Here is a 56,963-nt window from a genome sequence, read left to right as displayed (position 1 = left end):
GCGCAAGGGCCCCATCCTCTCGCTCGCATACCAGCCGGCGACCTTGCCTTCGCCGCGGATGTTGGTGTTGCCGGCCGGGTTGAGCCAGTCGATGCCCTGCCAATTGCCGACCGCCGCACTCCAGCCGCCCTGCCCGATCGGGTCCTTCTTGAGCTGGCGCTGCAACACGACGGCGAAGTCGAGCCCGGCATATTCGACGTTCATGCCGGCCTTGCGCAAGCTATCGACCGCGATCTCGCCGAGCGGCTTCTGCGCCAGCGAATTGGTGGGCACGAGCACCACGATCTTCTCGCCATTGTAGCCGGCCGCCTTCAGGTCGGCCTTCACCTTGGCGTAGTCGCGCGGACCGCGGAACACATCGAGCCCGACCTCGCTCGCCATGGGGGTATCAGGCGCGAAGTAGCCGATCGGCGAGACCTGGAAGGCGGGATCGACGCCGGCCACCGCCGTCATGAACGCGGACTGGTCGATCGCGCCGAGCAGTGCGCGGCGGATGGCGGGATTGTCGAACGGCGGCTGCAGGTGATTGAGGCGCAGCATGCAGGCGTAACCACGGGGATCGAGGATGCGCGTCTCGATGTCACCGGCGGCCTTGATGATCGGGAGCAGATCGTGCGGGGTGGTCTCCTGCCAATCCTGCTCGCCGGTCTGCAGCGCAGCGACGCCGGTGCCGGCGTCGGGCGTGGTGGTCCAGACCACGCGATCATAGTGCACGATCTTCGGACCCGCGGTCCAATCCGGCTTGCCGTCGGTTCGCGGCTGATAGCGCTCGAATTTGGCGTAGGCGTTGCGCGCCCCCTGCACGCGCTCGTCAGCGAGGTAGCGGAACGGGCCGCTGCCGATCACCTCGGTCAGCGGCTTGAACGGATCCTGGCTCGCCAGCCGCTCCGGCATCATGAAGCAGGCATTGATTGCGGCCTTGCCGAGCGCCTGCGGCAGCAGCGGGAACGGACGCTTGAGACGGAAGCGGATGATGCGGTCGTCGGCGGCGGACAGCTCGTCGGTCGCCTCCATGAGCTCACCGCCAAAACCATCGCGTGCGGCCCAGCGGCGGATGCTCGCCACGCAGTCGCGCGCGAGCACGCGTTCGCCATCGTGCCAGAACAGGCCGTCGCGCAAGCTGAGGTCCCACTGCAGCCCGTCACCGGAAATGACATGACCCGACAGCATCTGCGGCGAGACCTGGAGCGAGGCGCTCATGCCATAGAGCGTGTCGTAGACCATGAAGCCGTGGTTCCGCGACACCTGCGCGGTCGAGTAGATGGGATCGACAAAGGCCAGATCGATCACGGGGATGAAGCGCAGCGTCGATTGGGATTCGGCGCGCACGATGCCCGGCAGCGAAAGCGCCGGCAGGGCTGCAGCAGCCTTGAGGAGCGAGCGGCGAGAGAGAGGCATTGCGAGAGGCTCCTAATTGTAGTCATAGGCTGCCGCAACGGCAGTTTGCTCCCTCTCCCGCTTGCGGGGGAGGGCTGGGGTGGGGGTGTCTCCGCAGGCGATGACCCCGAGAGGAAAGAGCCCCCACCCGCCGCGCCTCGCGCGTCGACCTCCCCCGCAAGCGGGAGAGGTTGCAGCGAGCGCGTAGCCTGAGCGATGTCACAAAAGCGGGGTCCCATAATTGCGCTCTACGTGTTGAGCAAGACCGCGCCGATCGCAGCGGCGACCGCTTGCTGCGCCGGCTCGACCACGGGCACGCCAATCGCCTCCGCAATTGCCGCGCGGTGCGAGGCCATGCCGGCGCAGCCCATCACCACGACATCGGCGCGGCATTGCGTGACCAGCGCGCGGCCGGCGTCGATCAACCGTCCCCGGATATCTGCAACTGCGGTCTCGGCTGCGCTCGCGCCGACCGACCAGCTTCCGGCATAGCGGCCGTCGACGCCCATCAGCCGCACCATCCGTTGCTGGCGCCGGATGCTCGACGGCGACAGCGCGATGATGCCAAAACGTTCACCCAGCATCAGCGCGCGAAAGATGCCGCATTCGGCGATGCCCATCACGGGACGACCGCCGGCCGCCTCGCGCACCGCATGCAGGCCGGGATCGCTGAAGCAGGCGAGCACGAAGGCATCGGCCTTGTCGCGCGACACACGGTTCACCAGCGGCATCACGACGCTATCGGCGTCATGCTGCGAGCTGATGCCCGGCGGCCCCTCGGCGAGGCCGATCACTTCGATCTCAGGCCCGCCGGCGATCCGCAGCGGCGCGACCGCCTCGTCGATCGCCGCCGTTACCGAGGCCGAGGAGTTCGGGTTGATGACGAGGATACGGGTCATGGCGCTCCCTAGCGGTTACCGGCCTCGTGGCGCAAAAAATTCTCCGCGATCTTCTCGCCGGTGGTGATCCAGACATCCGGGCACGACTTTGCGTAAGTCAGAAATTCGCGCAGCAGCCGCAGCCGCATCGGGCGGCCGCTGCACTGCGGATGCAGCACCGTCGTCACCATCGCGCCCCAGTCGCGGACCTCGTCGAGCTCGTCCTTCCAGATCGAGAGCACATGTTCCTTGGGGAAGATCGAGCGCGGGCTGAAGCGCGCGGAGAGACCGTGCATCCAATCGTCATAGCTCGCGGTGACCGGCAGCTCGATCGTGCCGGGCTTGCCGTCGGCGAGACGATGGCGATAGGGCCTGACGTCGTCGCGGAACGAGGAGGTGTAGACGATGCCGTGGCGCACCAGCGCGACGCGCAGCTCCTCGGTGAACTCGCCGTACGGCGCGCGATAGCCGGTCGGCTTGACGCCAAGCCGGCGCTTCAGCGCCTCGAAACCGCGCTCAAGCTCCTCCTCGATCCAGGGATCGCCGGGATCGGGCAGCAGATGATGATAGCCGTGATGTCCGATCTCGTGACCGGCCTTGAGGATGGACTCGGCCATCGCGGGATGCGCATCGACCGACCATCCCGTGGTGAAGAAAGTGGCCTTGAGATCGAGCTGGTCGAGCAGCTCCAGCAGTTTTGGCGTGCCAACGCGCGCTTCATAACCGCCATAGCTCATGGTGATGAGCCGCTGGGCGTGCACTGCGTCCTTGCTGGTCCACGCGCTCTCGGCGTCCACGTCGAACGACAGGAACATCGCCGAGGTGTACGGCTTCGGCCACGGATAGTCCGGCGCGGGATCTGCGGTGTTGGCCGGGACGAGCGGGATGCTCTGGAGTGCCTTACTGTCCAGCATTGATGGTCGCCTTCTCTAATCCGTTGTCGGTGAGTTTCCACTTGGCAAGCAGGGTCTTGTAGGTGCCGTCGGCGATCAGCGCGTCGACCGCCTCCAGCATGGCCTGCTGCAAAGCCTTTTCCTTGACCGGCAGGGCGATGCCGGTGAATTGCTGTGCGATGGGCTCGCCCACCGTTGCATAGGTGCCGGGCTCGAGATCCATGATGTAGGGCAGCGTCTCGTTGCCCTGGGCGGCGGCATCGATGCGGCCTTGCCTCAGCTGGGTGCGGGCGTCGGCCGAGCCGTCGGTGCCGACGAACTGAATCGGACTGCTGCCGCAATTCTTTTCGCTCCACGCCGCAATCTGCGCCGGGAACATGGTGCGGCGACTGGCGCCAACCTTCTTGCCGCAGAGTGATGCGGCGTCCTTGAACTCCGCCTTGCGCGACTGCTGCACGAAGAACTGCGGACCGCTGCGCAGATAATCGACGAAGGACGCGATCTCGTGCCGGCTGGCATAGTCGGTGAAGCCGGACAGGATGGCGTCCACGCGCCCGGTCGAGATCGACGGCATGAACTCGGCGAAGCTGGTCTCGGTCCATTCGATCTTGACGCCGAGCTTGCGGCCGATGGCTTCGCCGAGATCGATGTCGAAGCCGGACAGCGCATTGGTCGCGGGATCGCGGAACTCCATCGGCGGATAGTTCGGCACCAGCGCCACCTTGATGCTGCCCCGCTTGGCGATCTCCGCGGGCAGATCGATCGCCATCGCGGGCAAACTGATGACGCCGAGGAACACCGCCGCAACCAAAAATCTTTTCATCAACACGCTCCCGTTCAGATCACAGCCGAAAGAAATGCCCTGGTACGCTCCTCGCGCGGGGCGCCCAACACGTCCGATGCGCGGCCCTGTTCGACGATCGCGCCCTGGTCCATGTAGACGACGCGGTCGGCGACCTCGCGCGCGAAGCCGAGCTCGTGCGTCACCACCATCATGGTCATGCCGCTCCGCGCCAGCTCCTTCATGACGGCAAGCACCTCGCCGACGAGCTCGGGATCGAGCGCGCTGGTCGGTTCATCAAAGAGCATCAGCATCGGCTTCATCGCCAGCGCCCGCGCGATCGCGACACGCTGCTGCTGGCCGCCGGAGAGCTGGGCGGGATACCAGTCCGCCTTCGCGGACAAACCGACGCGGCGGAGCAGCTCGAGCGCTTCAGTGCGCACATCATCGGGCTTGCGGCCCTGCACCTGGAGCGGGCCTTCGGTGATGTTCTCCAGCGCGGTCTTGTGCGGAAACAAATTGAAGCGCTGGAACACCATACCGGTCTTCAGCCGCTGCCGCCCGATCTCACGTTCGCTGAGCCGATGCAGCCGCCCGCTTTGCTGGCGCACCCCGAGCAGCTCGCCGTCGAGCCAGATGCCGCCGGCATCGATCGTGGCCAGCTGGTTGATGCAGCGGAGCAGCGTGGTCTTGCCCGAGCCGGAGGCGCCGATCAGGCACATCACCTCGCCGGGCCAGACGTCGAGCGAGACGCTTTTGAGAGCCTGGAATTCGCCAAAATTCTTGGCGACGGAGCGGATCGCGACGAGGGGCTTTGTCATCGCGCGAGCCGCAATGTGCCGCGCGCAAAACGGCGTTCGAGCAGCATCTGGAGCGGGGTCAGGATCGAGACCACGAGCAGGTACCAGAGCCCGGCGACGATCAAGAGCTCGATCACGCGGGAATTGGCGTAATAGATGTTTTCGGCGTTATGCAGCAGTTCCGGATACTGGATCACGCTCGCCAGCGACGTCGCCTTTACCATGCCGATGAACTCGTTGCCGAGCGGCGGGATCACCACCCGCATCGCCTGCGGCAGCACGATGCGGCGCAGCGCGCGCAGCCGTCCCATGCCGATCGCCTGCGCCGCCTCATACTGCCCGATGTCGACCGACAACATCCCCGCGCGCATCACCTCGGAGGTGTAGGCACCCTGGTTGATGCCGAGCCCGAGCAGCGCGGCAAGGAAGGGCGTCATGACGTCGACGGCGCGCGCGCTCCACAGGCCGGGAATGCCGATGGTTGGAAACACCAGCGCGAGGTTGAACCACAGCAAGAGTTGCAGGATCAGCGGCGTGCCGCGGAACAGCCAGGTGTAGCCGGCGGCGACCGTCTTCAGCACCGGATTGGGCGACAGCCGCATGATCGCCACGACGATTCCGAGCACGATGCCGAGCGCCATCGCCAGCACCGCCATCACCATGGTGTTGACGATGCCTTCGAGGATGACTTTTGCGGTCAGGAAGCGGCTGACATAGGACCATTCGATCTGCCCGTTCGCAAACGCGCGCGCAATGGCCGCAAGCACGAGAATGATCAGCGCGGCGCTGAGCCAGCGAAACCAATGCGGCTCGCGCGCGATGCTCAGCCCCGACAGATCGGGGAAACCTTCCGCGAGTGCCGGCGCCGGCTTCATTGCGGCGCCGCGTTGAGCATGGGCTGGGCCACAGCGTTCGCACCTAAGCCCCATTTGTCGAGAACCGCCTTGTAGGCACCGTCGGCGATCATGGCGGCGAGCTTCTCCGTCACGACTTCGCGCAAGGCAGCATCGTCCTTGCGGAACATGATGCCTTGGTAACCTTTGGCGAAGGGCTCGCCGACGACGCGGTATTTTCCGGGCTCCTGCGTTTGCGCGTAAGGCAGCGTCTCGCTGCCCTGCACGGCGGCGTCGATGCGGCCTTGCTTGAGCTGGTTGCGGACGTCGATCGAGTTCTCGCCGGGGACATACTGGATGGCAGGTTTGCCGGCCGGCTCGCAATTCTGCTTGCTCCACTTCTCGATCTCGACCGGGAAGCTGGTGCTCCGGGTGGTGCCGACCTTCTTGCCGCAGAGATCGGTCGCGTCCTTGGCCGCATTGTCCGCCATCACGAAGAACTGCGGGCCGGTGGCGAGGTAATCGACGAAATCGGCGGTCTCGCGCCGCGAGGCGCGGTCCGAGATGCCGGAGATGATGAAATCTGCGCGCTTGGTCTGAAGCGAGGGGATCAGCTCGGCGAACGGCGTCTCGCTCCAGACGATCTTGAGGCCGCCGAGCCGCTTGGCGAGCTCGTTCGCCAGATCGATATCGAGCCCGACGAGCTCATTGGTCGCGGGATCGCGGTATTCCATCGGCGCGTAGGTGGAGTTGACCGTGAGCTTCAGCGTGCCCGCCTGCTTGATCTCCGCCGGAAGCTCGGCCGCCTGTGCCGACGTCGCGGCAACCAGGGTTGCAAGGGCGAGGAAATGCGAAAGGCGTGTCATGTCAGCTCCTTTGGCTGGCGCCGCGACCGGCCGTTTGAAATCAATCCGCGTCGAGAACGGCCGGCTCGATGACGCCGGCACGTTCAGTGATCACCCTGTATTGCTCCGGCCGCCGGTGGGCGGCGAAGTTGAACATCTTGTCCTTGCCCTGGCGGCACAGATCGAGATCGATGTCGGCGACGATCACTTCATCGGCGAGCGTCTGCGCCTGCGCGACGATGCGCCCATTGGGATCGACGATGCAGGAGCCGCCGATCAGTCCGGAGCCGTCCTCCTCGCCCGCCTTCGCCACCGAGATCGCCCAGGTCGCGTTCATGTAGGCGTTGGCCTGTGTCACCAGCGTCGAGTGGAAGGTGCGCAGGGCGCCGTCTTCGGTGGTGCCGCCATTGGGATCGTAGGCCGCCGAATTGTAGCCGATGCAGACGAGCTCGACGCCCTGCAGACCGAGCACGCGCCAGGATTCCGGCCAGCGCCGATCGTTGCAGATCATCATGCCCATGATGGCGTGGGCCCAGGCCGAGCCGGCGCGGAAGGCGGGAAAGCCGAGATCGCCATATTCGAAATAACGTTTCTCGAGCTGCTGGTAGCGTGCGCCCGGCCGCGGCTCCACCGAACCCGGCAGGTGAACTTTGCGATAGCGGCCCAAGATCTCGCCGTCGCGATCGACCAGGATCGCGCAATTGTAGCGGCGGCCGTCCGCGGTTTGCTCGGCATAACCGACATAGAAGCCGACGCGCAGCGCCCGCGCACGATCGAACAATTTTGCCACCGCAGGGTTCGGCATTCCGCGCTCGAAATAGCGGTCGAGCGCCTCGCCTTCGAGCAGCCAGCGCGGGAAGAAGGTGGTGAAGGCAAGCTCGGGGAACACTACGAGGCTGGCGCCGCGGCCGGCCGCCTCCTCCAGCAATGCAAGCATCCGCGACAGCGTATGCTCGCGCGTATCGGCTTTTTGCGTCGGCCCCATTTGAGCGGCGGCGGCGCGAAGGACACGAACCAAGATTGCCTCCAATCTGTGCGCAGTGCTGCCTCAATGGGCGAATGAACCCTTTGATGCGACGTGCAAATCCGCTGCCATTACGGGCGAGCGGGGCTGCAAAATCAATTCGTTCTGCTATGATGTTTTGGCCCTTAGTATAATCGGCAGTGATATGAACCTGCGTCAGCTCGAAATCCTGCGCGCCGTCATCCGCCATCGCACCACGGTCGCCGCCGCGGACGAGCTGGCGCTGTCGCAACCCGCGGTCAGCAATGCGCTGAAGACGATGGAGGCGCAGGCGGGCTTCGCCTTGTTCGAGCGTGTCAACAACCGGCTGTTTCCGACCGCGGAAGCGATGGCGCTGTACAAGGAGAGCGAGGCGATCTTCGCGCTGCACGCGAAACTCGAGAACCGCGTGCGCGATTTGCGCGAGAACCGGTCCGGGCATCTTGCCATCGTGGCGACGCCGCCGCTCGCCTACAGCATCATTCCCTCCGCGCTCTCAGGATTCCTGCGACGGCGCCCGGAGACGCGCGTGTTCTTCGACGTGCGCCGCTACGAGGGCATCATCGAGGGCGTGCTCAGCCGCGTCGCCGAACTCGGCTTCGCGCTCGGCCTGACGCATCATCCCGGCATCGCGCACGAGGTGGTGCATACCGGCGAGATGGTATGCGTATTGCCGCCGCAGCACCCGCTCGCAGAAAGGCCCGTGATCTCGGCTTCGGATTTGTCCGGCCTGCCTTTCATCGGGCTCGAACGCGGCACGCGGCTGGGTGAAGCCGTGCGCGACAGTTTTGCCCGCGCCGGCGCGCCGTTTCGGCCGACCGTCGAGGTGCGCTACTGCAACACGGCCTGCGTGCTGGCTGCCGCCGGCGTCGGCGCCGCCGTGGTCGATCCCTACTCGCCGCGACAGAACGGCGGCAGCGGCCTCGTCGTCCGCCCGTTCACGCCGACGACGCACGCGGTCGCCTATATGCTATGGTCGGAGGCCGAGCCGCTGTCGCGCCTCGCCAAGGCCTTTCTCAACGAGGTCCGCAAGGAAAGCGCACTGCTGGAGCGTACAGCGTCACACCAGCAATATCGGGCAGAAAGCGACTGAGCTTCCCAACCTTCCGGGGGCACATGGCACGCATCACGATCATCGAGACCGGGCAGGTTCCGCAAAAATATCGGGAGCAGCACGGATCGTTCCCGGACATGTTCGAACGCATGGTCCGCACCGAGGACCCGACGGCTACGGTGGACGTCGTCAGCATCCCGAATGGCGACGCGCTTCCTGATCCGGGCAAGCTCGAGGCCGTGCTGATCACCGGCGCGGCGGCCGGCGTCTATGACGGGCTCGACTGGATCGCGCCGCTGGAGGATTTCGTCCGCACCGCTTACGCCAACAAGACGCCGATGGTCGGCATCTGCTTCGGCCATCAGCTGATCGCGCAGGCGCTCGGCGGCACCGTGCGCAAATCCGAGAAGGGCTGGGGCATCGGCCGGCACGTCTATCAGGTGCTGCCGGAGAACGGCGTCGTCGAGGGCGAGGAGGTTGCCATCGCCGCCTCGCATCAGGACCAGGTGATCGAGCCGCCGAACGATGCGCTGACGATCCTCTCGTCCGACTTTACCCCGCATGCCGGTCTGCTCTACGCCAACGGCACCACGCTGACCGTGCAGCCGCATCCGGAGTTCGACGTGGCGTTCGCGCAGGTGTGCTGCGATCTCCGCGACGGCAAGGCGCCGGACGACGTGGTGGCGACGGCACGCGCATCGCTGACCGAGCCGATGGATAATGCGAAGCTCGGTGGGGCGATCACGCGGTTTTTGGCAAGGCGCACGTAGTTCGCAATCGTCGCCACGTAGATTCTTCCCTTCTCCCCTTGTGGGAGAGGGTGAAGCAGCACCGGCTTCGATAAACTCAGTGCGGTAGGGTGGGCAAAGCGAAGCGTGCCCACATCCTGCGTGTTTGGCGAGACGACGTGGGCACGGTGCAAGTGCGCCTTTGCCCACCCTACGATTCCGGACTCGCTGAGAGAGACCCCTCACCGTATCGCCGCCATGCGGCGAGCCACCCTCTCCCACAGGGGAGAGGGTGCAGCGCGCCCGCCGCGCTATCTCGCTAACATCAAAACGGATCCGTTCCCAATCCCGGCACATCCGCGGGCCGCGGCCCGGGCGCGGTCCAGTGAAACCGGCGATCCTTCTCCGCAATCGCGATATCGTTGATCGACGCCTCGCGCCGCTTCATCAAGCCGTGCTCGTCGAACTCCCACTGCTCGTTGCCGTAGGAGCGATACCACTGTCCGCCCGCGTCGTGCCATTCGTACTGGAAGCGCACGGCAATGCGGTTCTCGTCGAAGGCCCAGAGGTCCTTGATCAGGCGGTAGTCCTGCTCCTTCTCCCATTTGCGGGTGAGGAAGGCGACGATGGCCTCGCGGCCCTGAAAGACCTCAGAGCGATTGCGCCAGCGGCTATCCTCGGTATAGGCGAGCGAGACGCGCACCGGGTCGCGTGAATTCCAGGCGTCCTCGGCCATGCGGGCCTTCTGCGCGGCGGTCTCACGGGTGAAGGGCGGAAGCGGCGGGCGCGACATGATGGCCTCATCGGTTGGTCGGGGCCGCAATCTATCGCCCCAACTGCTGGAGTCGATAGACCATCACAAATCGGGCGATCACTTATCGGGCGATCACGAAATCAGATCGGCCTTCATCAACGCGCGGATCGATTTCGGGATCGGCTGCGCGCGGCCGCCGCTGATGAAGGCGACGCGGACCTCGGCCTTCACCAGAACTTCCCCGCCGCGCCGCACTTCCTGCGCCAGCATGATCGAGGCGCCCTTCACCGCGACCGGCCAGGTCACGACATCGAGCACGTCGTCCATCCGCGCGGGTTTCAGGAAATCCAGATGCATCGAGCGCACGACGAAGGCGAAGCCTGCGCCTTCCGTCTCCACCTGATCGAACAGCGCCTGCTGCTCGGCGCCCATCAGCCGGAGGTGATTGGTGCGGCCACGCTCCATGTAGCGCAGATAATTGGCGTGATAGACGATGCCGGAGAACACTGGTTTGACGATATCGCAACAGAACGCTAACCCTTCGATTTCATTAGGGCGCTGGAAGGTCATAGCGTGAATAAAGGAGAGCTTACCTATGCCCTTCGACGGCGAGCCGCAGCGACGTGGGGATGCGTCGGGCCTTTCCGCCCGAAATAAACGCCACGCGTACACGCGCCGTGACTAGGAGATCGTCACCTCGCCTGCATTCCTGCAGCAAAGCAATTGACGCGCCCCTTACCTCTTGCGGGATCGTGATCACGTCAAGCAGGTCGTCCAGGACTGCCGGCTTTAGAAAATCGATTGTCATCGAACGGACAACGAAGGAAAAGCCGGGCGCATCGTTCGCCGTTGCTTCGAGGAGCGCTTGCTGATTGGTTCCGAGCAGGCGCAAGTAATTCGTTCTGCCGCGTTCCATGAAGCGCAAGAAATTCGCGTGATAAACAATCTGGCCAGCGTCGGTATCTTCGAAATATATGCGGACCTGCAAATGATGGTTGCCGTCGCGAATTTCGCCATCAAGAGAGGCTGTCACAGTGGGTTCCCTTTGGGCTTCTGGGACCAATTGTCTTGCACAGAGGCGCTTTCTTCGGCAAGTGCCAATCGTGAGCTTGGCTCCTGCAGCGCGGCAGGATTCGGACCGGCAGACGTCATCGAGCCCAGGAGCGAGCCACACCTCCGCGGCGGGGCTCTCACCAACTTGGTTCCCCACTGGTTGTACGAGCGCTTCCCGCTCCTGCCAACTATGCTTCCCGAAGCTACCACATCGGTGCTGGGCGATTTCCTTGAACAGGACCTGGTTCACCCGGCCCGACGCCGATGCATCCCGTGAACTTAGAACAGCGATGCCACAAGTCTCCGACTTGTCAGACTTTTCCAGCCGCGCAGGCAGTCTTCGATCTGGTCTCCACTAATCGTGGTGACTTGATGGACCTCGCCGCCATCAGGCACATCAGCAAGTGCGGATTTCGAGGCTGAAGGGCTGAACGTCAAAAACACAGGCAACTTCGTCATCCTCGATTGGATTTGACGATCTCAGCGCGCTCGGAGGCTGATTGGGTGGTCGGCCCCTACGGCATCAGTGTGCCGGAATGAGGTTGTTGCAAATGTCAGACAAAGAAGAAGTCGTCCGTGTGAGATCCACATTGGCATGGGTGTGTCGAACACGCGTCTTCAATAGCGGGCGATGGATGTTTCGGCAAACCATCCGCACGATGGACCATCGTCACTTGTTGGTCCACAGCATCCCACCATATGTGTTCGACGCGTCCCCATTGGCAGCAGCGCGGCGCACGCCGCCGCCTCCCGCGCGTTTAGGCCGGCGCACGCTGGTCTCCCCCCGCAGCGTCGCTGCGGTAGCGGATGGTCGAGGTCTGGTAGTACTGCGCGCTGATGGCCGCCATCGCCTCGATCAACGGTCCCCACGGCGCGGGAAAGCGTTCTTCCGCCATCACCCGGTGCAGCATGCGCGTATGGCCGGCCAGCTCGTCGTTGAGGAACTCCACCACAGGCATAGCCGGATAGCGCTGCAGCAGCAGGATCGCCGCGTTGTCGGCCTCGCCGGCCGACCTGTCCTTGTCGCGTCCATGCAGATCGTTCTGCAGGCGCCCTATCGCGGAGATGAGCCGCAGGACCTGGCGAAACGCCGGACGCGCGCGCAAGGTCGCCATGTCCAGCCCCCATAGCAAGGACAGGCAACAGAACACGTTCGCGTAGGCCATCGAATTGATGCCGTTGTGCAGGTACTCGGCGTAGGACCAGCGGTGCGCCCCTGCCGCCTGCGCCTGTCCGGCGCGCAGCGCCGCGCAGTAGCACCGAGTATCGTCGAGAAGCTGAGCGTAGTCGCGACGATCGTAGGCAAGCGCGGCCAGCGAAGCGCGCAGCGCAGCGCAGCCCTCGAATCCGGGGAGCGCGCACGGCTCGCCCTGCCCCAGCGCCTGCTCCACCGCGGCGAGCTGCTCCGGCGCGATCAGGCCGAGGTCGTTGCAATCGTCGAGCCAGAACAGCAGCGCCAGTTCGCGATAGAACGCCACGATCAGCGTTTCGTCCTGCGGATCGCGGCCGGTGCAGGCGCTGGTGTCGCGCAGGCTCGGGTGTATGCGCTGCAGGATGTACTGGCCGCCCCTGACCGCTTCCGCGGCATGCTCGTCGGCGAACCCGGTCAGGGAAGACCCCCACTCCAGCACCTGCTGCAGCGCGCGTTCGGTCTGGATCATGGCGCCGCTCCTGCTCCTTCGGCCAGGACATGCCGTCCCCAACGAAGCGCCAGCCATAACCCGGCGAGTTCGGCCACGCGCACGACTCGGGTGGGGCAATACAGTTCCTTGCCGATCCACAGCGGCGTCTGCGGCAATGCATGCGCCGCATGGCGGGCGAGCATCCACCCCAGCGCACGCGCGACCGCATGCGCGATGCGCCGGCGCCCTGTCGGTTCTTCGCTCCCGTCCATCACGCGCAACGCGAACAGCGCATAGGCGGTTTCCTCGAATGTGGACGCGCGACCGGCGCCCCAGCCGCCGTCGTCGCGCTGCGCCTGCAGCAGCGCTGCCAGCGCGCGCTCGTCGCTCCACTTGGGCTTGCCTTGCGCCAGCGCAGCGACCGCATGCGCGGTGGGATACAGCCACGAAACGTGCCATTTTTCGTTGTCCCACAGACCGTGCGGGTTGCGATTGGCCTCGACGTACGCGCTGGTGCCCGCGGCGGGCTTTCCCAACAGTCGCAACGCATGCAGGGCATGGATGTTGGTCGACACCGATGCATTGCGCTCGCCGGGAAAGGTGACGAACAGCTCGCCGATTTCGAAATGGCGCAACGCATCGACCGCCGGGTCGCGGCCTGCAAGGTGCAGGACGCACAACGCAACGGCGGTGTCGTCCGCATCAGCCGCGAAGTGCAAGGCCGGGCCCAGACCGCGCACGTCCAGGCGGGCGTCGAGCTGCGCGACGATCACGCGGACCGCCTCGGCGAGCGCGGGATGCGCGAACAGCCCGGCCAGATGCAGGGTGTGCAGCGACCAGCATGGCTCGAACACATTGATCGGCCAGACGTTGGGAACGACACCTTCGATGCCGCTGCGCGTCGCCCGCGATGCCATCTGCAGATACGCATCGGCGCGCCGAACCTGCGGCGTGCTCCCCCGTGTCACTGCGTGCGCACGCCACGCGGCGGTGGCCGCCGGACTGATGCCGATGCTGCCGTCGTCATCCTGGCATGCGCTGGTCGGCGCCGTCCCCCAGGCTTCCCAGGAGTGTAGCAACGGATGGCCGCTCGGCAACATCGCCATCGCCCCCAGCTTGGCCAGGCACGCTTGCCGCAATGGCAACAGCGCTGGATGGCGCGGAAACGCTACGCCACCCAGCAGGGATGCGGCCTCACCGCAAAACTGCGGCAGGATCAGCTCCGCGCCGATCGGCGCGTCTTCCGGCACCGCATGCGCGTAGGGATCGGGCTGGCGCTGGAGGAACCGCCTTGCAGCCTGGACCGCGTCGGCAGCACCGGGAAGAGGATCGGCATGCTGCAATGCCAGTAACGCCGCCCACGTGGGCGCATGGCGGAACAGCGGGAAGTCCACGCTTCCCCACCCGCCGTCGGCCTGTTGCTGCGCGATGAGCCACGCGTATGCGTCCTGCCGACCGGTGATGTTGCCGTGAAAGCGCAGCGCTTGCGCCGTGTCGTAGACGGACGGACCGACGCTGCCGCCATCGCTCATTTCGCTTAGCAGGCGGCGCAATTCGGAAAGGATCTGTTCGGACAGCGCGTTCACGCGGGATGTTCCTTTTGCAGACGGTTGAAGAGAACCGGGATTGGGCAGACGCCGCGCATGTCGCCGCAGGCCCGTCGCATAGGCAGCGCCGGACGGCCGTCCTGCTCCGGCGCGGCGACGCCCCCCGATGCTGGCGCCGGTCCGCCGCATGGGCTTGCGCGCAGCGTGCGCCGCGCCGGGCAACCGCTGCGATCGGTGCCGCGGACTCGGACACAGTGCAACATGCACCTCTGCCGCTGGCCGATCGCAGCGGCACAGGGGCGACTCCATGCGGACGGGCGCGCTCATGCGCATGGCGCGTGCTTGAACAGATACGCGTTGGCCCGCTGTAGGAGTTGCGCCAACCGTTCCGCACGCGGCTCCAGCGGCGCGATGGCCTCCCCGGCATCGCGCAACAGATCCAGCGCGAACTGGTGTGCTGCCTGCAGTCCCATGATCGACGCGCAGGTGGGCTTCTGTGCCGCAGCGTCCTTGCCGGGGGTCTTGCCCAGCGTCGCGGCATCCGCTGTCACGTCGAGAATGTCGTCGATCACCTGCAACGCCAGGCCGAAACAGGCGCTGTAGTGATCGAGCGCACAGTACAGCGCAGCGTGCGCGGCATCCTCCGGGACAGCGCATAGCGCGCCCATGCGAACGGACGCGTGCACTAGCGCTCCGCTCTTCATCCGGTGCACCGCCACGATCCTATCCAGCTCGACGTGCCTTCCAACCAGCGACAGATCCATGGCCTGCCCGCCTGCGGCCCCCTCGGCGGACACCGCCTGCGCCAGTTCGCGCACGAGCGCGATACGATTGTCGCCCGGCGCATCCAGGCTCGCGAGAGTCAGGAAGGCGTGCGCCTGCAGCGCATCGCCGACCAGGATCGCAGTAGCTTCGCCGAACTTGACGTGCACGGTCGGAAGGCCGCGGCGAAGCACGTCGTCGTCCATCGAGGGCAGATCGTCGTGGACCAGGGTGCAGGCGTGCATCATCTCGATGGCGGCGCCGACGTCGTCGAGCATGTGCGCCGGCGTGTCGGCCAGTGCGCCGGCAGCCAGACAGAGCAAGGCGCGGGTGCGCTTCCCACCATGCAGGGTGGCGTAGCGCATCGCCGCCATCAGCTCGGTCTCACCGTCACGTTCGGCGCAGAGAAGACGCGCCAGCACCTGTTCGACCCGCTTTGCGCCGTCCTGCATCCAGGTCTCGGGCAGCAGCCCGCCGGACGCGTCGCGCGCTTGCGCGCCCAATCCGCCGAGCGCGGAATCACCAGTTCTGTCGTCCTGTGGCGTGGAACCGGTCTGCATGCTGTTCATGTCCTTGTCCCCGATAGGCGAGCCGCCGCGGTGTCGTCGGCGTCGCACCGTGCGCGCGCGCCGAGTGCAGCAATGCCGCGCGTCGCCGGCGCCGCTGCCTCGCCACAGGGGCATGCGATGCCAGCTCATGAGAATCCGACGCGGATAGTCATGGAGGGATGTGCGGTCGGGTAATAGCGCCGGCCTTTTTCGACGGCGCTCAGCAAGCGCGGCCGCGCCCCGGCCTCGTGCATGGTCAGCGCCAAGGCGATGCAGAACTGCACCAGTTCCAGCCACGCCAGGTGGTAGCCGATGCAGACGTGTGGGCCGGTACCGAACTGCAGCATGTCCACCGGCCGGATCGGCTCGGTGCGTTGCAACCACCGCGCCAAGCGAAACTGATCAGGCGCCTCGTGCAGCAGCGCCGAGGTCGAGAAATGCAGCAGCGGGATGCACAGATCGGTGCCCGCGGGAATGCGCCGTTGGCCGAGTCGCAATTCACGCAGTGCGCGACGCACCAGGAGCGGCGTCGCCGGATGCATGCGCAGCGTCTCGCGAAACAGCGCCTCGGCGACCGGACACTGCGCCAGGTCCGCGTGCTGGGTCGGCACCGCGCCCACGCGTTGCGCCTCCTCGACCAGGGCGTCCCACAGCCCAGGCTGCCGCGCCAGCTCGATCACCATCCAGGCCATCGTCGAGGCGGTGGTGTCGTGACCACCAAGCAGCAGCAAGCGGATGTTGGCGACCAGGACCTCATCGGAGAGCGCATCGTCGCTGCGATCGAAGGCGCTCACCATATCGTTGATCAACCCGGTGCGCGCGGCATGTTCGCGCGCGTCGCGGACGAACTCGCGCAACCGCGCATCGATCCAGTCGCGGGCGGCGCGGCCGCGCCGCAAGGGCAGTCCGGGCAGGTCGACCGGGGGCGCGACGATCAACTGCAGCAGTTGCCGGTACTTGCGACGCCATTCCGGCAGGTCCTGCGCGGGGATTCCCATGAGGCTGAAGATGAGCTTGAGCATCAGATCGCCGGTTTCGCGCAGGATCGTTACGTCGCCGCGGTCGCGCCACTTCTCCATCCTCGCCCGGATGACGGGCGCGAACAGCTCGCCGATGCCGGCCTGGGTCAGCCCCATGGGCAGAAACGCTGCCTGGATCGCATCGCGCGCCTTACGGTGCGCGCCGCCGTCCTGGGCGACCAATGTTCCACCAAACAATTCGGGCGCGATCTCTTCGATCAGCGCCGAGGACACGTCCTTGTGCCGGAGCAGTGCGAACGCATCCGGATCCAGACAGGTCACCATCTGTCCGGCAGGGCCGAAGTCCAGCCAGAACTGGCTGCCCAGCGTCCGTTCCGCGTGCCGCAGCAGGCGCGGCAGGTCGCAGACGATGGAGGGAAGATGCCCGACCAAGGGGAAAGCGCCGGGCACGACCGGGATGTCGTGCCGCAGTCGATGACGACGGTTCAGCGGATTGAGCAGCATGTTCATCAGCAGCGCGGCGACGCGGCTTCGGCGGTCTCGCCGGAAGGCCGCGCGGCGCGGCTGTTGCCCCCGTCGGCGTACGTCGGCACATGCGCCAGCATGCCGCCGTCGATGCACACGACTTGGCCGGTGATGAACGCAGCATCGTCGGAGAGCAGGAACGCCACCAGCGCGGCCACGTCCTCGGGGCGGCCGACGCGCGACAGGAGCTGGTGCCGGCGCAGATGCCGTTGCATGCACGCGTCCAACTTGGCGAGGAGACGCTCGGTCATGATGAGACCCGGCGCAACCGCGTTGCAGCGGATCTGCGCATGACCGTACTGGGTGGCGAGCGAGGCCGACAGCATGTTCATCGCTGCCTTCGACGCGGCGTAGGACGTCTGCGCGGTATCACCGGTTAGCCCCTGGCACGACGACATGTTGACGATCGCGCCACCGCCGCGGGCGATCATCCGTGAGATGGCCTGCCGGCAGCAGAGGAACGTGCCGCGCAGATTGGTCGCCATGGTCTGATCCCAGACCGCCAGGTCTAGGTCGAGGATCGCGTGGTCGCGCGGAGTCAGATGCATGGCGCTCGCATTGTTCACCAGCAGGTCGACCCCACTAAAGTGCCGCTCCGCCGTCTCGAACAGCGCTGCCACCGCCTGCGCATCGGCGATGTCGATGGCCAGGGCCAGCGCGTGGCCCGCCTCGGCCGCGATTTGCGTGGTGCAGGCGATGGCCGCCGTGCCATCAATGTCGGCGACCACCACTCTGCCGCCCTCGCGCGCGATGGCGAGGGCGCATGCCTTGCCGATACCGGCGCCGGCGCCGGTCACCACGGCCACCTTGCCTTCAAACCGTCCCATCGTGTCCTCCTGGATTGCGTTGGTCTCTCGCGGCATGCCGCTCGGCCTCCGCGGGAGAAGGAGCACTGTCGGCGCTGGCGCGCTCGTCATCGCCAGCTTCGCTTCCGATGACTCGAATGGCGGCGACCGGGCACTGGCTGGCTGCGAGCCGCACGGCGGCGTGCAGCGCCTGCGGGACTGTCGCCCCGCACACTTCGGCCACGCCGTCCGGTTGGCGCTGGCGAAAGGTGCCCGGTAGCGTCAGCACGCACTGCCCGCTGGTTCCGCACAGATCCTGGTCGACCACGACGGACACCTCAGCCCCCTGCGCACGCAGCCGCACCGGCAGCGCGCGGAACGTCCTAAGGAACGCGGAGGGCTCCCGGGTCGGCTGCTCGGCCAATGCCAGCGTGGGGAAGCGCGCCTGAATCCGCGGCAAGCTCTCGGTCAACTGCACCCGGGCCAGTTGCGCACCGAGGCAAAAGTGGATGCCGTGGCCGAAGCTCAGCATGATCTTCCCGTCGGTCGACATGCCAGGACTGGTGCCGTAGAACCGCGCAGGATCGAAGCGGTCGGGATCAGCGAAGGCGTCCGGGTCGCGATTGCCGGACGCGATCAGCACGCGCACGTCCGCGTTCTTCGGGATCACCACGCCGCCCAGTTCGATGTCGCGCTGGGCGATACGCGGAATGGAGCTGAACATGGCGGGCGCGTCGCAGCGCAGGACTTCTTCGACGAATGCCTTCACCCTCATGGCGTCTTCCTGCAGCCAGTGCCGCTGTTCGGGATACGCCAGCATCGCTAGGACCGCATGGTCGATGGTCGCAGCAGTGGTGGCGAAGCCGCCCAGCAGCATGCCCCACAACATGCTGATCAACTCCGCATCCGACAGCGTGTCGACATCATCGTCGTGTGCGCCGACCAGCATCGACACGATGTCGTGGCGGGGATCGGTTCGCTTGCGCTGTATGAGACCGCCGAAGTAGGCCTTCACTTCGGCACTGGCCGCGTCCGCCGCGGCGAGCCGGGGATCGCTGGCGTGCGGGCTCAGGCCTTCCAGAATGGCGCCGATGCCGGCGGCGAGCCCGAACATGTCGTCCTGGGGCATGCCAAACAGTTCGGCGAAGACCAGAATGGGCAAGGCCAGCGCGAATTCCCGATGCAGGTCCACGGTCTCCCCGCGCTCCAGCGCGGGCGCCATGCCATCCAGGCGCGCTGCGACGATGCGCGCGATGCTCGGCCGCAGGTTGTCGATCTGGCGCACGGTGAAATCGCGCGAGATCAGCCGGCGCAGACGCGTATGCGTCGGTGGGTCCTTCATCGCTAGCGTGGAGGCCAGCAGATTGAGCGACAAGCTGGTCGCCGCATGCGGAAAATAGCGCGCCAGTTCACCCGGCTCAGGTCCCCGAAACGCATCGCCCGTGGCCTTGAGCGCCCAGTAGATGTCGGCGTGGCGGCTCAATAGAAAGAGGCCCGACGCCGCGCGATGCACCGGATCGTGCTCGCGCAACCACCGCATGAACGGATACGGGTCGTGGATCCACGCCGGCGACGCCAGTTCGGCGAAGGCGTCCCGGCATGCTGCCGTGGTTTCTTGCACGTCCATCTTGGTTACCTGTTGACTGGCTGATCTGACCGGTGCGCGGCAGGCGCGCCGACAAACCGCGGAGACGATCGCGATCCCCAGCGGCGTCCGCACATCACCAAAGCACCGGGAACTCCTCGAACCCGCCAGTGATGATCTCCTTGCGCAACTTCAGTTCTTCCGGCGCTACGGCCAGGCGCAGCGCGGGAAAGCGCTGGAAGATCGAACCGAACACCGCCTTGAGTTCCAGTCTGGCCAGCGCCCCGCCGATGCAGGAGTGCGGCCCGTAGGAGAACGCCAGGTGCGGCTTTTCCTGGCGTCCGATGTCGAAGATTTCCGGGCGGTCGAAATGGCGCGGATCGAACGACGTTGCCGGCAGGCCGACCAGCACCTTGCTCTCCGCGGAAATATGCACGCCCGCGATGGTCACGTCGGTCCTCGGATAGCGCATGATGCCGTCCCACCCCGCGCCCGGCGGGTACATGCGCAGGATTTCCTCCACCGCCTTGTCCACCAGGGATGGATCGCTGACCAGGCGTTCGCGCTGTTGCGGATGGCGGAACATGGCCAGCAGGCCGAATTCGATCTGCGCGACGGTGCTCTCGTGCCCCGCCAGCAGCATGCCCGCCGCCAGGCCGATCGCTTCTTCCTCGGTCGCCTTGCCCTGGTCGACCGCCGCGAGCAGATCCGTCAGCAGGTTGTCGCCCGGATCCTGGCGCTTGTCCCGCATCTTGCCGCGAATGTAGGCGCGCAGTTCTTCCCAGGCCAAGCGCGACGCGCTGCGCGGGCCGCTTTCATGCTGGTGCGTCATCACCTCGTCGGACAGCCGGGCGAAAAAGGCGTGATCCTCGTAGAGCACGCCCATCAGCGCGCTGATGACCATGGCCGGAAGCGGAAAGGAGAGGTGGCGCCGCAAGTCGGCGGGCTGGCGCTGGGCCGCCAGGTTCTCAAACAACTGCGCAGCGATCGCCTCGACATGCGGCGCCAGCAGCTTCACCCTGCGGTCGCTGAAGGCCGGCGCCACGAGCGTGCGTAACCGGACATGCTCGCCCCCCTCGTGCGAGACTAGCCACCCCGGCGAACCGAGAATCACCGAATCCGGGGTGAACGCCGTCGGCGGCATTCCCGCCGGCCGGAACGCCGCGTCGGACAGCGCCGCCTTGGCCTCGTCGTAGCCTGTCACCCACCAGCCTTCGTGCCCGGACGGGAAACGCACGCGCTGGATCGGACCGTTGGCGCGTAGCGCCAACATCTCGGGCGAGGGCTCAATGTGATCGACGCGCCACATCGGCAGCCTCGGCAGGGGTTGTTCGGACACGGCACTTCACTCTCTAAGCGATGGAAGGGCGGAAGGTGCCCGCAGTCGCTGCGGGCAGCGGCTTCACGTGCGCTTGCGTTCACTTCTGTTTCGTCGATGATGATCGGCGGGGAAGGCGGCCGAATCCTAGGGCCTCAAGTTGGCTTTAGCCATCTACCAAATCTTGTAGTAGCCCCCTAAGCTAGGCGCCTGGTGGCGCAAAAAATATGCGGAAACTCTGTCGCTACGCGCTACCATACGAAAGCCTATTTCCGATGGGTATCCGCCTATGTTGGTTGGCTACATGCGCGTGTCGCCGGACTCCGACCGCCAGAACACGGACTTGCAGCGCGATGCGCTGCTCGCCGCCGGCGTTGATCCGCGTCACCTGTTCGAGGATCACGCCTCGGGCGCGAAGGATGACCGCACCGGCTTGGCGCGGGCGCTCGAATTCGTCCGGCCCGGCGACATGCTGGTCGTGTGGAAACTCGACCGTGTTTTAATGATGGGTTCGTTGCGATCACCTCCGACTTGTACCCATCGGCGCAGTTCATCGAGACGATGAAGACGTCTTTTGAGGTCGGCGTCGATCTTGCCGAGATCAAGGACTAGTTCGCCAAACGCGACTCGGTGCGCGTCGAAGGAGAGCTGCCGGATCGCCTCATACAGGCGACGCCGGGGTGAGATCTCTAAAGGCTCAGCCCGCAGGAGAATAGCTACGGAAACACCAACCCAACAGCAGCTCGACGGATTGAAGCGGCTGAGTGAAATCGCCCGCGTCCCAGACAAATCCGAAATCGTCACGTCAAAAGAGGAAGCGGAGAACCTCTACGGGAGCGACTGAAACTGGCAGTTTTCTAACATATTGACTTGGGTTTATCTCGACGACCGCCAACGGAGAGCCTTCATGTACATACCACCCCACTTTCGAGATGACGACCTCGAGAACATTCGAGCGACAATCCGCTGCGCCCGATTGGCCAACCTGATCACAGCGACATCAGATGGGCCACTTGCGACGCCTCTTCCGCTCTTCCTCGATGAGAGCGAAGGCGAACACGGCACGCTGTACGGGCACCTGGCGAAGGGCAATCCGCAATGGCGCACGGCCCCGATCGGAGAAGCTCTGGCGATCTTTACTGGCGCGGAGGCTTATGTGAGGCCATCCTGGTATCCTAGCAAGCGACAAGCTGAACATGTGGTGCCGACATGGAATTACATCGCGGTCCACGCCCATGGGCCGATTGAGTTCCTCGAGGATCCCAATCGCCTGCTTGAGATCGTGACGCGTCTGACGAATATCCATGAGACGTCACGTGCGACGCCCTGGGCCGTCAGCGATGCTCCCGCGGATTTCATCGCCGCCCAGTTGCGCGAAGTCGTCGGCGTGCGCATCCCGATCACCATGGTCGAAGGCAAGCGCAAGATGAGCCAAAACCGCCCCGCGCCTGATCGCATTGGTGTCGCCACCGGCCTAGCGGCGAGCAAACTGGCACGGGACCAGGAAGTTGCAGCTCTTATCATGATTCAGGACCGAGACGATAATGTGCATGACTGCCGCCAACAGCGCCGCTCGACAGAGAGCGATCTTACATCTGCAGCTCTCACAGGCTCCAGCGGCATTAGTAGAGATTAACTCGGGCCATCAATTACCTCGCGAAATCCACTAACGGAACAGTCTGCTCGGGCTTACTACACTGTGTAGACACTTGTCCGTATTCCGACAGAGGCACAAATCTCGTGTCAGGTCCAGTACAGCGCGCATAGTAAGCGGACTTTCGAAAGCCCATTCGGCGTTGTGGCTTGCCCAGCGCCGCCTGGCATGGCCATTGTTTAAAACAAATCGATCCAGAAACAGAGCCACAAAAGCAGCAATGCTCACGCTCTCCAAACCCCATCTCACGCTTGAAGAACGGTCAGCCGATTCAGCTCACTTACGCGCGTTGCACCCCTGACAATTCTGTTCGGACATATCCACTATGACCACCCCAAACATCTAGACCAGCAATTTAGGAGCATGAGCAAGCAAGAGCGGCTGCGCTTGTATATGCAGGGCAATGATTTATCCCCAGAAAGAACCGTCATCGTGGGCGATATGCCAGTTGAGACGGAAATTGCCCGCAATCTCGGACTTATCAACGTATCAATCGTGGGAGGATTTGTTTCCGAAGCGCGCTTGCGCGCGGCAGGGTCCGACTACATAATTCATGACCATCATGAATTATTACCAATTCTATAGAAGCATTGCTTTTTTTCAACGCAGTTGAGTGATTAGGAAGCAAAACTGAAGATCTGCCGTTGGCGCGCTCCTGCTATCCGCTTCGTCTTGACGATACGACATTCGAAGGGTGAGCTCGGCGATCGAGTTCTTTCGTCACTCGGCCCAACCATCGGCTCAGTTCGATGACTCGCGCCAAATAGCACGATTCGTTCAGTGCCCCTTTCGGGCACATGCTCGTCTTTCGCTTGGCACGATGCTTGCTGAAGATCATTCGCTCCAAGGGCGAGGAAGAACTGCAAGGACTTGGAAAAGCAACATGAGCACAATGGCTTTGATCGGTGGCGTCATTCCGAGCACCGATGTTGTGAAACGTGCAGCGCGCATCGGTGCCGAAGTCAAAAATATCAGGCTATCAGGCGATCTACCGGATCACGCGATCGCTGCGATCAACAGCTTATTGCTCGAGCACAAGGTGATCTTCTTCCGCAATCAAGGACATCTCAATGACGCCGAGCAGGAGCGCTTTGCCGCTCGTCTCGGAAAGCTAGTGCCCCATCCGATGCTCGGTGCTACCAAGGGGATGGCGTCGCTCCTCGAACTGGACTCCACTCGTGGCGGCGGTCGCGCCGACGTTTGGCATGCGGATGGGACCTTCGCCGACGCCTATCCCAAGATTTTGGTCCTGCGGGCCGTTGTAATGCCAACGTTCGGAGGCGACACCGTGTGGTCGAACACAGCTACCGCTTATCTTGGTTTGCCGCCGCCGCTACAACGGCTTGCCGAGGGCCTATGGGCCGTTCACAGCAACGTTTTCGATTACGCCGGGATTGCGCGTGTCCGCGAGGTCGACAAGAAACACTTTGACGAGGTGTTCACCAGAACGGTTTTTGAGACCGAGCATCCCGTCGTACGCGTCCATCCCGAAACAGGCGAGCGGACGCTAGTGCTCGGCGCCTTGGTGAAGCACTTTGTTGCGGTCCCCAAATACGACGGACAAAAGCTGTTCGATCTGTTCCAGTCTCACATCACCGCGCCCGAAAACACTGTGCGCTGGAACTGGTTAGAGGGCGATATTGCGATATGGGATAACCGCGCAACGCAGCATTACGCGGTCAACGATTACGGGGACCAGCATCGCGTCGTACGTCGGGCCACGATCGAGGGTGACGTGCCTGTCAGCGTCGATGGCCGGAGCAGTGTAACGCGCCTGAAGGTGACCGAATAACTGCACGTCGACGCCCAGCGCTCTCGCGTCTGAAAACGAGAAAACCTGGCAATCGGAGTTGTTTCGGGCAGACGCGGGAACACACTTTCCGACACGATATCTCAGCGCTTAGCGCCAACTCGGCAGCCCCTAGGTTGATGCACGCAACTATTTAGCGTCGACCAACAGCTTCGAGGAAACCTTGAGCATCACTGTCCTTCGCCAGCGGCCGGTACGTGGCCTTCACGTTTCAGTTTAGAAAATCCTCGATCCGTGGCCATAAAGCGCGCCAACATGAGGGCGATGAGTTTAGTCGGATCGACCACCTGACCACCCTGACGCGTAAGCGCTTCTGCATATGCAATGAGATCACGATGCACGGCCGCAGGCAGCTCCGTACTCACTTTGACGGGCTTGTCGTCTGGAAGCTCTCCTATTTTAAGTTTTGGCATATTGTCACCCTCTATACGGCGTAAGTATGAGGTCATGATTGACAAGAACACGAACCGGGAAGCCAGGTCGCACGGTCAGAGTAGGCTGGATGCTGAGACTGCGGCGAACGACCTGCTGCCCGGTCTGGTTTAGTGAGTCCGAGGCGCCGTGTCGCAATGCCTGGATGATTGCGCTGTCGTTGCTGTTGGTGTCCGAGCCGGCACCCAGTTCGGTCCCGATCGCCAGAAACGTCGATAGTGCCGCAGCCTTGAACAACTCGCCCCAGTGATTGTCGACCTGATCTTCGAGACCTGCATACCCGGCAGTGTCAGCGCCAGGCTGCCGCTCGAGAACGATAGAACGTCCATTCGGCATAATCAGCCGTGTCCAGACGAGCAGGACGCGAGACTGGCCGAAAGTGACCTGGCTATCGTAGATGCCGATCAGACGCGCCCCCTGAGGGACAAGCAGAAAGCGGCCGGTCGGGGTGTCATATACGCTCTCGGTCACTTGGGCGGTAATTTGGCCTGGCAGGTCTGACCTGATGCCCGTGATCAAGGCTCCCGGAATGACCGTCCCAGCCTGCACGATATATGGTGAAGCCGGCCTGGTGACACGGTCAGGGCTGACCGTGCGACGGTCTACCGAGGCGCTCACGAAGGCAAGCTTGCGGTCCTGACCATTCTGCCCAGATCCGTCGTCGCCAGCGCTCGTTGCGCTCGCCGGCAGGACACGCTCGCTTCCAACAGCCGTACCGGTGGGCGGACGCATTTCTCGTCCACTGGTCGAAGCGAAGAGATGGCTGATACGGGCTGCCTCCGTCTCTTGATCCCGGCGCTGCTGGTCCGGATCAGTGCCGATCGCCGGGGATTGGCCCTGAGCGGCAAGTATCGGTCGACCGAGGTCCCCGGGGAGCGGCGGACCAAGCTGCGGGATTGGCTGGCGCGGAACGCCAGCATAGTCCTTCGGCAGCGCGGTAATGCCGTCGGCAACATTGTGGTGGTCGGTACTGTAAAGCTCATCGGCCGCTTTACTACGGGAGCGATTGCTCTGTAGCGACCACAACACCGCTCCGCCGATGACAAGCAGGGCAACCGCGCCGCCGCCGGCCAAGACCTTCCGCGACAACCGCGTCACGCGCGGATGCTCTGCTCTCAAGCGGAAGCTTTCGGACTGTTCCCCTTGTGTCTCCGGCGGAACTGCTTGCTCGTGATCATTTACATTCCGAGTGTTCATGACGACGGCCTCCCGTCGGTCCTGACAATACGGACCTTCTGCTGGTGCTCGCCGCCAAGCCGCAGTTCGGCGGCAGCAAAAAGCCGATCGACGATCAATAAGTTACCGTAAGCGCGATAGTTGACGAGTTCGGTCTTGCCGTCTGCACCAATGACGAATAGCGGAGGCATCTCGCCCTGCACGATGCCTTGCGGGAATTCGACATAGACCTTGCGGCCATCGTCATATGCGGCGAGTGGCCGCCAGGGAGGACTGTCCCCTTCGATAGCATAGCGGGAGATGCGCTGCGCCGGCTCCGGAAGAACGGGCTTCAGAGCGACCGAACGCGACCGTTCCCGTGCAGTTTCTGGATAGTACCAGGCAACAGACGGCATGTATGGCCGTTCGCGGGAGCGGAGCTCGATCAGGTAGGTGCGCCGATCGGTATTGACGACGAGATTGGTCTCGATCGATGCGCGCGTCGGCTTGACCAGGATATGGACGCGGCGCATGTCGCCATTCCCACTTTCGGTATCGCCCACGACCCATCGTACGGTATCTCCGGCCGCGATCGGCCCCGATCCCGTCAACTGCTCTCCTTCCTCGAGTGCGATATCCGTGATCTGCCCGGGTGCGGCATAAACCTGATAGAGCGCACCGGGGCTGTAAGCGTAGATCTGCGCCGCATTGAAATACCCGCGTTTGCGCGGCTCGACCCGCGCTGCGCTGTTTGCCATCTCAACCCGGCTCACGGGTTCGGGCTCTTCCTTTCCGGCCGACTTGCCGCCGAGAGTTGGCTTCCAGAGCGGTGGAACGTGAAGCGGCCGCGACCTGTCGTCCAGGGCCGCTGGCGCCGCCGGCAGCGCCGGGACCTCCGCGTCATAGCTGATCTCCGGCGGTATATAAGTCGCGCACCCGCCGAGCGCCGATGAACAAAGCAAGAGTACGGACAGGAGCGCTCGCTTTGAGCCCACGAACTCGGACAGAGGCGAATTGAGCTTACTGCGCGGGAGGGAACGCTTCGAATGAATGTCAGACGGCGTCTCGGTCACTGACTTAACTCCTTTGACCAGTTGATGGCGCGGACATAGACGCCAAGGGGATTCTTGCGCAGGCGTTCGGCATCGCGGGGTGTCTCGATCACGATCGAGAGAATCGCAGTCCAGCGCTCAGACGAGCTCAGCGTGCCGTTGTCGTAGACGCGCTGGGTCCACGCGACGCGAAAGCTCTCCGACGACGCGCGAATGACGCTCGAGACGTCCACTGAGATTTGGGCCTTGCCCAGCTTGGCAAAGGGGTCATTATTGCGCGCATAGTCGTTGAGCGCAGCGGCGCCGCGATCGGTCGTAAAATCATAGGCCCGGAGCCAATTCTGGCGCAGAACGATGCCGTCGGCCGGCAGACCTCTGACATCCTCGATAAAGCGCGCCAAATGGTAGGCGATCTGCGCATCAGTGGGCTGATAGTCGATGTTGGCCGGCGCAACCCTTTGAGCCTGGCCGAGATGGTCGACTTCGACCACCCAGGGCGTGATCGGTCCTTGATTTGACTGCCAGACAAGCCCAACAGCGAGACCGGCTGACAGCATCAAGCAGCCGAACGCCATCAGGCGCCAGTTCTTGGCTTGCAGGCGCGCTGATCCAATGCGTTCGTCCCAGACTTGCGCTGCTTTCTGATACGGTGTGACCGGTTCGGGCATGCGCCCATAGTGAACTGATGGTCGTTTGAACATCGATGATTGCCCCTAAGATCAAGTGATCGGTTTCTAGTCGTGCGGTATCTGCGTTTGAGACCCCCGCCGCGGTGGCGAAGGCGCAGTGTTTCGTGTCAGCGCTCTCCTTCAGACAAATCGACGGAAGAGCCGCTGCCACCGTGATCGCCTGAGCGGACCGCCTGGCCGGCTGCCGATGCACCGTGCCGAATGGTCTCGGCACGCTTCATTCGCCGCGCCCAATCGGGCTGCCCTTCGGCAGAAGGGTTTGCGGCCTGCGCGCCGGCTTGCCCACCTCCGCCGAGCGCAGCCGCTGCACGACGCAACGGGCTCATAGCAGCGGAAGCGCCGGCGTCCGCGACGCCGGCAAGGCCGCCGCTTCGGTAGGCGGCTGATGCTCCGCTCATGACAGCGCCGCCACCGCGCGAGGCGCCTGCCATCGCGCCGCCAGCGAGACCAGTACCACCGGCGGCAAGACCCGCCCCCGCCGCAACAATGCCGCCGGCAGCAAGGCCTGTCCCAATTGCGGCGCCGGCGCCGAGTTGGGGTCCACCGGACACCAGGCCGTTTGCGATACCCGGACCGAAGATACCGAGACCCAGCAAGGAGAGCGCCGCGAGCACCAGCGTCATCGCGTCTTCGATGGTCGGCTGAGCGCGGCCGAAGCCTGCGGTGAACTGCGAAAACAGGGTCGAGCCGATCCCAACGATGACGGCCAGGACCAGGACCTTGATCCCTGAAGAGATGACGTTACCCAAGACCCGCTCCGCCGCGAAGGCGGTCTTGCCGAACAGTCCGAAGGGAATGAGCACGAAGCCGGCGAGCGTCGTGAGCTTGAACTCGATCAGGGTGACGAAGAGTTGGATCGCCAGAATGAAGAAGGCAAGCAACACCACGACCCAGGCGAACAGGAGAACGACGATCTGGACGAAATTCTCGAAGAAGCTGATGTAGCCCATCAGGTCGGAGATCGAATCGAGCAGCGGTCGGCCGGCGTCGAGTCCGACTTGAGCGATCTTTCCGGGTCTCAGAAAATCTCCAGCGGACAGGCTTGCACCCGATGCTTTCAGCCCAAGACCGGCGAAGCTCTCGAAGACGATGCGCGCCAGGCTGTTCCAGTTGCCAATAAGGTAGGCAAAAACGCCTACAAAGAGCGTCTTCTTGACGAGGCGCGCGATGATGTCTTCGTCCGGCCCCCAACTCCAGAACAACGCAGCAAGCGTGATGTCGATCGCGGCAAGGGTCGCTGCGAGATACCCGACGTCGCTACCGAGCAATCCGAAACCGTTGTCGATATAACGCGTGAACGTTTCCAGAAACTGGTCGATGACCCCCGTACCCGTCATGGCTTGCTCGCCTCGGGCGTCGCCGGTTGCGGATATCCTTGCGGGATCCGGCTCTGATCCTTTGGAGCGAGCGCCACGCCGGCGGCGGAATCGTCGTGGCCAGGAACTGCGCCACCGTCTTTCTTGCCAAAGAAGCGACGGCGGTTTTCGGCCCAAACTTGCTTGCAATGCTGATAGCCCGCTGCTTCCTCCGCAGTGACGCTGCGGCAGCGCGCGAGGTCAGAGCTGGTTGCTCCTGTCGTCTGCTCCGCCTTCGGCGGCGGAGGAGGATCGTCTCCGCCACGAAGCTGAATCGTGCAGGCAGCGACGGCCACTAGGCCGATTGTCGTAAGCAGCGACAGCGCCTTGAATGCCTTTACGTCGGTCATCAGTGGAACATCTGCACGTTGGAGGATTGATAGCCCTGTCCTGGCGTCAGGAATCGCCTGAGTTGCTCTCGTCCCTGATCCTGGGCCGAGGCGCGCTGAGCCGCTTCGAGGCTCTGCGCCCTGCCCTGCGCCGTCACGACAGCGGTAAGGTCGGCAAGCTGCTGCGCGTTCAGCGCAAGAATCTGATTGCCAGCCTGCGTTGCCTGCAGAGCGCCGCTGGCGCCTTGGCTGGACGTTACGAGCGCGGACGTCTGGATACGATTGCTGTCGAGGTTGCCAACGATGCCGGCCTGGACGCGAAGCGCATCTTGTGTTGCCGCGTAAGTATTTTGCCACCGCGATTGAGCGTTGGTGACCAGCAATTGGCTGGATTGGTTGCCAGCGGCCGGCGCGTAGCTCGTCGAGAACGCGCGATCGATCTGCTGGACGTCGTAGGCAATGCGCTGGGCCTGCGCCAGCAATTGCTGGGTCCGCTGAATCGAGGATTGCAGTTGCTGCAGCGATGAGTATGGCAGGTTTGCCAGGTTCTTCGCCTGATTGATCAGCATCTGCGCCTCGTTCTGCAACGAGGTGATCTGATTATTGATCTGCTGGAGCTCCCGCTCGGCCGTCAGGACGCTCTGCACGTAATTGTTGGGATCGAAGACGATCAACGCCCGTGCGGGCACCGCGACGCCAAGCACCAGCGCGATAGTGCCAGCGGCCGCCAACAGACCAAGACGCTTCATAGCGATTTCTCCAGATTGACGAGATTGGGGATCAGGTCTATCGCCCAGGCGACGCCACGGTCCTGGAGCCATGCCGGCACGAAGCCGTCAGGTCCATGTTCGGCGAGGATCTGCGCGATGGCAGCCTGGTCGGATTTGGAAGAGGCTGCGGTGAAGGCCAGTGCAACCTCGCCAAGGCCTAGTTCGAACATCCGGTTGCCACGACGGGACTGGCAGTAATAGTCGCGCTTTGGCGTTGCCCGGCTCAGTAGCTCGATCTGGCGATCGTTGAGTCCGAAGCGACGGTAGATGGCCGTCATCTGCGGTTCGATCGCCCGTTCGTTCGGCAGCAACAGGCGCGTCGGGCAGCTTTCGATGATAGCCGGCGCGATCGCAGAGTCATCAATGTCCGAAAGCGACTGAGTGGCGAAGATGACGGACGCGTTCTTCTTCCGAAGCGTCTTAAGCCATTCCCGGAGCTGCCCCGCAAAATCCTCATCATCGAGGGCAAGCCAACCCTCATCGACAATCAGGAGCGTCGGCCGACCATCGAGACGGTCTCCAATACGATGGAAGAGATACGCCAGTACGGCCGGCGCAGCACTCGTTCCGATCAAGCCTTCCGTCTCAAACGCCTGGACCGACGCCTCACCAAGGCGCTCGAATTCAGCATCGAGCAGGCGCCCGGATGGACCGCCCAGGCAATAAGGTTGCAAGGCGCGTTTCAGAGAATTCGATTGGAGTAGGACTGACAGGCCCGTCAGGGTGCGCTCCTCCCTCGGCGCCGAGGCGAGAGATGCCAGCGCCGACCACAGATGATCCTTGACCTCAGGAGTGATCTCGACCTTTTCTCGTGCGAGGATCGCGCCGATCCATTCCGTCGCCCATCCGCGCTCGCAAGGATCATCAATCCAGGCCAGCGGCTGCAGGGCGACGAGTTGTTCACCTCCGTCAGACAATGCACCGCCGAGATCATGCCAATCACCACCCATGGCGAGCGCGGCCGCCCGGATCGAACCACCGAAGTCGAACGCAAAGACCTGAGAGTTCGAGTAACGGCGGAATTGGAGTGCCATCAGCGCGAGCAGCACCGACTTGCCAGCCCCCGTCGGTCCGACCACAAGCGTATGGCCGACGTCGCCGACGTGGAGCGAGACTCGGAACGGTGTTGATCCCTCGGTCTTGCCGAACAGAAGCGGCGGACCCTTGAAGTGCAGGTCCCTCGCCTCGCCCGCCCACACGGCCGACATCGGAATCATGTGAGCGAGGTTAAGAGTCGAAACCGGAGGCTGCCGCACATTGGCGTAGACATGCCCAGGCAGGGTGCCGAGCCAGGCTTCAACCGCGTTCACCGTCTCGATCATGCAGGTGAAATCGCGACCCTGAATGACCTTCTCGACCAGACGGAGCTTTTCATCGGCAGTATTGGGATCGCGGTCCCAGACTGTAATGGTCGCTGTGACAAAGGCTTGTCCGATCTGATCCGACCCCAGTTCCTGCAACGCCGAGTCGGCATCTATCGCCTTGTTGTGAGCGTCGGTATCGAGCAGCGTCGATGCCTCGTTGGTCATGACCTCCTTGAGAATGGCGCCGATGGATTTTCTCTTCGCGAACCACTGCCGGCGGATTTTGGTCAGTAGCTTGGTGGCATCGGTCTTGTCGAGCATGATCGCTCGGGTTGACCAGCGATACGAGAATGCCAGACGATTCAGGTCGTCCAGGATTCCCGGCGTCGTCGCGCCCGGAAAGCCGACAATCGTCAGGACCCGGAGATTGGCCGAGCCCAACATCGGCTCTAACCCGCCGGTCAACGGCTGGTCGGCTAACAGCGCATCGATGTACATGGGAATTTCGGGCACTCGAACGCGGTGGCGCTTGATCGAGATCGTCGAGTGCAGGTAAGTCAGCGTATCCTGATCAGCGAGCCAGGCGCATTCGGGCATGAACCCTTCGACGAGTTGAAGCACGCGGTTGGTTTGATCGACAAACGCGCCCAATACCTCCCGGGCATCTGCTCCAACTGTGCGGTCGCGACCTTCATATAGCAATCGCTCTGCCCTAGCGGCTCCCTCCTCCGGCGGCAGATAGAGGAAGGTCAAGAAGTAGCTAGACTCATAGTGGGCGCCCGCCTCTTCGAATTGAGCTCTGCGCTCGGCGTCGACCAGTGCAGACGCGACATCTGGAAAGGTGTTCGGCGGATAAGCACCCGCAAAATGGCGTTGCGCTTCAACGAAGACCGCCCAACCGGATCCCAGACGGCGCAGGGCGTTGTTCAGGCGACCGGCGACGGCGACGAGTTCGGCCGGCACTGCGCTATCGAGGTCAGGCCCTCGGAACTTCGCCGTCCGTTGGAACGAGCCATCCTTGTTCAGGACAATTCCTTCGTCGACGAGCGCTGCCCAAGGCAGGAAGTCGGCGAGGCGCGAGCTGGAATGGCGATATTCGGCAAGGTTCATCATGACAGAGGACTCAGGTGTTGAGATGTGCGGGAATGCGCAGATGCCGGCGCACCACATCGACAAAGGCGGGATCGCGTTTGGTGGCCCAGACGGCGGCCATGTGGCCGATGAACCAGAGGACGAGACCCGCGATCCAGAGCCGCAATCCAAGTCCAAGGGCCGCGGCCAGTGTGCCGTTCACGATCGCGACGGACCGCGGCGCGCCACCCATCAGAATCGGTTCAGTGAGTGCGCGGTGAACGGGCACCACAAAGCCTGCCACCTGATCATCCATCAGATCACCACGCCGCCGCCGAAGGAGAAGAACGACAGGAAGAAGCTTGAGGCGGCAAACGCGATCGACAGGCCGAACACAATCTGGATCAGCCTTCGGAAACCACCCGACGAATCTCCGAACGCGAGCGTGAGCCCAGTTACGACGATGATGATGACGGCGATGATCTTGGCGACCGGCCCCTCGACCGATTGCAGTATCTGATTGAGTGGCTGCTCCCATGGCATGTTCGAGCCAGCAGCCCATGCCGGCGCCGTCATCGACAGAACTGAACCGGAGGCGGCCAGCGACGCGGTTTGCCAAAGAACACGAAGTTTCAGACGCATGTCAGTCTCCTGCTGATGAAAGGCTGTAGTCGCCGGCCCCGCCGAGCCCCGTGACGAGGGCGAGATCAGCGAGGCGACGGTCAGCGCCGCGCCCCGCAAGGACGGCGACGAGGTTGATGGTCTCGGCGATCAGGGCACGCGGAACCGTGATGACGGCTTCCTGGATGAGTTGCTCGAGCCTCCGCAGTGCGCCGAGCGCGGTGCCCGCATGAATGGTGCCGATGCCGCCAGGATGACCGGTGCCCCAGGCCTTGAGCAGGTCGAGCGCTTCGGCACCGCGAACCTCGCCAACCGGAATGCGATCCGGACGCAGTCGCAGGGAGGAGCGAACGAGGTCCGATAGTGTGGCCACGCCGTCTTTGGTCCGCAAGGCTACGAGATTGGGCGCCTTACATTGGAGTTCGCGCGTATCTTCGATCAGCACGACCCGATCGGAGCTCTTCGCGACCTCGGCCAGGAGCGCGTTGGTCAAGGTTGTCTTGCCGGTCGATGTCCCGCCGGCGACGAGGATGTTCTTCCGTGCGGCGACCGCGTCCTTCAGGGTCCTGGCCTGCTCCGAGGTCATGATCCCCCTGGCGACGTAGTCGTCGAGCGTAAACACGGCCACGGCCGGTTTGCGGATAGCAAAGGCCGGTGCCGCAACGACCGGAGGCAACAGTCCTTCGAAGCGCTCGCCGGTCCCAGGCAATTCGGCCGAGACCCGCGGCGAGCCGGCATGCACCTCGGCACCGACGTGATGCGCGACCAGGCGAACGATGCGCTCACCATCCGCAGCCGACAAAGTTTCGCCTGTGTCGATCAGGCCATTCGACAGCCGGTCGATCCACAGGCGCCCATCTGGGTTGAGCATCACCTCGATGATCGCTTCATCTTCGAGGTAGCCGGCAATCGCCGAGCCAAGCGCGCTGCGCAGCATTCGCGCACCGCGCGAACTCGCTTCCGATTGAATGGAATGGATTGCCACCGTTCGTCCCCACCGAATGAGGACGTCGAAAGAGCGCCCTCAGATGGGGACAATTAGAAAAGGCACCAATGGACTCGGCGCAACAAGCGCTTTCGGTGATCGTAGACTGGCGTAGAAAAAGAAGGACTGAGAATTGATGTTTGAGGCCTACTCAATCGTGTCAGTTCGCGAGAAGTGGCCTGCTCACCAATCCGCATCGTCGTCCGCGGGCAGGAGGATGTCCGAATCCTCATACAACCCAACTGACTCGACAGCATAGGAAGTATCAGCCGGTTTGAAGACGAGGATTGAACTCATCCATGAAACGAAGTATCGACGCCAAGGCAGCGCGATCCAGACCAACGCCGCGATCTGCAGTGCTACATTGAGACCGAACGCCACTTGATAGGCTTGGATGGACCTATGGCTATCATTTGCAGGCCATTGCTCCAAGATCAGGCCTGTCGCGTATTGTGCCAGAAATGCCCAACCAAAGTGCAAGACGTTCAAAGCGCCGTTGGCACGACCAGCAAGCTCCGGCGGAAAGTAATCCGCTATCACCGCGAAGCTGACCACGGTTGCCGTTCCGACGATTGCGACAACGGACCAGGGCAAGATGGACGGGAGAGGCGCTCGCAGGATCAAGGCTGACTCGGCTGCGATGAACAGCACTGCAACCATCGCTAATATCACCTCCGCGCCGATTCCTCTGCGTTTGATGTGATGGACGGCCATACCGAACAACCAGGCACCGCCGCTCAGTACGACAGACATCATAAAAAGCTGTCTGACGAGACTTGCGCGATCAAACCCTTCTACTTCTATCAACCACGGCGACGCCCACAAGCCTTGCAGAGACCAAGATGATCCAATGCAAGTCGCCGATAACGGGGCCATTCGCCAGAACCGTCGATCGCTGAAAACTGAGCTCAGGCTGGTGGACGCTGTTGACAGGGCGATGCCTCGCTCAGGCACGACGACATAGATGAGAATGGCCGTCGCAGCGGTAGCGGCCGCCAGGACCTCAAAGAGCTGCCGCCAGCCCATCCAGGCGAGCAGGTGCTCGACGGGAGCCGTGGCGGTCACCGCTCCTAGCGATCCCAGCATGATCATGTAGCCGTTCAGCAAGGCAACTCGTTCCCTGGGGAACCAAAGGACGATGGACTTCAGCCCTGCTGTGAGCGCCGCCGCCACGCCGAGCCCGATCATTGCACGGGCGATCAAAAGTGACAGGAAGTCGGTCGATACCGCGAACAGACCAGCGCCCACTGCTGCGAGCAAGAGCAAGACACTTTGGACGCGCCGCGGGCCAAAGCGGTCCAGCAGTACTCCGATGGGGATCTGAGCCGCCGCGAAAACCAGGAAATAGACCGAGGTAAGCAATCCGAGGTCGGCAGTCCCAAGCCCGGTATCCGAGCTGAGATGACTGGCGATCAAAGCGTTGATCGTCCGAAACAGGTACGAAAGATAGTATCCGGCAGCAAACGGGAGAAAAACGCGCGCGATTCGACGCCATGCTGTTGAGATTTGCATGCTGGCCCCTTTGCTCTCAGTCGCTCGAGCCGATAGCGCGTCCAGCTTTTGTCAGTTCGGCTAAATCGCTGCGGTCGTAGGCTGGCGTAGAAAAAGAAGGGCCGGCGGAAGGGCCTCCTACATGGTTCAATCAGGTCTCATCGGCCAGTTCCTGACGGCGGATATCTTCTGGAATCTCGCGCAGAAAGCTTTGCCCCTTTTGCAAACGGCGCCCGAGTGCCTCGACAAATCCTTCAAAGCGCTCCCGGCCCTTTGCCTGCGCGGCCGCCTGCGCGTCGTTGGCTAGTGGCGGCGTGATCGTCAGCCAGAACCGAATGAAGAGCGCCAAGGTCTCGGCCGTCAAACCAACGTCGCGCTCCAGCCTCTGCATCTGACGCGACAGCCGATCGAGGCGCCTGGCAAACGCTGCCTCCCGCCTGTCCGCTCCGTCAGGTGACAGAAACGAAGCGACCGCCGCTTCCACGATCGCAGACCGGGAAAGCTTCTTGCGATCGGCGAGCTCCGAGATCTGCTTCAGAAGCTCTGGCGGAAAATAGACATTCATCCGGTCGCGCATATTGCCTCAGAGCTCCATCCCGTCATTCGGGTCCATGGCGACTTGACGGACGACACCGCTCATCTGTTGGCGTATGAGCCGGGACTGGCGGACCGCATCCTCGTCATCGTCAAGAACGGCGGCAAATTCCTCTGCCGGCGTCGGTTCGGTCGTCTCCTTAGCGATCGCGACGTGATCGGGTAGTTCGGGCTCACGACGGAGCCCACTGTTCGCCGTATCTTCCACGGCCGCCGCGGCCTTGTCAGTTGGACCTCCCGTCGGCCTCAGTGTTCCGAGCGCTGACCATCCGTCCCTTCGCGATGATCGGCCGGCGCTCGCCGGATTGGGCGGCGGCAGAACCCGCTCGGTGAACCGCCGATCCTCGTAGTAGCGGACTTTCTTCGCCCGGATCGGCGGCGTGCCAGCCACCATGACGATCTCATCCATCGGCGGAAGCTGCATGACTTCCCCCGGGGTCAAGAGCGGCCTTGCCGTCTCCTGCCGCGAAACCATCAGATGCCCCAGCCAGGGGTTCAACCTGTGACCGGCATAGTTCTTCATCGCCCGCATCTCCGTCGCCGTGCCCAGCGCGTCGGATACCCGCTTGGCGGTCCGCTCGTCGTTGGTCGCGAAGCTGACGCGGACGTGGCAGTTATCGAGGATTGCGTTGTTGGGCCCGTAGGCCTTCTCGATTTGATTGAGCGACTGCGCGATCAAAAAACTCTTGATGCCGTATCCCGCCATGAAGGCGAGCGCGGACTCGAAGAAATCAAGCCGCCCCAGTGCAGGGAACTCGTCGAGCATCATCAGAACGCGATGCCGGCGGTCGCGGGCGTGCAAGTCCTCGGTCAGGCGCCGGCCGATCTGGTTCAGCACCAGGCGGATCAGCGGCTTGGTCCGTGAGATATCCGAGGGAGGCACTACCAGGTACAGCGTCGTGGGGCGACCATCTGCGATCAGGTCAGCGATCCTCCAGTCGCAGCGGCAGGTCACCTGGGCCACCACGGGATCGCGGTAGAGCCCGAGAAACGACATCGCAGTAGACAGAACGCCGGAACGTTCATTCTCCGACTTGTTGAGGAGTTCGCGCGCGGTCGAGGCGACCACGGGGTGGGCGCCATGCTCGCCGAGGTGCGGCGTGGTCATCATCGCCTTCAGCGTCGCCTCGATCGGCCGCTTCGGATCGGACAGGAAGGCTGCGACGCCGGCCAGGGTCTTGTCCGCCTCGGCATAGAGGACGTGGAGGATGGCGCCGACTAGGAGGGAATGACTGGTCTTTTCCCAGTGGTTCCGCTTGTCGAGCGAGCCTTCGGGGTCGACCAGGACGTCGGCCACATTCTGAACGTCGCGGATCTCCCATTCCCCGCGCCGGACTTCGAGGAGCGGATTGTAGGCTGAGGACTTCGGGTTGGTGGGGTCGAACAATAGGACGCGGCCATGCCGCGAGCGAAACCCAGCGGTCAGTTGCCAGTTCTCGCCTTTGATGTCGTGAACGATGGCCGAGCCGGGCCAAGCCAGCAATGAGGGGACGACAAGACCGACGCCTTTGCCGGACCGGGTGGGCGCGAAACACAAGACGTGCTCCGGCCCGTCGTGGCGGAGGTAGTCGCGGTCGAGTTTGCCGAGCACCACGCCATCCGGACCGAGAAGTCCGGCCGCTCGAACCTCCTCGGTATCAGCCCAGCGCGCCGAACCATAGGTCTCGACATTCTTGGCTTCACGTGCGCGCCACACCGACATGCCGATCGCCACTGCGATCGAAATGAATGTCCCCGACGCCGCGATGAAGGCACCTTCGAAAAAGACCTGAGGCGCATAGGCGTCGTAGACGAACCACCACCAGAAGAAGACGGGCGGGTAATAGATCTTGAAACCCAATACTTCAAACCAGGGCCGCCCAAGCTCCGGTTGCCAGGCGAGCCGCCAAGCCGTCCACTCGGTTGCTCCCCAGATGGCGATCAGAACGATCAGACCGACAACGATCACCTGTCCCCAGAGGATTTTGGTTCCGGACATCCCGAACGCCCTTCCGCAACAGAATTGGAGAGATTGCTAGAGGCCGAGGTCGCGCTTGCGACCAAAGTCCCATTCAATGCCACCGCCATCCTTCACGACGCCGGTGACGTGTTGGCCGAGCCTCTTTTCGAGTTCGCGCGACCAGGGCACGAGCTGGAAGCCGAGCCCATTATCGATCATGGCGAAGCGTCCCGAGGTGAGTGTCAATCGCTGGCGATACGTGCCCGCCAAATGCTCCCCGGAGTCAGGCTTCACGTAAGGCAGGTCGGTGTCGGCCGAGAACCTTGCGGCCACCTCGTCCAGTTCACGTCGGCGCAATGTGTTCAGGAGGTCGCGCTGCAAGGTGATGCGTTGGCCCTGCCTCCGCGCCAGGCCTTCCTGGATCAGATGCTCGGCACGGGCTTCCATGGCGTCGCGGGTCTCGCGGCCGAATCCGCTCATGGCGAGCGGCATGGGGTCGCGTTCGACCAGCCGATGGTCGAGCCAGGTCGCCCCTCTCGCAGTGGTCTGCTCACGGAGATCGAGATCGGAACGGGTGGCGAGCACCACGGTGGGATGAGGATCGCCGGCTTGACCGAAGCGTCGCACTTCGACGATGCCGCCGAGCGGTGGCGCCTGTTCAAAAGCCTCGACCCCTCGGAAGCGCACGTGATGCGCGCGTCCATCTGTTCCGTCGATCAGGGCGTAGGCCTCACCAGTCAGTTCGTCATGCAATCCACGGTCGACCAGTCGTCCGATAATCTGGGACGTCGGTTGTCCACCTTGGATGACGAAGTCGGCAACGCCGCGCGTGTCCCCACGCTCGGTAAAGGCGCGGTGCATGGTCTTGATGATGTCACCGCGCATGCCGAGATCGCGCAAGCTACGCTCGGCCTCGAGCCCGACCATCCATTCCCCAGCTGCGGCGGATGCGGCAAGGCCCATCTTTTCCAGGTGTTGAAGGCGACCGACCATCAGGCGCCGGATCTCGGGATCAGACTTGCCGGGATTCTCTGGACGAAGATCGATATAGCCGGTCTCATCTGCCGCCAGCCGGATCTCCCGATCGAGCCGCGTCCATCGTTCTGCCGTAACTTCCCTCACCAGCGAATTGCGAATCTCGTGCTCCGGTTTTGGACCCAGTTCGATGGCGACCAGTTCCTCGGCGCGTGAGCGCAGGCCCTGGCTGATGTAGTCGCGGGAGATCACGAGATCCGTCCCCTCCTCGTCTACTCCCCGAAGGAGAAGATGGACATGAGGGTTGTCGGTGTTCCAATGATCGACAGCCACCCAATCGAGCCGCGTACCGAGATCGATCTCCATCTGCCGGGCGAGATCGCGGGTGAAGGCCTTGAGGTCAGTTATCTCGCCGGCGTCCTCGGGTGAGACGATGAACCTGAAATGATGCCGGTCGTCCTTGCACCTTTCTGCGAAAGCCGCACTGTCGGCGCGGTCGCTGCTGGCATCGAACATCTCGGCACGCTCACCACTCCGGGTCACCCCGTCGCGCTTCAGATATGAGAGGTGAGCGGTTAGTGGTGCTGAACGAAAGGCACGTCCTTTGTGCCGAACCACACGCGCCTTCACCACAACGCGCCGCGCCGGGCTGAACAATCTGGCGCGGCTAAAGGCGAGCCGCCCACGCCCGAACGTCGAGCGCCCATAGGCCGCCGAACGCCTGCCAGTCGGAGTCTGCCCCGACGTGTGTCCCGCTTCATTCGCCGCCCGCAGCACCTGGTTGATGAAGCTCTTGGGCTTCGGCGCGCGAGTACTGCGGATGCGCCCAGGCCGAATACGCAGGTCGCTGTCGCCTGCCGTCATGGCAGAGCCCCCCAGAGATCAAAAGCGCTCACGGTGCCGAAAACGCCTTTGATTGTGTTCGTCAAAATGCGCGGCGCGGCACGCGCCCCGACCGACCGGCACGCCCGAACCCAAGCCATGTCAATGGCTTGCGGTTCGACCGGCGAGCCCCTTTTATCTCGCCGTCGTGCTGTCGTGCCGTAAGCGTCCGAATCCTGCACGACTTTCCGAGAGCGCGCTGTCGTTCCATATCAGGTTCCTTGCTGCATTGGAGGATCTCCGGTGGGTACGGAATATTTCAAGAACGAAGCGCGTCGTTCTCTTTGGTCGGTACACGTTGAAGCATGGCGGCGAAGCGGTCTCAGCAAGCGCAAATATTGTCGTCAGCATCGTCTAAATGGCGGCACATTCGATCGTTGGCTGCGGCATCTGATCGATGCTGAACCGCTGAAAATACGTGCGGAATTGCGTCGCGAGGAACGTCGGGAGCGGCTCCGCAAGAAGCCGAGTCCGGTGTCCAAGGACCAGCGCTGCAGAGCCGTCCAAGCGTTCCGAGCGATGCATGTGAAGCGATGGGATGGTGCGGTCTGAGCATGCAGGCTTATGCCCGGGCTCACGGCATATCGCAGCACAGCCTGAGGCGGTGGCGCGATTTGATCGATTCGAATGAGGTGGAAATCGACTGGCGGGCGCATCTTCATCCGAGTGCCCGCCCACCAATAAGCACTAGTGCTAGCAGCGCTGCTAAGCAGTCCATCACCGGAACGCACTTGACCGATGCGCCAATCGCGGATCCGCCGAGCGATGGACGCGCCAACCGCCGTCGCTTCAGTGACGAGGAAAGCTCACGATCGTGCGCGAGTCCCAGCTCCCTGGCGCCACCGCCGCCGAGATTTGCCGGCGCCACGGCATCGTCAGCAGCATGTTGTTCCGCTGGCGGGTCCAGTTCGGGTTCAACAAGAGTGCGGACGAAGTTGGCGGCTGTGAAGGTCGCCGGAGCGCAATCCGAAACGCTCGTCCTGAACGATCTGTTGCAGCCGCCCGATGGCATGACGGTTATCGAATTGGACGATGGGCGTCGTGTCTTCGCACCGATCGGCAGCGATCCGGATGCAGTCCGTCGCCGCGTTATTGAGCGGGAGAGCGCCCGATGATGGCCACGCGGCGCGCGCTCGCCAAGCCGATCGTTGACAGCCTTCGCCTTTGGCTCGAGGTGCAGCTCCCGCAGCTGCCCGGCCGCGGCAGTCTCGCCGAAGCGATCCGGTATGCGCTGTCGCGCTGGGATGGATTGACCCGCTTCCTCCATGACGGCCGCATCGAGCTCGACACGAACCCTGTCGAGCGGGCGATCCGACCTGTGGCGCTCGGCCGCAAGAACCATCTCTTTGGCGGTAGCGACAGCGGCGGAGAACGATGGGCAATCCTCTGTTTGCTGATCGAGACGTGCAAGTTCAACGACGTTGAGCCTTACGCATACCTGCGCGACGTGCTGCAGCGTATGGGCGACGGACATCCCATCCACCGCCTCGGCGAACTTCTGACGTGGAACTGGAGCTCCGCGGGACCCGCCGCCAACGTCTGAGCAAGGCCAGACTCGCGCTAAACGACGAGACCGCGGGTAATTGCAATTGTCGTCCTTTGTAACGATATTACATGACGTTCCAAAATTGCGATGTGATGGGGTTATAGAGGTGACGCAGTCTTCCCGAGACGGGGCGGATGCCAAGCTGCTGTCCGAGGCGATTGCGGCGCTTCGTGAGTTGGTCTTACGCGCACAAGACGCCACAGACGAGTCGTTTGACGACGGCCATTCGGTTGATACTTGGAAGAGCAAGGAAGTCCGTGCTGCGACTGAGCGTGCCGAAGCAGTGATCGCGAAGGCGGAAGCTGCCATAGCCAAGTCCAGCACGGAGTAGGGGTTATCTGAGTCGGTGCATTGCCGCCGGAGGCCGTTAGGCACGTCAAGGCCCGACGTCATGTGCAGCCCCCGGACGCATACTGCCATGCCTCCCCACTGCGCGCGCCTTTCCGCCCAGTCTTCTCCAGGCCGCGCTAATGCATGCGAGCTTGCGCATTCGGTCATCGCGAGCCTCCCGCGTCAGATCTCAGGACGAACAATCCTGTTGTCTGTGGCGCAATGGCCGAAATGTCGTGGACCGAGGCGGCCGTTGGAGCTCGGTTCGTTGGGCGCCCAAGCTGCAGCCGGGCGGCGGTCCTTGAACTTTCAGACCGCGCAACGAAGAGCGCTCCCCCCGATGGCCGCAGACTTGCAACTGCACCGGAACCTACAATGGCGCCACCGATGATCGGCACTAGCTTCTGCAGATAGATCTGGGTTTCAGCGGGCAATGGACGGCCGGCGAGATGCTGTTCGTAGCGAGTAGGTCCTGCGTTGTAGGCCGCGAGGAAGCCCAGTGAACCGTACCGGTCGTGCAGCTCGCGAAGGTACGCTGTCCCAGCAAGAATATTGTCATGGGGATCGTAGGCATCGTCGCCAAGGTCATACCGCAGACGTAGCTCTGCCCATGTCTTTGGCATTATCTGCATCAGCCCCATGGCACCTTTCGGTGACCTGGCACGCACGTCTTGGGCGCTTTCGACGTCCAGGACTGCGCGTATCCAGCGCACCGGCACGCCGAAGCGACGCGAGGCCCGCTCGACAAACTCCGCAAACGGATCGGCAGCTCGATGACTCGCTGAAGGCTCCGCGGGTCGCGTCTCGGCGACAGCGGCGGCGTTACTCACGGTCAGCGCAATGAACAACAATACGACAGCGCGCAGGCTCCCCCCGAACAAACGCATGCGTGCCGCCGTGCTCGCGCCCATCCAGGGTAAAGCCGCTTCGCGCTGGCCGTTCGGCCGCCCTGGACCGCTGCTGCGCGCAACGGCCGCGCAAGCGTTGGTTGGGACGGAGGAATGGTGCAGCACTCGGCCGAACGGAGGAATGGCTGCTCGGAAACTCAATACGGGCACCATCAATCCTCCCAGGTCCACACCGGCCGCGCTCGGCCAATGACAGCCGATGCCGGCAGGAGCCCGAAATAGCGGCCATCCAGCGAGCTGGTGGACTGCCAGTTCATGACAAAGAGTTCGCCGTCTCCGACGACGCGGCAGCCCTGCCAGTTCGGGAGGGGGCGGCCACGGCCGTCGCGATCTCGGGCTTCGCCCATTTCGATGGCGTCAACCGAAATGGTGAGCCCACTTCGGCAAACGGTCTGCCCGTGAAGCGCCAGCACGCGTTTGAGCATCGGCAATCCGGCTGGCAGATAGCCGTTCAGGTCGAGGAAGATCGCGAGCGGCTCCGGTGGCTGCACCGCGAGGAGTTCCGTAACGAATAGTTTGTCCGCCGGCTGCACACGATAGAGCCCGATCGGTACGCTCTCGGATGCATTCCAGATGTAGGCCGGCGTAATCTCCAGAACGATTGGTGCGAAAAGTGCGACGGCACCGCACAGCATAGTGGTCAACGTGTTGAGCCGCGGTGTCATCGCATCACCCTCTGCCGGTGAAGCCATGCCTGGTGGCGGGCTTTCGTGTAGGAGCGCGGGTTTTCGTTGACGGACAGGCGGTTGTGAACGTGATGCCAATGATCAGGCGCGACATCAGCCGGATCGATGCCCAGCGCCTCGATGGAGTCGGTCATCTGCAGCACCCGTTCTACTTTTGGCCAACCTGAGAGTCGCAACAAAATCGCTCCGCCGGGCTTCACATACGGCACGGTCGAGCAGCGCTGTCCCGCCGCGACCGCGCGCAATATGTCGATCCGCGAAATGATCGTGCCAAAGTCATTGGAGGTCCAACGGACGAACGCAAAGATGCTGCCGGGTGCAAATGACAGGACACGCCGGTGACGATCAATCTTCCGTTCTTCGACAACGCGACCGAACCGAATGCGATTTTCGATGCGCTTCTCGAGCCACAACACTTCCACTTCGGTGAGATCGCTCATGCCGCCGCTCCGTGAAGCTGGAACCGGAAGCCGTGAGCTTTGGGGTTGGTGGAGATCGTGTGCGACTTCTGAAAGCGAACAGGACTGACGGCCCGCCATTGCCAGTCGCCTCGAATGCGGCTTGTGGTCTCGTCCGTTAGAAGAAATCCGAAGGATTTCTGGTTAGTAAAGTTAGAGCGGCCGGAAAGCGCGGAGAAACAAGCTCTTAGGCTTGATTCTGGTCCCCGATAGCACGAGGATCGGGTCCCCGATAGCACGAGGGTTGCGGTCCCCGATAGCACGAGTTGATTCACAGGTTGTCCTCCGAATTTGGGATGAAACCGCGCCGGCGCAGGCGTGCCGTTAAGGGATCGACAGGCCTAGGCGCGAAGTTGAGCCGCTCGGCACCGTTCCGGTCGCGTGTGAGCACGAGCTGATAGCCGGGCAATGTCTGACGTTGGACGATTTGACGTACGTCGTAAGCAAAGTGCTTAAGCGGCGAGAGGATGCCGGACTTGGCATGGAGATGCACAAGATCAAAACTCCAGCCGCCGTCCTGCCGACCGCCGTGCTTGCGCACAAGGCGATAAAGCCAGCGCTCAAGCCCGCCCGTCAGCTCGAAATAGGCGCGGTCGATCGTCAGCACGAGCGCGTCATCGATGACGCCCGCATAGAACCAATCAGGGAGGATCAATTCGAGCCCGAATGGGCGGCCATTTTCATCGGCCGTTTCCTTCCACTCGTTGATCCAGGAGAACCGATGCCGCCGCCGTTCTGTTGGCTGGCGGATCGACGTCAGCACGGTCGTTGACTGCAGTCTGTCGAGACCCGCCTTCAGCCGGTCATAGTCACGCGCGCTGGTGCCACGGCCGACGAACGTCAAAATCTCGTAAGGCGTAGCAGCCATCAGGCGCGACGTCTTCAGGCCGGCGTCACGGGCTTCGACGATCTGGGAAGCGGCCCAGATCAGAACGTCTGCATCCCAGATGGTCGCCATGCCGTGTTTGGGCACAGCCTCGACCCGAATTGCGATCGCACCGGCACGGAAATCGATCGGCACGATCCGTTTGGTCTTTGCCAGCGAGAAGAACGGATAAGCCATCAGATCCTGCGCGTCGCGGGGCGCGAGATCGCCGGGCAGCGCCCGAAAGAGCTCAAGCTGATCCAGCTCGGAATGGTGTTTGCGCCGCATGGTCACTGCCTTCACGCGGCGATCAGCGGCGTTCCTGGCCCGCATACGGGCGCAGCACCGGGTGCTTCTTGGCCGGCAGCACGGTCCCCTTCCCCGGGTCCGACGTCGACGTCTTGGCGCCGAGGTCGGCCCACGCTTTCAGGTCATCTACGGCGTAGACGACACGTCCGCCAATCTTTCGATACGTCGGTCCGGTGCCGTATGTGCGGTGCTTCTCTAGCGTGCGACCGGAGAGGCCAAGATAGCGCGCAGCCTCCGGGGTACGCAGGAAGCGCGGGGGTAGACCGGCCATCGGATCGGGCATTTGAGAACTCCAGGAGGACAGCGCACCACGCATGGCGGCGCCGGCGTGTGTGCGGTCATCATGGAGAAGCAAGTTCTCGGAGGGGGATGCCGAATTTGGAGGGGGTGGTTTTCGATACCCCTGAGCGGAAGGACCATTCGTCCCTGAGTCCAGGCCGCAGAAATTTGCGGTAACCACCGCGCATCAACGCGAGGCCGCTTTGCACCAGGCGGATCGCTCGATTACGCAGATCATGGGTCTTCCAGGCGCGATCGGGGACGCGCTTCTTGCCGAACAGCGCTTCAGCGATAACGCGATAGCTAGCGCCCGCGCTGTGCGCGTCGAGCGCACGGATCGCAGCACTCAAGCGCTCGCGCCGCTGTTTTGATAGTTGATGAAAGGCAGGACGTGGCGAGCGTCCATTGATCGAGCGCCACAGGTGCCGGGCTGCCTAGGCCCGCACTTCTAAATCGCCGTCAAACGGCAGTTCGGCCGCATATGACGCGTCGAGTACCGGCGCGTCTTTGGACCAAATGCGGTGGTCCTCAGGTCGAAATACATACTATAGGAGATAAACCTCATAGTATGTAAAGACGCAATTTGCGCCGATGGACATGCGCAAGTTGCTTGGTCGGAATTTCGCAAGACTACGGAAGCAGAAGCGCTTCACGCAGGAGAAATTCGCCGAAGTGTCCGGATTTACCCAACAGTATATCAGTGACTTAGAGCGTGGCCGTCGCAATCCAACTGTCGTCACTCTATTTGAGCTCGCCAGCACGTTGGGCGTTAGTCATGTCGATCTAGTCCTCCCAGATGAAGAGGCACGAGACGAACGGCCAAAACCTGGCAAGCGGCGGTGATTGAGCTGCAAATCGCACGCTATGCCCCTCCGGGCCGGCCCCTGGGGCGTTTGCGACGCGGACGAATGCAGTGTTGCGGCTGAAAACGCGGCAAGCGAGCTAGGTAAGAGCTGCACGGCTCGATGCGCGATGCACGGACTGAGGGCGGGCTTTAGGAAGCCCCGCCCGATCTGTTCGGGCGGGGCTTGATTGAGCGAGCTTACTCGCCGTTCTTGCGCGGCCGCGACCACAAGAGCGTGTAGCCTTCGCCGCCTTCGTCGTCGAAGAGGTTCGCGTAGATCGGCGCGTTGAACGAGGGGTCATCGAGCTTGAGCGAGAGGTAGTCGCGCCCCTCTTCGGAACGCTTCGACCACGCTGCGCCGATCTCGGCCCGGCCCACGTAGATGCGGTGGCTGGGCGCGTTCTCGTTCGAGCGGTTGGTTTCGGCGACGATGCGGACGCCCTTAGCTTGCAGGCTCAGGGTGACGATCTCGCCCTGGAAATCGTTGCCGACCTTCTTGAAAGAACCGATGTTAGCCATGTCACTTCTCCTGTTGTGTTTCGAGCCCGCGACCACCGCGGCCTCGATGGCGATGGACAGGCCGAGGACGATCGGCGACGCACCCGCTCGCGGGCCGAAGCGCAGCGGAGGACGCCGTTGTTGCGACTTTCTTGCCTCGCGAGGAATGGGCGTAAGCCCAGGGGAAGAAAGTCGCATCAACGGCGTTGCGGCTCAGACGATCGAGGCGAAGCCGGTCTTCGGCCAGATCAAGCCATCAAAGAGGCCACGTGCGTCCGCGTGCTGAACCGCGATCTCGGGAGAAGACTTGCCGAATCTCGGTTGAACTGCACAAGAGGTTGAAACGTTTCGGAGGAGAAATAGAAACAATCTGCCGCAAAAGGCGGTATCGTCCCCGATAGAACGATCGAGGGGCTGCGCGCCGCACCACCGCATCTACGTGGGCCGGACTCAATTGGACCGACTTGGTCGAAGCGCACCGAAGAGGGGCGCGACTACCTCTCGCTCTAATCACGCTGACCCCGCGTTCAACGCGCCGATCTACGTGAACCTGTTTGAAGGTGAGGAAGGCGAGGAAGGATCATCCCTCGTGCGTGGCGACCGTGAGAACGGATTGAGACGATTGCTTCACCAGCCCGGCCGGCTGAACAGGCGCGTCTCGGCAAAAACGGTCAAGCGCGTCAACGCCGTGCCGCCAATGCAAACCGCGCCCAGGCAAGCGAAGGCCTCACGCCAAACCAGCGACGGCACCCCGATCTGCGATAGCGCGAACACCACATGATAGCCGGCGACGGCGGCGGGAACAGCGAATGATGTCGCGATCGCGATGCGCAAGGCCGGGGACCGTGTAACAGCAACGGCAACCTGGCCGAGGACGAGCGTCAGCGCACCGCCGGCCGTTGCGATAAGCAGCGCGCCAATGAGGCCGGCGCCGCTCTGAAACGCCGTCATCCCGATACTCAGTGCGACGAAAAATGGCAGGGCATACACAGCGAGCGAGAAGATCGCCCAGCAGAACAGGCCAATGCCAAGTGTGTTGAGAACAAGCCCAAGGGGGAGCATGGTGGTGGCTCCATGTGCATAGATGTACCAGTCGCGCCTTCCACCACCACCGCGGCGCAGGCCTGGATATGAGACTGGAAGGAGGCGGAGTTGCGGCGTAGGCAATTCCGCCTCGAAGGCGTGGGATCGAGAAGACGGTGCTCACGCGCCGCGGAACCTCCAGACGGGGATGCCGAGCCGCTTCGCCTTGTCGGCGAGGTTGTCCTGGATGCCGGTGCCCGGGAAGTGCATGACGCCGATCGGCAGGAGTTCGAGCATGGCATCGTTGCGCTTGAACGGTGCTGCCTTGGCATGTTTCGTCCAGTCGGGCTTGAAAGCGATCTGCGGCACCTTGCGGGTGACCGCCCATTTGGAGGCGATCAGTTCGGCACCTTTCGGTGAGCCGCCATGGAGCAGCACCATGCCGAGATGCTTGGCGTGAATCTTGTCAAGACGATCCCAGATGAGGTGGTGGTCGTTGAAGTCGAGCCCTCCGGTGAGCGCGATCTTCGGCCCTGACGGCAGCATGACCTCCGTCTCGGCTCGGCGCTTGGCCGCGACGAAGTCGCGGGAGTCGATCATCGCTGCGGTCAGCGTGCGGTGGTTCACCAGCGATCCCGATCGGGGGCGCCAGAATGAGCCGGTGTGTGTCTCAAACCGCTCGATGGCCTGGTCACGGAAGAGTTCCAGGCAATTGCGGCGCTCGATCAACGTGATGCCTTCGGCCGTGACACGCTCGAGTTCGACCGATTGCACTTCGGAGCCATTCTGTTCGCGTTGGCTTTTCTGCTGCGTCCGTTCGTTATCGTCCAGTTGGCGTTGAATGCGATCGACGGCTCGATGAAACAGGTTGACGGTCGACCAAAGCAGATCGTCAAGGTCCGGCTCGAGGCGTGTGTCGCTCAACGTCGCGACCAGGGCGTCGAAGATATCGGCAACGGCCCCGGCGACGATTTTGCCTTCAGGGAGCGGTCGTGGATCGGGCTGGTCGTCGAATGGGCGGTAGCCGAAGAGCTGCAGTTCGGTGAGGACGTTGTCAGTTGGAGAAGAGGTGTGCGGTGGTTCGATGTCGTCGTGATCGGTCATGGCGGAGAGTCCTTTGCCGGATCGGCCGCGCCCATCGCGGCCTTCGTGGCGATCACTCAGACGGCGGGCGGAGCGGGCCAGAACCCGGAGCGGCGCGGAGGGCCGAAGCGGCAGCGGAGGATGGCGGAGGCCGGCTATTTTGCTTCGCGATGCAAAGCGCGCCGCCCAGATAGATAACGTGTCTTCCGATTGCCGGCGCGCGGCGGAAAATAGCCGGTCGCAGCCATTGCCGGCCCGAGCCGCTTGCCGTCCGATCGCCCTCTAGAAGGCCGTGGTCGCGTCCTCTTCCGGCATTGGTCTCGCGATAGCCGACCGATGAACGTCGATCGAACACCGGAGCTATTCCGCAGCTACGTCCACGAATGCAGGAAGCGAACGACGTCTTCTGGTACGAGTTGAAGTCGCAACGCTGCTCGGAGGGGCTCAAGCCCGAAGATGTGCAGATCTTCGTTGAAGTCACCGGACCGAGGCGACAATGCAATCGCTTCAACGCCGGCGTCTGCCGCGCGCTGGGTGAGAATGGCCTGTACGGCATCGCCAGCGGCGTCGGCATCGCGGGCGATATAGAGACGACGCAGGCTCGATGGCAGCAACATTGCAGAGAGGTGATTGGCCGAGAGCGCAGCGGTCATGGGCAAGGTCGGCAGCACGTAGCGCAGCGACAGCATGGTCTCGATCCCCTCGCCGGCCGCAAGCACGTCGTCCACCACACCGAAGCGAACGGCGTTGCCGAGCAGGTCGCCCATGGCCCGCCGTGGCGTGTCGATCGGAGCCTTTCCAAGCCGTATGCGATCAAAACCGTCTGGATCGAGCCAGGTGCGGTGCACACCAGTCATCCTTCCCTCGAGGTCCGTGACGGAGGCAATCATCGCCGGCCAGGTTTCGGTCGGTAGATGCTCGTCCGGCCGATAGTAGCAACGAGGATGGAAGCGGAGGCTGCCACCATGGTGGACGTTGGCTATTCCGCGACGCTGCAAGTACGTCTCGGCTACCGTCCCTTCAATCGGGCTGGACATCGCAAAGAGCCGACGTGCCGCCTCTTGTGATCCGGCCGGCGCTGACGAACGAACAGCTTTCGGAGCCGATTGCTGCTCGGGACGAGGTAGTTTCAGAAAGCGCCTCGCCTCTTCGGCCACCTCGCGGAAATCATGCAAGCCCCGGCTTTCGCGGATGATGTCGAGGAGATCGCCATGTTCCCCGGTTGCGGCATCGGTCCACTTGCCGGCGGGGCCCTTCGCCGATTCCTGGAGGCGCACGAAGAGCGAGCGGCCCGGCGTGTTGTGGACGTCGCCGACCAGCCAGTACCGCCCCGCCCGCTTGCCATTGGAGAGATAGTGTCGGCACACCGCCTCGGCCTCGCGGGCGAGCCGGTCTGCCAGTTCGGAGGCATCGCGGGACATCACGCGGCCTCCCGATCACCAATGCGCACAATCGGATAGCTGTCGAGCACCTTCGACAGGATCTCGATGCCGCTTGTGTCCGTCGGCACGAACATGCGCAGCTTCCAGGAGATGATCTCCCCAAAGAGGCCGTAAGCCCGGAGGCGATCGCGCATCGTATCGTTGAAGCCGGACAATTCGATGCGGTATGCGCCCATGACCCGGACGCGGCGAAGCTGGAGCTCCTCCGCGAGATCGAGGACAGTTCGTCCCTCCATCAGCGCGGCAAAGGCAGCGTCCGGGGTCAGTGCGGGTGCGCCCGCCGCAAGGACGCTTGCGACCCAGATCGCAGAGACCTTGCGGCCGATGATGCGTTCGCCCGCATCGGTCTGAAGCCGATAGACGCGGGTCGATTCGTTCGGCAGCTGCTTCCAGATGGGTAACAGCAAGCCTGCCACAACGTGGATCGTGCTTTCGGTGAACGCTGGGATCTCAGCAAGCTCCGCCAGCCAGGCCGCAGCGAAGCGCTCACGGTCCGCTTCGAGCCAATGGCTTTCCGTCATCATGCTTAGGGGGACCCTGTGCTGCTCCATCGGCCGGATCAGGCTGACGCGCCGCTCAATTTCGCCGTCATCGAGCATGACGCTCGCCGCCGCGACCTGCACCGCAGCTCGCCCCGAGCGTTCATTGATCAACGGGACAGCCTGACGATCGGAAAGATGAGCAAAAGCGTCATCCAGACTCACCGGATGATTGCGCTGACGTTGGGTGATCGTGAGCAGCCGGGTCTCGGCGCCCGTGCCCGAATGGACATAGATCGTCCGCCGGTCGGTGACGACAAAGCTTTCGGCGCGTAGCGTTTCCAGCCCGACGTCGTAGATGCCGGACGCGACCGCGCCCTCGATCCGAGCACTCAACAGCTGCTCGAAGGCAGTGAACAGGACATTCTGAAGGTCGATGGTAAGGGCCAGCAACCTGTTCAGGAAGGTCGTGATCGGCGGCAGGTCATCCCTGAGCCCATTGGTATCCATCAGCTTCAGGCCGGTCGCATCCTCAAACCTCTCAAGCGTGCATCCCTCGACCTTGCCTCGCGCGAGCAGCGTGTAGAGCTGACGCAACGCATCACGTCCGTACTGGCTCTCGAGGTTGTCCTCGGGCCGGAACAGGCCCTGCCCTCCGGTCTGGCGCTGGCCGCGCGTAATGGCCCCCAAGGTGTCGAGCCGGCGGGCAATGGTGCTGAGAAAGCGCTTTTCGGCCTTCACGTCGGTCGCAATCGGGCGAAATAGCGGTGGCTGCGCCTGGTTGATTCGGTTGGTGCGGCCGAGGCCCTGGATCGCGGCGTCGGCCTTCCAGCCGGGCTCGAGTAGGTAATGGACCCGCAACCGGCGATTCCGGGCCGACAGTTCCGCGTGGTAGCTCCTTCCCGTACCGCCCGCGTCGGAGAACACGAGGATGCGCTTGACGTCATCCATGAAGGCCGAGGTCTCCGCGAGGTTCGCCGAGCCGGCTCGGTTTTCGACCACCAGCCGGTCGCCCTTGCGAACGATGCGGCGCGAGCGGCCGGTCACCTCGGCGACCATGTCGGTGCCAAAGCGCTGCACGACCTGATCCAGCGCGCCAGGTACCGGCGGCAATGAGGCGAGCTTCTCAATCAAACGGTCGCGGCGCGCGACGGCTTCGCGGCTCTCGACCGGCTGGCCGTCGCGATAGACAGGTCGGGAGCAGAGGTTGCCTTCCGAGTCGCTAAAGGGCTCGTAGAGCTGCACCGGGAAGGAATGGGCGAGATAGTCGAGGACATACTCGCGCGGGGTGATGTCGACCTGGACGTCGCCCCATTCTTCAGTCGGGATCTCGGCGAGCCGGCGCGCCATCAGTGCTTCTCCCGTCGACACGATCTGGATGACCGCGGCGTGTCCAGCCTCAAGATCTTTCTCGATCGATCGGATCAGCGACGGCGTCTTCATCGATGTCAGGAGATGCCCAAAGAAGCGCTGCTTGGCGCTCTCGAAGGCGGAGCGGGCGGCGGATTTGGCCTGCCCGTTCAGCGTCCCAGTTTCGCCGGTAATGTTGGCCGCTCGCATCGCGGCGTCGAGATTGTTATGGATGATACCGAACGCCTTGGCATAGGCATCGTAGATACGGACCTGCTCCGGCGTCAGCTTGTGCTCGACGAGATCGTACTCGACGCCCTCATAAGAGAGCGAGCGAGCCGCATAGAGACCGAGCGCCTTGAGGTCGCGTGCCAGCACCTCCATGGCCGCGACGCCGCCCTCCTCGATCGCTTCGACGAACTCGGCACGCGTGGCAAACGGGAAGTCGGCGCCGCCCCAAAGGCCGAGGCGTTGGGCATAAGCGAGGTTATGAACCGTGGTGGCGCCCGTCGCCGACACATAAACCACGCGTGCATTCGGCAAGGCGTGCTGAAGCCTCAGGCCCGCGCGCCCCTGCTGAGAGGCCGCCTGGTCGCCGCGCTCGCCCTTGCCCCCGACCGCATTCTGCATGGCGTGGCTCTCGTCGAAGACGATCACTCCGTCGAAGTCGGAGCCCAACCATTCGACGATCTGCCTGACACGCGAAAGCTTTTCGCCCCACTCATCGTTCCGTAGCGCGGCGTAGGTGGTAAATAGGATGCCATCCGAAAGCCGGATCGGGGTGCCCTGGCGAAACCGCGACAGCGGCGTAACGAGCAATCGCTCCATGCCGAGTGCGGACCAGTCGCGCTGCGCGTCCTCGATGAGTTTGTCGGACTTGCTGATCCAGACCGCGCGGTGGCGGCCCTTGAGCCAGTTGTCGAGCAGGATCCCTGCGACCTGCCGCCCCTTGCCAGCGCCGGTGCCATCGCCCAAGAACCAGCCTCGGCGAAAGCGGACGGCATTCTCTGCATCGTCGTGAGCTGCAGCCACGACGTCAAAGGTCGCGTCGCTCGTCCAGAAGCCAGCGAGAAACTCAGAATGCGCTTCGCCGGCATAGGTGATGCTCTCGAGCTGCGCGTCCGACAGAATTCCATCTGCCACCAAGCTCGAAGGCAGGTGCGGCCGGTAGGACGGCTTCGGCGGCGCAACGGAGGCCATCGCCGCCGACTGCACGAGTTTGGTCGGGTGTGCGCACGATCCGGGAATACGGATCGATTGCAGTCCGTATTCCTCATAAAGCGCGTCGGTAAGCCGAGCACCTTCCGGCGGCGACCATTCGACCGCCTCGTACGCAAGTTCGACGCCTTCTGGTGCAGCGGCTATTGAAGAAGACGATGAGCGCGGTGCGACGGCGCTGGTCGGTCGCGACATCGCTGGCCGTTCGATAGCAGCGACCTCCGATGGCGTGGCGACGGGCAACCTCGGACGCACATGCTTGGTCACCCAACCAAGCAAGGTAGCGACATCGGCCGCCATTCCTGGCGAGGCAAGAAAAGCCGTCGGATCGGCAGCAGGCAGCTTGTCGATCACAAGCAGCCTTGTGTCCGTCTGAGTCCCGTGCTTGGCGTAAACGGCGCCGTCGATCGCCGCAGAAAACACCACCCGCCCGCGTTCCTGCAGCCGCACAAAGGCGACTCGCCATGCTGGGTTATCCGGCGCGAAGCTGGCGCCAGTGATGGCGACGAGGCGTCCACCGTCGCAAAGACGCGCGAGCGCTGAAGTGATGTGACGAAGAGCCGCATCCGCCATCCGTCGATCGACATTCGCCACCGCGGAGAACGGCGGGTTCATCAGAACGACGCTCGGCGCGACACTCACGTCGAGGTGGTCATCGATCTGAGCAGCATCGAACCGCGTGACGTTAACGCCCGCGAATAGATGCTCGAGCAACCCCGCCCGGGTCTCGGCCAACTCGTTCAAGATCAAGGCGCCCCCGGCGAGCTCTGCAAAGAAGGCGAGCAAGCCGGTCCCCGCGGAAGGCTCCAGAACGCGATCGACCGATGTAATGCCGGCTGCAGAGCATGCGACCAGTCCCAGCGGAATGGGCGTCGAGAATTGCTGAAGCGCCTGGCTGTCCTCGGAACGCCGCGTGTGGGTCGGCAGGCAGTTCGCGACTTTCGCTAGCATCGGCAGCATGGCAGCCGTCGAGCCAGCCCTGGCCCGTATGGCCGGTCCGAACTTGCGAAGAAACAGAACGGTTGCCGCCTCGCAGACGTCATAGGCGGTCTTCCAGTTCCAGGCGCCGGCCGCGTCGGAGGCGCCGAAGGCAGCCTCCATGGCGCTACGCAGAACAGCGGCATCGATGCGCCGGCCGAGTTCGAGCTCGGTCAGGAGCTGTCGCGCGGCCCTGACAGCGGCGGAGGTGAAAGTTGCAGTGGCGCGCAACGAAAGCGGCGCGGCGGCAGCGCCGCCGGCGAGAGATTCGGTCATGGCAGGGTTCTTTCGGAGAGCAGGAAGGGGTCGAACCGCCAGGCGCTCTCCTTTGACCCCGACGGCTCAAACCCGTCCCGGCCCGGCTCTCCCTCTCAAGCCTCGCTCAGAAGAATGGGGACCGGCGCTGTGCATCGGTCCCCGCGCTACCGCGGGACGGCTGTGCCATCCCGCTCCATGATGTCACTCAGTGCCGACTCGATTTCGCCGAGACGCTGATCGACCTCGTCGGGCAATTCATGGCAATCCTGGCAATCGGACTCAAGTTTAGCCTGCTCGGCGGTGAGAGCATCGATGGTGGCCTGCTCCTCAGGCGAGAGATCGACGGGTTTGCCTTCGATTTCTCTTAGGCCCTGAGTGTGACCGTAGGAGAATTCTACGGCGACGGAGATCCACTTCCAGCCTTCGGCCGCAATCGCCTCAGCTTCGGCTTTGAGCTTTTTGGTTACGAGGCGGTCGAGCAACACGACGTCCTGCAGCCAGCCGCCGTCGTCGTGCTCGAATAAATCCCGCAGAACACCGCCACCCGCGTGCTGATAGGTATCGAGGCCCACAAACTGCGCCCGGCGATCGGACCCGCGCACGGTGTTCTCGGTGAGCAGCCGGCGGATCTGGTAAGGTTCGTCATAACCAGAACGGCTGACGTTCTCCCAGACTTGCTCCTGGCGGGCGTGATCGGCTGTGACCGAGAACGCCATGAGCTGCTCGAGCGTCATGCCTTCTTTGGCATAGACCTCATGCAGCTTCGGCGACACCGACGCCAGCCGCAGCCGCTGCTTGACGATCGCAGGGTTCACGAAGTGCCGGGCGGCAATGTCTTCTTCGCTCATGCCGAGGTCGCGGAGGATCTGAAAGGCCCGAAACTGATCAAGCGGATGCAGGCCGACCCGCTCATCGTTCTCCGCCACCGAATCGTCCTCGGCGATGCCCCCTTCGCGAACGACGCATGGCACCGCTTGCGTCTTCGCCATGCGCTTCTGTTTCACCAGGAGCTCGAGAGCGCGATAGTGCCTGCCGCCCGCGGGCACCTCGAACATGCCGGTCTCGTTGCCATCTGTATCAACGACGGCCCGGACACTCAGACTTTGCAGAAGCGTACGCTGCGCGATGCTCTCGGCTAGCTGCTCGATCGAGACACCGGCCTTGACGCGGCGAACGTTCGACTGGCTGAGTACGAGCTTGTTGAAGGGAATGTCTCGGGAAGGCGACAGCGTGATCTTTTAAACGGCTTTCGTCATCTTGGCTCTCCACGACGGGCGGCCGAAAGACTCTCTCTCGGCTACCAACCCGTCGCAAACGGCCTCCCCTCCTCTCACTCTCGCGCGGCCACGAGGCCAAGCATCACGCCGCCTCATGATCGGCCACAACCGAATCCAGCGACGCGGGCTCAATGGGCCCGGGAACGAAGCCGAGCAAATAGTCCGCGGCCTTGCTCGCCTGCGAAGCGGCACGCACGATGGCCCGATTGTCTTCGCGCAGGACTTCAAGCCAGGAGCCGATATAGTCGGCATGGCGCACGGTCGGGACGATCCCGAGCGATGCGCAGCTGAATGCGGAACTCAACTCGGCAACCAGTTCTTCGAAGGCATATTTCTTGGTACCGTAGGATCCGCTCTGGTCGCGATTGAGACGCGAGGGGTGCCCGGTCGCATGACCGAGTTCATGCAAGGCCGTACGGTGCCAGTTGATGGGTTCGAAATAGGCCTGCGGCGGCGGGACCTGAACATAGTCTTCGGCTGTTGCGTAGAATGCGCGATCTCCACCGATCCGAAATGGAATTCCGCTGGCCTTGATCAGGGCGTCGACCCTGGGTTCGATGAGGCCAGCCGGCGGGGGCGGCGCAGCGGCGGCGATGCCATCGGGCAGTTCCTCACACTGATCGATGTTGAAAACGGTAAATCGTTTGAGGAATGGAATTGCCTGCGCGTCCTCGCCGGTCTCAGCGGCGCGTTGCTTTTCGTCATTCGGCACGAAACGATCCGCGTAGACAACGCTGGTGCCGCGCTCTCCCTTGCGAACGTGACTACCAAGCGAGAGCGCCTGGCGGAAGGTGAGCCAACTTTGACCGGTAAATCCGCGTTCGATCACGGCTCCCCAGAGGATGAGGATGTTCACACCACTGTATTGCCTGTTGGTCGACGCGTTTTTCGGCATGGCCAGCGGAGCTTTCGCCGCGGCCGTACCCCAAGGCTGAACCCAGGGGACACGTCCGGCCTCAAGCTCGGCAATGATCCTGTCGGTGATTTCGTTATAGAGGTTCGCCCGGTCCTGGCCGGCGCGCGCGTAAGCAGTAGGGTTTGACATCGCGGGTCTCCGCGACGGGCGCCACGAGCCTCTCTCACAGCTTGTAACCCGTCACGGAAAAACCCAGCCCGCACTCTTACTCTCTGCCTCTAGCGCAATCTTCCCGAGGCCGCAGGGCCCCGACCAGGCGTGCGCCAAGGGCGCATCGCCTCAACGGAAAATGGCACCCGGAGAGCGTGAGCATAGCGACCCGAAGGGGCACGCGGGTCCGAGTGCAGCGACGAGACCGGTTCAATAGCGGCACCCGGGAACGGGGCAGTGATAGCGATCGCCGCAGGCGAGCCCCTTTCCCGAGTGCCCCCGGCGAG

The 56,963-nt window shown here is 63.3% G+C and carries 52 protein-coding genes and 5 pseudogenes (1 of these 57 running past the window's edge); 11 read left to right on the top strand and 46 right to left on the bottom strand.

All coding sequences use genetic code 11. The features are described from left to right. From A3AS_RS0111435 to A3AS_RS0111400, 8 genes are all read right to left on the bottom strand, one after another. Positions 1–1,398, bottom strand: partial view of an ABC transporter substrate-binding protein gene (locus tag A3AS_RS0111435; RefSeq protein WP_018317723.1) — the 5' portion only. It extends 186 nt beyond the left edge of the window; 1,398 of the gene's 1,584 nt are visible here — the first part of the coding sequence; its start codon is at positions 1,396–1,398; its stop codon lies beyond the left edge, outside the window. Positions 1,399–1,625: 227 nt separating this feature from the next. Beyond that, entirely contained in the window at positions 1,626–2,276 is a 651-nt protein-coding gene (locus tag A3AS_RS0111430; RefSeq protein WP_018317722.1) for an aspartate/glutamate racemase family protein, read from the bottom strand. An 8-nt stretch (positions 2,277–2,284) separates the two neighbouring features. Next, positions 2,285–3,169 carry a polysaccharide deacetylase gene (locus A3AS_RS0111425; protein WP_018317721.1) on the bottom strand — a complete coding sequence of 295 codons (885 nt, stop codon included), beginning with the start codon at positions 3,167–3,169 and terminating at the stop codon, positions 2,285–2,287. Continuing rightward, positions 3,156–3,971, bottom strand: a complete 816-nt coding sequence (locus A3AS_RS0111420) for an ABC transporter substrate-binding protein (protein ID WP_018317720.1) — start codon at positions 3,969–3,971, stop codon at positions 3,156–3,158. The genes A3AS_RS0111425 and A3AS_RS0111420 overlap by 14 nt, the downstream gene beginning before the upstream one ends. Positions 3,972–3,985: 14 nt before the next feature. Then, positions 3,986–4,750, bottom strand: a complete 765-nt coding sequence (locus A3AS_RS0111415; RefSeq protein WP_018317719.1) for an amino acid ABC transporter ATP-binding protein — start codon at positions 4,748–4,750, stop codon at positions 3,986–3,988. Continuing rightward, entirely contained in the window at positions 4,747–5,604 is an 858-nt protein-coding gene (locus A3AS_RS0111410; RefSeq protein WP_026201902.1) for an amino acid ABC transporter permease, read from the bottom strand. Before A3AS_RS0111410 ends, A3AS_RS0111415 begins: the two co-directional genes overlap by 4 nt. Then, positions 5,601–6,428, bottom strand: a complete 828-nt coding sequence (locus A3AS_RS0111405; RefSeq protein ID WP_020508662.1) for an ABC transporter substrate-binding protein — start codon at positions 6,426–6,428, stop codon at positions 5,601–5,603. The genes A3AS_RS0111410 and A3AS_RS0111405 overlap by 4 nt, the downstream gene beginning before the upstream one ends. 40 nt (positions 6,429–6,468) lie before the next feature. Continuing rightward, complete coding sequence (locus tag A3AS_RS0111400) at positions 6,469–7,425, bottom strand: N-carbamoyl-D-amino-acid hydrolase (RefSeq protein WP_080670082.1); 957 nt, start codon at positions 7,423–7,425, stop codon at positions 6,469–6,471. 151 nt (positions 7,426–7,576) lie between these two features. On the opposite strand from A3AS_RS0111400, the gene A3AS_RS0111395 reads away from it, so the two are divergent. Both A3AS_RS0111395 and A3AS_RS0111390 read left to right on the top strand, forming a co-directional pair. Continuing rightward, the gene (locus tag A3AS_RS0111395; RefSeq protein ID WP_018317715.1) at positions 7,577–8,503 is read left to right on the top strand and encodes a LysR family transcriptional regulator; all 927 of its coding nucleotides are present in this window, start codon (positions 7,577–7,579) and stop codon (positions 8,501–8,503) included. Between the two features lie 23 nt (positions 8,504–8,526). Next, positions 8,527–9,234, top strand: a complete 708-nt coding sequence (locus A3AS_RS0111390; RefSeq protein ID WP_018317714.1) for a type 1 glutamine amidotransferase — start codon at positions 8,527–8,529, stop codon at positions 9,232–9,234. Positions 9,235–9,517: 283 nt separating this feature from the next. On the opposite strand, the gene A3AS_RS0111385 is transcribed toward A3AS_RS0111390, so the two are convergent. The 10 genes from A3AS_RS0111385 to A3AS_RS0111340 all read right to left on the bottom strand — a co-directional run bounded on the left by A3AS_RS0111385 (position 9,518) and on the right by A3AS_RS0111340 (position 20,692). Beyond that, positions 9,518–9,985, bottom strand: a complete 468-nt coding sequence (locus A3AS_RS0111385; RefSeq protein ID WP_018317713.1) for a nuclear transport factor 2 family protein — start codon at positions 9,983–9,985, stop codon at positions 9,518–9,520. Positions 9,986–10,078: 93 nt separating this feature from the next. Then, on the bottom strand, positions 10,079–10,411 hold the full coding sequence (locus A3AS_RS0111380; protein WP_246784557.1) for a thioesterase family protein: 333 nt from the start codon (positions 10,409–10,411) through the stop codon (positions 10,079–10,081). 124 nt (positions 10,412–10,535) lie between these two features. Further along, positions 10,536–10,979 carry a YbgC/FadM family acyl-CoA thioesterase gene (locus A3AS_RS0111375; protein ID WP_026201900.1) on the bottom strand — a complete coding sequence of 148 codons (444 nt, stop codon included), beginning with the start codon at positions 10,977–10,979 and terminating at the stop codon, positions 10,536–10,538. A 778-nt stretch (positions 10,980–11,757) separates the two neighbouring features. After that, complete coding sequence (locus A3AS_RS0111370; RefSeq protein WP_018317710.1) at positions 11,758–12,660, bottom strand: hypothetical protein; 903 nt, start codon at positions 12,658–12,660, stop codon at positions 11,758–11,760. Further along, positions 12,657–14,207 carry a prenyltransferase/squalene oxidase repeat-containing protein gene (locus A3AS_RS0111365; RefSeq protein WP_026201899.1) on the bottom strand — a complete coding sequence of 517 codons (1,551 nt, stop codon included), beginning with the start codon at positions 14,205–14,207 and terminating at the stop codon, positions 12,657–12,659. Before A3AS_RS0111365 ends, A3AS_RS0111370 begins: the two co-directional genes overlap by 4 nt. A 284-nt stretch (positions 14,208–14,491) precedes the next feature. Continuing rightward, positions 14,492–15,490: a polyprenyl synthetase family protein gene (locus A3AS_RS0111360; RefSeq protein ID WP_026201898.1), complete on the bottom strand. Its 999-nt coding sequence runs from the start codon at positions 15,488–15,490 to the stop codon at positions 14,492–14,494. Positions 15,491–15,624: 134 nt separating this feature from the next. Further along, positions 15,625–16,968 (bottom strand): cytochrome P450, encoded by a 1,344-nt coding sequence (locus tag A3AS_RS0111355; protein WP_018317708.1) that lies wholly within the window; start codon positions 16,966–16,968, stop codon positions 15,625–15,627. Next, positions 16,968–17,810: an SDR family oxidoreductase gene (locus A3AS_RS0111350; protein WP_018317707.1), complete on the bottom strand. Its 843-nt coding sequence runs from the start codon at positions 17,808–17,810 to the stop codon at positions 16,968–16,970. Before A3AS_RS0111350 ends, A3AS_RS0111355 begins: the two co-directional genes overlap by 1 nt. Beyond that, on the bottom strand, positions 17,797–19,395 hold the full coding sequence (locus A3AS_RS0111345; RefSeq protein WP_018317706.1) for a cytochrome P450: 1,599 nt from the start codon (positions 19,393–19,395) through the stop codon (positions 17,797–17,799). The genes A3AS_RS0111350 and A3AS_RS0111345 overlap by 14 nt, the downstream gene beginning before the upstream one ends. A gap of 94 nt (positions 19,396–19,489) precedes the next feature. Beyond that, positions 19,490–20,692, bottom strand: coding sequence for a cytochrome P450 (locus tag A3AS_RS0111340; RefSeq protein ID WP_018317705.1), 1,203 nt, complete (start codon positions 20,690–20,692; stop codon positions 19,490–19,492). Between the two features lie 268 nt (positions 20,693–20,960). Here A3AS_RS0111340 and A3AS_RS44965 point away from each other — a divergent pair. From A3AS_RS44965 to A3AS_RS0111325, 4 genes and pseudogenes are all read left to right on the top strand, one after another. Then, positions 20,961–21,170, top strand: a pseudogene (locus tag A3AS_RS44965) (recombinase family protein); the annotation flags it as partial. A gap of 408 nt (positions 21,171–21,578) precedes the next feature. Continuing rightward, positions 21,579–22,199 (top strand): annotated as a pseudogene (locus A3AS_RS43395) (FMN-binding negative transcriptional regulator); the annotation flags it as partial. Positions 22,200–22,688: 489 nt separating this feature from the next. Continuing rightward, positions 22,689–22,910, top strand: coding sequence for an HAD family hydrolase (locus A3AS_RS44960; RefSeq protein ID WP_245283188.1), 222 nt, complete (start codon positions 22,689–22,691; stop codon positions 22,908–22,910). Between the two features lie 298 nt (positions 22,911–23,208). Then, complete coding sequence (locus A3AS_RS0111325) at positions 23,209–24,117, top strand: TauD/TfdA family dioxygenase (RefSeq protein WP_018317703.1); 909 nt, start codon at positions 23,209–23,211, stop codon at positions 24,115–24,117. Between the two features lie 188 nt (positions 24,118–24,305). Here A3AS_RS0111325 and A3AS_RS44955 read toward each other — a convergent pair whose 3' ends face one another. From A3AS_RS44955 to A3AS_RS0111250, 15 genes are all read right to left on the bottom strand, one after another. Next, positions 24,306–24,548, bottom strand: coding sequence for a DUF2274 domain-containing protein (locus A3AS_RS44955; protein WP_018317702.1), 243 nt, complete (start codon positions 24,546–24,548; stop codon positions 24,306–24,308). A 4-nt stretch (positions 24,549–24,552) separates the two neighbouring features. Then, positions 24,553–25,764, bottom strand: a complete 1,212-nt coding sequence (locus tag A3AS_RS0111315; protein ID WP_018317701.1) for a TrbI/VirB10 family protein — start codon at positions 25,762–25,764, stop codon at positions 24,553–24,555. Continuing rightward, entirely contained in the window at positions 25,761–26,795 is a 1,035-nt protein-coding gene (gene trbG / locus A3AS_RS0111310) for a P-type conjugative transfer protein TrbG (RefSeq protein ID WP_018317700.1), read from the bottom strand. Before trbG ends, A3AS_RS0111315 begins: the two co-directional genes overlap by 4 nt. After that, positions 26,792–27,475 (bottom strand): conjugal transfer protein TrbF, encoded by a 684-nt coding sequence (gene trbF / locus A3AS_RS0111305; RefSeq protein WP_018317699.1) that lies wholly within the window; start codon positions 27,473–27,475, stop codon positions 26,792–26,794. The genes trbG and trbF overlap by 4 nt, the downstream gene beginning before the upstream one ends. 95 nt (positions 27,476–27,570) lie before the next feature. After that, positions 27,571–28,800 carry a P-type conjugative transfer protein TrbL gene (trbL, locus tag A3AS_RS0111300; RefSeq protein WP_018317698.1) on the bottom strand — a complete coding sequence of 410 codons (1,230 nt, stop codon included), beginning with the start codon at positions 28,798–28,800 and terminating at the stop codon, positions 27,571–27,573. After that, positions 28,797–29,168 (bottom strand): putative entry exclusion protein TrbK-alt, encoded by a 372-nt coding sequence (gene trbK-alt, locus A3AS_RS0111295; RefSeq protein WP_018317697.1) that lies wholly within the window; start codon positions 29,166–29,168, stop codon positions 28,797–28,799. The genes trbL and trbK-alt overlap by 4 nt, the downstream gene beginning before the upstream one ends. Further along, positions 29,168–29,896: a P-type conjugative transfer protein TrbJ gene (gene trbJ / locus A3AS_RS0111290; protein WP_018317696.1), complete on the bottom strand. Its 729-nt coding sequence runs from the start codon at positions 29,894–29,896 to the stop codon at positions 29,168–29,170. The genes trbK-alt and trbJ overlap by 1 nt, the downstream gene beginning before the upstream one ends. Continuing rightward, positions 29,893–32,334 carry a conjugal transfer protein TrbE gene (trbE, locus tag A3AS_RS0111285; protein WP_018317695.1) on the bottom strand — a complete coding sequence of 814 codons (2,442 nt, stop codon included), beginning with the start codon at positions 32,332–32,334 and terminating at the stop codon, positions 29,893–29,895. The genes trbJ and trbE overlap by 4 nt, the downstream gene beginning before the upstream one ends. 10 nt (positions 32,335–32,344) lie before the next feature. Beyond that, positions 32,345–32,608, bottom strand: a complete 264-nt coding sequence (locus tag A3AS_RS0111280) for a VirB3 family type IV secretion system protein (RefSeq protein WP_018317694.1) — start codon at positions 32,606–32,608, stop codon at positions 32,345–32,347. Then, positions 32,608–32,934, bottom strand: a complete 327-nt coding sequence (locus A3AS_RS0111275; protein WP_026201896.1) for a TrbC/VirB2 family protein — start codon at positions 32,932–32,934, stop codon at positions 32,608–32,610. The genes A3AS_RS0111280 and A3AS_RS0111275 overlap by 1 nt, the downstream gene beginning before the upstream one ends. 1 nt (position 32,935) lies before the next feature. Then, positions 32,936–33,850, bottom strand: coding sequence for a P-type conjugative transfer ATPase TrbB (trbB, locus tag A3AS_RS0111270; protein ID WP_026201895.1), 915 nt, complete (start codon positions 33,848–33,850; stop codon positions 32,936–32,938). Between the two features lie 231 nt (positions 33,851–34,081). After that, the gene (locus A3AS_RS0111265) at positions 34,082–35,410 is read right to left on the bottom strand and encodes an MFS transporter (RefSeq protein ID WP_018317691.1); all 1,329 of its coding nucleotides are present in this window, start codon (positions 35,408–35,410) and stop codon (positions 34,082–34,084) included. Between the two features lie 130 nt (positions 35,411–35,540). Beyond that, the gene (locus tag A3AS_RS0111260) at positions 35,541–35,966 is read right to left on the bottom strand and encodes a CopG family transcriptional regulator (RefSeq protein ID WP_018317690.1); all 426 of its coding nucleotides are present in this window, start codon (positions 35,964–35,966) and stop codon (positions 35,541–35,543) included. A 6-nt stretch (positions 35,967–35,972) separates the two neighbouring features. Further along, on the bottom strand, positions 35,973–37,961 hold the full coding sequence (locus A3AS_RS0111255; RefSeq protein ID WP_018317689.1) for a conjugal transfer protein TraG: 1,989 nt from the start codon (positions 37,959–37,961) through the stop codon (positions 35,973–35,975). Positions 37,962–37,997: 36 nt separating this feature from the next. Then, positions 37,998–39,761 carry a DUF3363 domain-containing protein gene (locus tag A3AS_RS0111250; protein WP_018317688.1) on the bottom strand — a complete coding sequence of 588 codons (1,764 nt, stop codon included), beginning with the start codon at positions 39,759–39,761 and terminating at the stop codon, positions 37,998–38,000. 261 nt (positions 39,762–40,022) lie between these two features. On the opposite strand from A3AS_RS0111250, the gene A3AS_RS48975 reads away from it, so the two are divergent. The 4 genes and pseudogenes from A3AS_RS48975 to A3AS_RS0111235 form a co-directional block, all read left to right on the top strand. Next, on the top strand, positions 40,023–40,331 hold the full coding sequence (locus tag A3AS_RS48975) for a hypothetical protein (protein WP_245283187.1): 309 nt from the start codon (positions 40,023–40,025) through the stop codon (positions 40,329–40,331). A gap of 262 nt (positions 40,332–40,593) precedes the next feature. Next, positions 40,594–40,638: pseudogene (locus A3AS_RS49980) on the top strand (hypothetical protein); the annotation flags it as partial. Positions 40,639–40,714: 76 nt separating this feature from the next. Beyond that, positions 40,715–40,894: a hypothetical protein gene (locus A3AS_RS48970; protein ID WP_245283186.1), complete on the top strand. Its 180-nt coding sequence runs from the start codon at positions 40,715–40,717 to the stop codon at positions 40,892–40,894. An 8-nt stretch (positions 40,895–40,902) separates the two neighbouring features. After that, positions 40,903–41,322, top strand: a pseudogene (locus A3AS_RS0111235) (transposase); the annotation flags it as partial. 497 nt (positions 41,323–41,819) lie between these two features. On the opposite strand, the gene A3AS_RS0111225 reads toward A3AS_RS0111235, so the two are convergent. From A3AS_RS0111225 to A3AS_RS44950, 6 genes are all read right to left on the bottom strand, one after another. Further along, positions 41,820–42,716 (bottom strand): lytic transglycosylase domain-containing protein, encoded by an 897-nt coding sequence (locus tag A3AS_RS0111225; RefSeq protein ID WP_245283185.1) that lies wholly within the window; start codon positions 42,714–42,716, stop codon positions 41,820–41,822. Next, the gene (locus tag A3AS_RS0111220) at positions 42,716–43,228 is read right to left on the bottom strand and encodes a S26 family signal peptidase (RefSeq protein ID WP_018317682.1); all 513 of its coding nucleotides are present in this window, start codon (positions 43,226–43,228) and stop codon (positions 42,716–42,718) included. Before A3AS_RS0111220 ends, A3AS_RS0111225 begins: the two co-directional genes overlap by 1 nt. Continuing rightward, on the bottom strand, positions 43,225–43,689 hold the full coding sequence (locus tag A3AS_RS0111215) for a DUF2840 domain-containing protein (protein ID WP_018317681.1): 465 nt from the start codon (positions 43,687–43,689) through the stop codon (positions 43,225–43,227). The genes A3AS_RS0111220 and A3AS_RS0111215 overlap by 4 nt, the downstream gene beginning before the upstream one ends. Positions 43,690–43,978: 289 nt before the next feature. Beyond that, positions 43,979–44,860 carry a replication initiator protein A gene (locus A3AS_RS0111210; RefSeq protein ID WP_026201893.1) on the bottom strand — a complete coding sequence of 294 codons (882 nt, stop codon included), beginning with the start codon at positions 44,858–44,860 and terminating at the stop codon, positions 43,979–43,981. Between the two features lie 22 nt (positions 44,861–44,882). Continuing rightward, a complete protein-coding gene (locus A3AS_RS0111205; protein WP_007594540.1) occupies positions 44,883–45,164 on the bottom strand; it encodes an AlpA family transcriptional regulator in 282 nt (93 codons plus the stop codon). A gap of 58 nt (positions 45,165–45,222) precedes the next feature. Beyond that, entirely contained in the window at positions 45,223–45,582 is a 360-nt protein-coding gene (locus A3AS_RS44950; protein WP_256375082.1) for a DUF2285 domain-containing protein, read from the bottom strand. Positions 45,583–45,751: 169 nt separating this feature from the next. On the opposite strand from A3AS_RS44950, the gene A3AS_RS0111195 reads away from it, so the two are divergent. Further along, positions 45,752–46,003, top strand: coding sequence for a helix-turn-helix domain-containing protein (locus A3AS_RS0111195; RefSeq protein ID WP_018317678.1), 252 nt, complete (start codon positions 45,752–45,754; stop codon positions 46,001–46,003). A 199-nt stretch (positions 46,004–46,202) separates the two neighbouring features. On the opposite strand, the gene A3AS_RS0111190 is transcribed toward A3AS_RS0111195, so the two are convergent. The 7 genes and pseudogenes from A3AS_RS0111190 to A3AS_RS0111160 all read right to left on the bottom strand — a co-directional run bounded on the left by A3AS_RS0111190 (position 46,203) and on the right by A3AS_RS0111160 (position 56,655). Then, positions 46,203–46,523 carry a DUF736 domain-containing protein gene (locus A3AS_RS0111190; RefSeq protein WP_018317677.1) on the bottom strand — a complete coding sequence of 107 codons (321 nt, stop codon included), beginning with the start codon at positions 46,521–46,523 and terminating at the stop codon, positions 46,203–46,205. A gap of 606 nt (positions 46,524–47,129) precedes the next feature. After that, positions 47,130–47,669, bottom strand: a complete 540-nt coding sequence (locus tag A3AS_RS0111185) for a hypothetical protein (RefSeq protein WP_245283184.1) — start codon at positions 47,667–47,669, stop codon at positions 47,130–47,132. A 36-nt stretch (positions 47,670–47,705) separates the two neighbouring features. After that, entirely contained in the window at positions 47,706–48,629 is a 924-nt protein-coding gene (locus A3AS_RS0111180; protein ID WP_018317676.1) for a DUF2493 domain-containing protein, read from the bottom strand. Between the two features lie 350 nt (positions 48,630–48,979). Next, positions 48,980–50,029, bottom strand: a complete 1,050-nt coding sequence (locus tag A3AS_RS0111175) for a toprim domain-containing protein (protein WP_018317675.1) — start codon at positions 50,027–50,029, stop codon at positions 48,980–48,982. Further along, the gene (locus A3AS_RS0111170) at positions 50,029–54,351 is read right to left on the bottom strand and encodes a strawberry notch-like NTP hydrolase domain-containing protein (RefSeq protein WP_018317674.1); all 4,323 of its coding nucleotides are present in this window, start codon (positions 54,349–54,351) and stop codon (positions 50,029–50,031) included. Before A3AS_RS0111170 ends, A3AS_RS0111175 begins: the two co-directional genes overlap by 1 nt. 170 nt (positions 54,352–54,521) lie before the next feature. Continuing rightward, a pseudogene (locus A3AS_RS0111165) lies at positions 54,522–55,568 on the bottom strand (ParB/RepB/Spo0J family partition protein); the annotation flags it as partial. A 124-nt stretch (positions 55,569–55,692) separates the two neighbouring features. Continuing rightward, positions 55,693–56,655 (bottom strand): ArdC family protein, encoded by a 963-nt coding sequence (locus tag A3AS_RS0111160; RefSeq protein WP_018317673.1) that lies wholly within the window; start codon positions 56,653–56,655, stop codon positions 55,693–55,695. Positions 56,656–56,963: the final 308 nt, after the last annotated feature.

It is taken from the genome of Bradyrhizobium sp. WSM2793 (assembly GCF_000379585.1).
GTDB lineage: Bacteria > Pseudomonadota > Alphaproteobacteria > Rhizobiales > Xanthobacteraceae > Bradyrhizobium.
The sequence above is the reverse complement of the archived record's forward strand: the minus strand, read 5'-3'. Positions and strand labels throughout refer to the sequence as shown.

Bases quoted from the DNA above. Each gene is read 5' to 3' on its own strand.
- A3AS_RS0111225 (WP_245283185.1), bottom strand. From the start codon at position 42,716: ATGGTGCCCGTATTGAGTTTCCGAGCAGCCATTCCTCCGTTCGGCCGA.
- A3AS_RS0111205 (WP_007594540.1), bottom strand. From the start codon at position 45,164: ATGCCCGATCCGATGGCCGGTCTACCCCCGCGCTTCCTGCGTACCCCG.
- A3AS_RS0111260 (WP_018317690.1), bottom strand. From the start codon at position 35,966: ATGCGCGACCGGATGAATGTCTATTTTCCGCCAGAGCTTCTGAAGCAG.
- A3AS_RS0111195 (WP_018317678.1), top strand. From the start codon at position 45,752: ATGGACATGCGCAAGTTGCTTGGTCGGAATTTCGCAAGACTACGGAAG.
- A3AS_RS0111215 (WP_018317681.1), bottom strand. From the start codon at position 43,689: ATGAGCGATCTCACCGAAGTGGAAGTGTTGTGGCTCGAGAAGCGCATC.
- A3AS_RS0111415 (WP_018317719.1), bottom strand. From the start codon at position 4,750: ATGACAAAGCCCCTCGTCGCGATCCGCTCCGTCGCCAAGAATTTTGGC.
- A3AS_RS0111265 (WP_018317691.1), bottom strand. From the start codon at position 35,410: ATGCAAATCTCAACAGCATGGCGTCGAATCGCGCGCGTTTTTCTCCCG.
- A3AS_RS0111360 (WP_026201898.1), bottom strand. From the start codon at position 15,490: ATGCAGACCGGTTCCACGCCACAGGACGACAGAACTGGTGATTCCGCG.
- trbF (WP_018317699.1), bottom strand. From the start codon at position 27,475: ATGTTCAAACGACCATCAGTTCACTATGGGCGCATGCCCGAACCGGTC.
- A3AS_RS0111160 (WP_018317673.1), bottom strand. From the start codon at position 56,655: ATGTCAAACCCTACTGCTTACGCGCGCGCCGGCCAGGACCGGGCGAAC.
- A3AS_RS0111405 (WP_020508662.1), bottom strand. From the start codon at position 6,428: ATGACACGCCTTTCGCATTTCCTCGCCCTTGCAACCCTGGTTGCCGCG.
- A3AS_RS44960 (WP_245283188.1), top strand. From the start codon at position 22,689: ATGAGCAAGCAAGAGCGGCTGCGCTTGTATATGCAGGGCAATGATTTA.
- trbJ (WP_018317696.1), bottom strand. From the start codon at position 29,896: ATGAAGCGTCTTGGTCTGTTGGCGGCCGCTGGCACTATCGCGCTGGTG.
- A3AS_RS0111275 (WP_026201896.1), bottom strand. From the start codon at position 32,934: ATGCGTCTGAAACTTCGTGTTCTTTGGCAAACCGCGTCGCTGGCCGCC.
- trbB (WP_026201895.1), bottom strand. From the start codon at position 33,850: ATGCTGCGCAGCGCGCTTGGCTCGGCGATTGCCGGCTACCTCGAAGAT.
- trbK-alt (WP_018317697.1), bottom strand. From the start codon at position 29,168: ATGACCGACGTAAAGGCATTCAAGGCGCTGTCGCTGCTTACGACAATC.
- A3AS_RS0111190 (WP_018317677.1), bottom strand. From the start codon at position 46,523: ATGGCTAACATCGGTTCTTTCAAGAAGGTCGGCAACGATTTCCAGGGC.
- A3AS_RS0111345 (WP_018317706.1), bottom strand. From the start codon at position 19,395: ATGGACGTGCAAGAAACCACGGCAGCATGCCGGGACGCCTTCGCCGAA.
- A3AS_RS0111325 (WP_018317703.1), top strand. From the start codon at position 23,209: ATGAGCACAATGGCTTTGATCGGTGGCGTCATTCCGAGCACCGATGTT.
- A3AS_RS0111430 (WP_018317722.1), bottom strand. From the start codon at position 2,276: ATGACCCGTATCCTCGTCATCAACCCGAACTCCTCGGCCTCGGTAACG.
- A3AS_RS0111220 (WP_018317682.1), bottom strand. From the start codon at position 43,228: ATGACACCGCGGCTCAACACGTTGACCACTATGCTGTGCGGTGCCGTC.
- A3AS_RS0111380 (WP_246784557.1), bottom strand. From the start codon at position 10,411: ATGGAGCGTGGCCGCACCAATCACCTCCGGCTGATGGGCGCCGAGCAG.
- A3AS_RS0111355 (WP_018317708.1), bottom strand. From the start codon at position 16,968: ATGAACATGCTGCTCAATCCGCTGAACCGTCGTCATCGACTGCGGCAC.
- A3AS_RS0111420 (WP_018317720.1), bottom strand. From the start codon at position 3,971: ATGAAAAGATTTTTGGTTGCGGCGGTGTTCCTCGGCGTCATCAGTTTG.
- A3AS_RS44955 (WP_018317702.1), bottom strand. From the start codon at position 24,548: ATGCCAAAACTTAAAATAGGAGAGCTTCCAGACGACAAGCCCGTCAAA.
- A3AS_RS0111395 (WP_018317715.1), top strand. From the start codon at position 7,577: ATGAACCTGCGTCAGCTCGAAATCCTGCGCGCCGTCATCCGCCATCGC.
- trbE (WP_018317695.1), bottom strand. From the start codon at position 32,334: ATGATGAACCTTGCCGAATATCGCCATTCCAGCTCGCGCCTCGCCGAC.
- A3AS_RS0111280 (WP_018317694.1), bottom strand. From the start codon at position 32,608: ATGGATGATCAGGTGGCAGGCTTTGTGGTGCCCGTTCACCGCGCACTC.
- A3AS_RS0111370 (WP_018317710.1), bottom strand. From the start codon at position 12,660: ATGATCCAGACCGAACGCGCGCTGCAGCAGGTGCTGGAGTGGGGGTCT.
- A3AS_RS0111385 (WP_018317713.1), bottom strand. From the start codon at position 9,985: ATGTCGCGCCCGCCGCTTCCGCCCTTCACCCGTGAGACCGCCGCGCAG.
- A3AS_RS0111210 (WP_026201893.1), bottom strand. From the start codon at position 44,860: ATGCGGCGCAAACACCATTCCGAGCTGGATCAGCTTGAGCTCTTTCGG.
- A3AS_RS0111315 (WP_018317701.1), bottom strand. From the start codon at position 25,764: ATGAACACTCGGAATGTAAATGATCACGAGCAAGCAGTTCCGCCGGAG.
- A3AS_RS0111410 (WP_026201902.1), bottom strand. From the start codon at position 5,604: ATGAAGCCGGCGCCGGCACTCGCGGAAGGTTTCCCCGATCTGTCGGGG.
- A3AS_RS0111175 (WP_018317675.1), bottom strand. From the start codon at position 50,029: ATGTCCCGCGATGCCTCCGAACTGGCAGACCGGCTCGCCCGCGAGGCC.
- A3AS_RS0111170 (WP_018317674.1), bottom strand. From the start codon at position 54,351: ATGACCGAATCTCTCGCCGGCGGCGCTGCCGCCGCGCCGCTTTCGTTG.
- A3AS_RS0111425 (WP_018317721.1), bottom strand. From the start codon at position 3,169: ATGCTGGACAGTAAGGCACTCCAGAGCATCCCGCTCGTCCCGGCCAAC.
- A3AS_RS0111255 (WP_018317689.1), bottom strand. From the start codon at position 37,961: ATGTCCGGAACCAAAATCCTCTGGGGACAGGTGATCGTTGTCGGTCTG.
- A3AS_RS0111390 (WP_018317714.1), top strand. From the start codon at position 8,527: ATGGCACGCATCACGATCATCGAGACCGGGCAGGTTCCGCAAAAATAT.
- A3AS_RS0111350 (WP_018317707.1), bottom strand. From the start codon at position 17,810: ATGGGACGGTTTGAAGGCAAGGTGGCCGTGGTGACCGGCGCCGGCGCC.
- A3AS_RS0111250 (WP_018317688.1), bottom strand. From the start codon at position 39,761: ATGACGGCAGGCGACAGCGACCTGCGTATTCGGCCTGGGCGCATCCGC.
- A3AS_RS0111180 (WP_018317676.1), bottom strand. From the start codon at position 48,629: ATGACCGATCACGACGACATCGAACCACCGCACACCTCTTCTCCAACT.
- trbL (WP_018317698.1), bottom strand. From the start codon at position 28,800: ATGACGGGTACGGGGGTCATCGACCAGTTTCTGGAAACGTTCACGCGT.